Source organism: Acinetobacter corruptisaponis (assembly GCF_030053775.1).
GTDB classification, from domain to species: domain Bacteria; phylum Pseudomonadota; class Gammaproteobacteria; order Pseudomonadales; family Moraxellaceae; genus Acinetobacter; species Acinetobacter corruptisaponis.
In genome coordinates this window covers 2997398-3055068 of record NZ_CP125669.1, presented here as the reverse complement: position 1 = coordinate 3055068, position 57671 = coordinate 2997398, and the positions used below count along the sequence as shown (strand labels likewise).

Below are 57671 nucleotides of genomic sequence, written 5' to 3'. Positions count from 1 at the left end.
GTCACGGCCAAAACGTGCCATTTCCAGTGAGTCAGAAACACAGCCACCCGTCAGTTCCGCAAGCTCCTGCACTTCAGGATCACAGTAATAGTGTGCCACCAGCACAGCATTACGTTTTTTCAGTTCCGCTGCAATCTGGGCAAACTTTTCTTGTTTCACTTCTGGGCTAAGACTGTTATCTTTTGGCTCACCCAAACGATCTAAATGCGCCTGCACAATATTTTTGGCTTCGTTCGCAATTAAATTCGTATCATTCATAAAACGTCTTCTCTATCCTGCGCGCCTGCATCACTGCAAACTTATAACGTGGGTCTATGCGGATCTTTCGGGATCAATCATATTGTCCACAAATGGATGATATAAAAAAAGCCCCACTGTGGAGGCTTTATTATACCGCATATTTACGAGCGATAATCGGCATTAATTTTTACATAGTCGTAAGAAAAATCACAGGTATATACCGTGTCTTTGGCTGTACCACGACCAAGGTCTATACGGATGGTAATTTCTTTCTCAGCCATTACCGCTGCACCCGCCTCTTCAGTATAGTCAGGGTTGGCACCACCATCCAGACAGATTTGCACATCACCCAGCCAGACCTGCACCTTGCTGCTGTCCAGATTCGGTACACCCGCCTTGCCAATCGCCATCACAATACGGCCCCAGTTTGGATCAGAAGCGAATAGAGCGGTTTTAATCAATGGAGATTCAGCCACACTATAGGCAACATCACAACATTCCTGCGTATTTGCCCCACCCTCAACCTGAACGGTGATGAACTTGGTTGCACCCTCACCATCACGGACAATCAATTGCGCCAGACGATTCATAATACGGGCAAGCACATCCAGTACCTGTTGGTAACGTGGATCATCCTGAGTGGTAATTTCCGTACCACCTGCCAGACCTGTGGCGACAAAAATACAGGAGTCATTGGTAGAGGTATCACCATCAATGGTAATGCGGTTAAATGAATGCTCAACTGTGGTTTGCAACAGGCTTTGTACCCGTTCACGGCTAATCGGCGCATCGGTTGCCACAAAACTCAACATGGTCGCCATGTTCGGGCGAATCATGCCTGCACCTTTACTAATGCCCGTCATGGTATAGGTCACGCCATCCAGCTCAAACTGCTCAGACGCACCTTTTGGTGTGGTGTCTGTGGTCATAATGCCTGACGCGGCATCAGCCCAACGATCGGCATTTAAATCATTCAACGCTGGTTGAATGCCTTGCAGCAAACGTTCAATTGGCAGTTGCTCACCAATTACACCTGTCGAAAATGGCAGGATTTGACTGCTTTGCACCCCTGTCAGTTCAGCCAGTTTGGCACAGGTTGCCTCCGCATTTTTATAACCGATTGTACCTGTGGCGGCATTGGCGTTGCCTGTATTAATAATCAGGTAACGTGGCTGTTTTTGTGAAGCACTTTCCGCCAGATGTTTTTTACTGAGTAGAACAGGTGCAGCGGCAAATGCACTTTGGGTAAACACACCCGCAACATTTGAACCCTCAGCAAATTCAAAAATGACCAGATCACGTCGGTTTGGATAACGTACATACGCCTCAGTTGAGCCAATTTTCACACCCTGCACCACATGCATCAGCGGCATCGTTACGTCACCAACAGCCATTTTTAAATACCCATTCAACTTGTTATGAAAGACTTAAGCTTATTCCAAAAGGCAATTAAAATCGAGTGTTAGCCATATAGATTATTGAATTTGCCCCTGTTCCAAACTCAATAAAATCTGCTTCTTATCCAGACCACCTGCAAAACCCACCAAAGCCCCACCAGAACCAATCACCCGATGGCACGGTGCAATAATTGAAATTGGATTTCTACCATTGGCAGCCCCGACCGCACGCACTGCCTTTTCATTGCCAATCTGGAGTGCAATGTCCTTATAACTACGCGTCTCTCCGTATGGAATGGTCAGTAAAGCCTGCCATACCTGTTGCTGGAAATCTGTTCCCTGAAAATCCAGTGGTAGATCGAACTGCTGACGTTGCCCTGCAAAGTATTGTTCTAATTGTTGTTTCACTTTTAACAGCATTGGATGTTGAACATTCTCAATCAACTCCGCCAAGCGTACCCGTTTATGGTCTTCATTGTCCCACATCACGGCGACCAAAGCCTGATCATGAGCAACCAGTTTTAATGCGCCTACAGGAGAGTCCATATACATATAAACCAGTTGCATTCTTTCTCTCCTTAAATCTTTTAATGTGATGACAGCTTCATCAAAACCAAACCAGATACGATCAGAACGGCTGCGATCATACGCATTGCGGTCATGGGTTCATTCAGCACCATAATGCCCAGAATAAAGGAACCAATCGCACCAATCCCCGTCCACACAGTATAGGCTGTTCCCAAAGGAAGTGTACGCATTGATATGGAGAGCAAAACCACACTTAAAATCATAAAAACAATCGTAACCACACTTGGGGTGAGACGTGTGAAGCCCTCAGACATTTTCATTGAGTATGCCCAAATGACTTCAAAAACACCTGCCAAAATTAAAATTGCCCACGCCATTTTTACATTCATCTTGTTTAATGGTTGGGTCGTCCCAACGTGATTCTTTTCTGGGGAGGTCGTCCTCCCAGCCTAGAAGTTTACTGTAAAATATATAGTTATGTGAATTGTTATGTATCTATATTGCCTAAGCTTTTGAAAAGCATGGACTGTTATTCTGTATATTCTATTGCCAAATGATGCTGTCCACACGCATCAATTCACAGGCACCATTGCCTGTATCCTCACGGGACAAGGAACTTTTCCAGCGCCATCCATCGGGTGCCTGAATTTCGATTAATGCACCTTTGAGGTAGACCAGATCATCCTTTTTAATTTTCTTCATTTGCGATGCCACATAGGCATCTGCTGGAACCAAATGCATGTTGGCGCTGTGTGTTTCAATTTCCCTAAACGAAATCGGTGGTTCATGGTCAACACGCCAGTGATACCAACGGTTACTCTGGGAAATGTCAATCTGCTTATACACCTGTGGATTTGCCATTTCACCCCAGCCCACAGCAATGTCCATAGGGGAAAATTCTGCTTCACGGCCTAGATTGTAGTCTTCCCGTCCCAGTACACGAAATGAACCCTCATAGTTTTCCAGTGCCATCACCTGTACACCTTGCTGGGTCGTAATTTGACTCACATTTGGAGCGGGTTTAAGCAGATTGGTCCAGACCAGCCATGCCAAAGCCAATCCCAGCAAGCCATACATCCATCTTGGCATATTATTCATCCTTTTTGCCTTGTAATACCTTGATCCATTGCCCGAGCTTTTCTAAAGCGGAATAAAAAAATTGTTGAATGGGGTTGAGCTGGTTTTTTGTAAAGGTCTTGTTCTGATTGAATGAATCTGTCTTTTCCTGCTGGAATGACGCGATTTCCACAGGTTCATAATGGGACATGGTTTGTTGTAGTTCAGCCCCCAGACTCAGGCGCTGCAAGGCAGCGGTAACCTCATCAATCGGTAGATGATGGTAGAGGGTTAAATGACGTGCATCCAGGTCAATACTGTGCTCAACCAATAAATCAACAAACGGAACTAATGCCTTGCGTACACGTGTTGCTTCCACAACACTGCTCATATGGGGAATATAGTAAAAACTGACATTCATGCTGCCATTTGCTGAAATGAATCCTGCTTGGGACTGAAAAGAAGCCTGGGGTTTTTCTTTTGAATTTACCCCTTGATTTGCATGATCTGTTATTTGCCTGTCTTGTTGTTCTAAAGCCATTTATGCACCATGAATGACTCAAAAAAGATACTGTCAGTATAAACCAACAGTATCTCAGTGAAGTGACATTTTAGACGGAGTATCAGAACTTTAAAGTAAGCCCCGCACCATATAGTCCACCTTGCTCACGCCCTGAAGCCATTTGCCATGCGGTTTGCTTGTTACCTTGATGGTAGGCATATGCAAGGTCAATAAACGGCATCACTTTTTTATTGATTTCATAGCGAATCTGCACGCCTGTTTGTAGTTTGGACACACCTGATTTTTGTGCATATTTTGATTGATCATTTAAAACCAGATCCGCATTTAAATAAGGCTGTGCAATCAATTTCTGGGTAAACAGTACATCACGGCTGGTTTCCAGACTGAACTGCCAGCGCTGATCCTGTCCTGCATAGAGATAAGCTTTGGTTTCAAAGAAATAGGGGGCTAAACCATGTAAGCCGACTACGGCACTCCACTGATTTTTATCTTGCCACTGTTCAGGTTGATATTGGTGGCGAGCACCCACCTGTACATCCCAAAAGTCAGCAATACTACGGCTATATAAAGCCATTGCATCAGTTTGTGTCCGTTCAGATTCCGCCTTTTCCACATGTGCCTTGATGAACACCTTATGTTCATCCGTGCCCACCCAGGTTTTCAGTTTACTGCTGGCACTGCCCCGACCATGATCATCCACCGTCCACGCATTCTCCAGACTGGCGGCCTGATAAATCTGCCCACCATGTTCACGGTGGTGATCATGCTGTGCATGGTCAACTTCTACCTTTACAGGAGACGCGACCTGATGTTGTTCATGTTGCATCGCTGATGATGCATCCATCTGCATAACGGGCTGTTCATCTGTCATGTGATTATGCTCTTCATGTGCATAAGCCACAGCACTCAGGCAACATATCATTCCACCCATTAGCAATAAGGGTACATGGCGTTTTATTTCAGGAGTTGGCTTAATGATGTACATGGCTTTCTCCTTGAGAAGACTGAACAGGCGTTTGCATCGGCGTTTTTGTGTCATCAACATTTGCCACGATCAGCTTGCTCATCATGCCTGCACTCATGTGGTATAGCAGGTGGCAATGAATCGCCCATTCGCCCAACTCATCTGCGGTCAGCATGGCGGTCACGGTCTTGCCTGGCGGTACAATCACCGTGTGCTTGTTGGGCATGTCCTGTGGTGCCTGGCCATTTTCCAGTTGCATAAACATGCCATGCAGATGCATCGGGTGGGCCATCATGCTGTCATTGACAAATTTCAGGCGGATACGCTCACCAAAGCGCACCTTTAAGGGTTCAAAGTCCTTGTCACTAAACTTCTTGCCATCAATCGTCCAGATATAACGCTCCATCGTACCGCCAAGACGGATCACCAACTCTCTTTCAGCAGGACGGGTATCAGCTTGGGGTATTAATGATTTCAGGTCGGCATACTGCAACGCCTTATGCCCTGCTGGTGTGGAGGCATTGGCCCAACCCTGCACGGTATCAGGCTGATCTTTTTCAGAAGATGCCATAGATTGGTGCTGGCTATGCTCAGACATTGCCGATGCTGACATCTGCATCTGGTCATGTGAATGATGTTCCATGTTCATTTGCTGATGCGAGCCATGAACCATCCCCTCATGCTGCATTGCTGTGGAAACCAGTTTTTCCTGTGGCATCTGTTGTTGGGCATGTGCATCATGATCCATATTTGCCATGTTCATTTGCTGATGTGAGCCATGATCCATTTTGTCCATATCCATTTGTCCATGTCTCATATCATCCATGGTCAATAATGCACGCGGACGGGCTTTCGGCATTTCAAGCTTTTGCTGTTTTGGTCGCATTTCGTTTTGCAGTGATGCAATCGCAAAACCAGCACGGTCAATCGACTCTGCCTGAATTTGATAATGTGCCTGCGTTGGCTCGACCATCACATCATAGGTTTCTGCCGCACCAATCCGAAATTCATCTACTGGTACAGGTTGCACAGGCTGACCATCAGCACTCATCACCGTCATTTTTAAATCTGGAATACGTACATCAAAAAAAGACATGGCTGAAGCATTGATAAAACGCAGGCGGACTTTCTCACCTGTTCTAAAGGCACCTGTCCAGTTCTGTTGTGGTGTCTGACCATTAACTAAAAAGCTATAACCCGTAACATCAGATAAATCGGTTTTTAACATCCGCATCTGGTTCCACATTGCACGGTCTTGCCAGCTTGCCTTTAAACCTTGCTGTTTCACCTGTTTCCAGACATCGCCTACTGTTTCACGCTGGTTCTGATAATATTCGGCGGACTTTTTCAGGTTTGCCATGATCTGGGCACTATCAGACTCATGAAAATCCGACAGCATCACCACATAGTCACGCTCTGCTTTTTCATGTGCGGCAACAGGCTGTTTTCCTTTTGGATAAATCACCAGAGGACCATATAAACCATCCTGTTCCTGTCCTTTACTATGGGCGTGATACCAATAGGTTCCGTTTTGACGCACCTTGAAACGATAGGTAAAATCACCCTTTGGCTTAATGCCCTGAAAGCCATTAAAACCAGGCACACCATCCATCAATCCAGGTAACAGCAGCCCATGCCAATGCAGGGAGGTGTCCTGATCCTTGAGTTGGTTATGCACATGGATTACCGCCTCGTCACCCTCTTCAAACTCCAGAAGCGGGGCAATAAACTTGCCATTGACTGTCATTCGTTTGACAGGTTTCCCTGTTACGTTGACCATGCCCTGATCGATATTCAGGTGATATTCCTTAATTGCAGCCCAACTATCTGGTGCAAGCAATAGGCTCAAACTGGCAACAACGCCAGCATATAATTTTGAAGACATAAAATAATCCCAATCTGTTAAATATCGCCTAGCCCCTCTTTAAAAAGAGGGGAATTTCAACGGAATCTAATAGATCAGGTTCTAGGAGGGCGTAAAATTTCCTGCCAATAGCCAGCAAGATGCCGAGCTTGATAATCGGTATTTTTATATGAATCAGGCTCTAAAAATGATGAGGAGGATAAACTGGGTGCCTGCTGATCAAGCGCAAGATTGACTGCCTGACAATGTGAAGGACTATTGCAGTCCTGACAATACTGGTCATGATGCATTTTTCCATCATGACATTTTGTCAAACTGGTTGTATCAACATGCGACCCATACATATGATGATGTTGATCCATCATATGTTGCTCATGGCAAGGCATTTTCTGGGTTGTTGTATAAGATTTTTGATCAGATTGAATCGCCTGAACTGCTGCAACAGCCACACCACTTCCCCCGATGAAGAATATCATCAGGAATACAAACCACAGATGTTTGTATTTTTGGCGCAGTTGCACGTTAGGTTCCCTGTTTCAATGATCAAACTAAGTCAATGTATTTAGCATAATTTCTTTCATACTTATGCACAATCATCTTCATGTTTAAATTCTGATAATTCAGACTCAGTTTAAAGAAAATCTGCTGATTTATCACACAATTTCCCACCAAATAAAAATTGGATAAAAATAAAGCAAAATAAATAGGTTAGCGCACAAAAAAAGGACAGATATCTATCCTTTTTCGATTATTTTGCTGTGAATATAAACAACTGAAATCATTTTGTTTATTTTAACAACACCTTATCCACTTGCTTATCAACACGGTTATCCACCCAGTTATAAACAAAGTTATCCACATGAGCAGCGTTAAGAAAAGCGAAGCTTTTTAGCTGCGCAAGACGAGAGCTATGCTCGAGTGGCGAGGATCAGCAGAGCAACGATGACTCATCACTACTCTTATTAAACCTTGACCGTACCCACTTGGGCGAGTTCTGCACGCATTTGATCAATCACTGTTTTATAATCTGGTTGACCAAAAATCGCTGAACCCGCCACAAACATATCCGCACCCGCTGCTGCAATCTCACGAATATTTGCTGGGCCAACCCCACCGTCCACTTCCAGACGAATATCACGACCACTGGCATCAATAATCTGACGTGCCTGACGTAATTTTTCCAAAGTCATTGGAATGAATTTCTGCCCACCAAAACCAGGGTTGACGCTCATCAACAGGATTTGATCCACTTTATCCAGCACATAATCCAGATAGTGCAACGGCGTGGCTGGGTTAAACACCAGTCCTGCTTTTGCCCCACCCGACTTGATCAGTTGTAGCGAGCGATCAATATGGTCTGATGCTTCTGGGTGAAAGGTAATAATGTCGGCACCCGCTTCCAGAAAATCGCCAATCATACGGTCCACAGGCGAAACCATCAGATGCACGTCAATCGGCGCCTTGATACCATAGTTTTTCAGTGCCTTGCATATACCTGCACCAAAGGTCAGGTTAGGTACATAGTGGTTATCCATCACATCAAAATGCACAACATCTGCGCCTGCCGCCAACACTTTTTCCACGTCTTCACCTAAACGTGCAAAATCAGCAGATAAAATTGACGGTGCAATTAAATAGGGCTTGGACATGGATAACCTGACGAATACTGAGAAAATGATGGGCAAATTATAGCAAATTTATAACACTTCCGTCTGTAGTTAGCCTGCTGGCATTGCAAACTTGCAACAGCCCGTTTCATGAGAACTATTTTCATTTACAACTGGCTTTGCTATGTTTATGCAAGCAACAACAGGATGAAATACAAGATGAACAGTACCACACAGATCAACACTACCGAAGCAAGACGCATTAGCAAACGTTTAATTAATCACTGGAAACATAAATTCGAAGTGGCAGAAACGGAAACTCATTCCAAGATTTTTATGCCAACCGCAATAGTCACGCTTAGTCCACATGAACAGCATCTGGATGTCCTGATTGAAAACCAGCAGGAAGATGTTGCCCATTTGGAGCAGGTGGTACTTGCCCATTTAAATCGAATGGCAGGACAGGAATTTAGTGTGGAGTGGACACATCATTAAAAAGAAGCTCATATGAGCTTCCTGTATTTAGTTTAATGCTTTCTCCAGTTGAATAGCATGAAACTGTAGGTGGTCATCAATAAAACTTTGAATAAAGTAATAGCCATGATCATAGCCTTTATGCAGGCGTAGGGTGAGAGGCTGCCCTGCATCAAGACAGGCCTGCTTAAATTTCTCAGGATTCAACTGCGCATAGAACTGGTCATCCAGTCCCTGATCAATCAGGATTTCTTCAAAAATGCCACCCTTTTGCTGGACCAGAGCAGTCGCATCGTGTGCTGACCACTGTTGTTGATCAGTGCCTAAATATTGGCTAAATGCCTTTTCTCCCCAAGGACAGATACTTGGTACGCAAATGGGCGCAAAGGCGGAAACAGACTTAAATTGCTCAGGATATTTAAATGCCAGTGTCAATGCACCATGTCCACCCATTGAATGACCAAAGATTCCAACTTGATTTTCAATAACTGGAAACTCCTGCAATACGTGCGCATACAACTCATCAACAATATAGGATTCCATTTGATAATGTTCAGCCCACGGTTGCTGTATCGCATTCATGTAGAAACCTGCACCCTGCCCAATGTCCCAATGATCCCCTTGCACCACATCTTCTCCACGCGGTGAGGTATCTGGTGTAATTAAAATCAGACTTAAACGTGCAGCCATACGTTGTGCATGTGCCTTGATTGCAAAGGTCTCTTCCGTACAGGTCAAACCAGCAAGATAGAATAAGGCTGAACATGGCTTGCCCTCTAATGCGGCTGGTGGCAGATAAACCCCAACCTTGCTCAGCCCTTTGAGATGCTGCGAGTCAATCTGGTAAATCCGTTGCTCACCCTCAAAACAACGATTTTTTTGCAGTAGTTGCATGTTCATTATCCTGTGTTTTTGTAGTATCTGTTGTTGTCATATTTTGTGTAGGAAACAAATAAGGCTCCAGTTGTGGCAGCATCAATTCCATGTTACGCCCAATTGACCATTGGGGTTCTGATGGTTCAAAGCCTTGTGCCTTTTCCCATTTGGTCACTGTTTGTCTGGCCTGGTCAAATGCCTGTTTGATTGAAGACTGCTCACGCATTGCCAAATCAAAAAATGCCCGACCAAAATAGGTATAGTCGGCCTCACTATTACAGCCAAATGAGGTTTTATCTGCCGCTGATGCGGTAATGATCAATGTTTCAGGTGACTGCAAGGCAGGAATAAAGCTGCCCGAATAACAGGCCGAAATTACGATCACACGCCAGCGAATTCCTGACTTATCCAGTGTTTCACGCAGCCATTTCGGGTCAACCTGCCCAAGCTCTAACGGTGCATTTTCAATTTCAAAATGATTCCGTTCACCATGTGAGGTCATATACAGAAATAGCACATCACTGTCACGGTTCATTTGCTGGCCAATACGACGCAAAGCCAGTTCCATACTGGTTTTAGAGGCAATTGGCACATCCAGACGTGTGGCAGGATTATTGATCAACATCAGCGAACGGCCAAAGGTTCCAAAACGGGTATCAAACTGCTCTTTTATCCGTTCAATTTCCGACTTGAACACATCGGCATAACTATCTCCCGCCACTCCCATAAAATACCAGTGGCTTTGGGCAATATCGCCATATTGTATTTGATCCAGTGCCGTCTCAAGCAAATGGCCCTGCGCATAAAATGCCTCTTCACTGAAACTTGGCGGTGTTTCCTCCACTTTCCAGATCGGCTGGTCCTTAACGGATAATTGCCATACCACCATTGTGGCAATAGTTGCCACAATCACCAGTACACGCTCCCACCACGGCCATTTTAATGCACGGGAAAAAACCCAGATGACTGCCAGACTCTGCCAGACAAACAAGCCAACAAAAAATGGGGGTAAAAAACCATTATAAATACTGTCAGGGATAAAGTTCAGGTAACCGTTTGATCCCAAATACTGAATCAGGCATTGTAACAACAGGATATTGGTATCAAGCACCAACCACAGCAACGCAGGCACCAGCATGAGGCGAGGCTGGTTCATGCGCTGGGAAAGAAAAATACCGACAATTAAGGCAATAAATGGCCACAGTGCATATCCAATCAAACCCTGGGGATTAAAGTCCCCCATTTGCCCAGCAACCAGCCAGCCATAAAGCGAGTTGGTACATCCCCCCAGAATGCCCCACAGAATCAGTTGGGTTATTGAAGGATGCACCACCTGTAGGGAACGGCGTGACCCCAGAAACAACCACATTCCAGCAATTTGGTTACTTTTAAAATCGTGCCAGATATTAATGGAGGGCTTGAGGTCTATCATAAAATTCTTTAGCTATTTCTCTTTTCAAGACTAAACTGAAAATCTACTTTTTCAAAAAGTGTGATGCACAACTCTAGTGTAAGCTTGACAAGAATTTTTTAGCAATCATGCTTTTGCACTATATCACAAATCTTTACTGAGCATTGACGCAAGCCAAACAATCAACTGAATCCGATGCGAATTTAAACTTTGGCAAAATATGCGTCAAAACGACAGGCATCTCCCAGCCATTGATGATCAGGAGCTTGATCCGCCAGATAAATGGCATGACGCGGACGTTTTACCACTACACGTTTGGCAATTTTCCGAGCTAAATCCAATAACTGATCGCCCAAGTCCATCTCACCATCTTCAGGCAATAACAGGTGCAACAACTGCATTTGTTTCTTAACCTGCGCCTGTTTTTTTATGGTCTGCTGATTCTGGTCACGCTGTGGAAACATTGGGTCTAGGTACACCACATCCACCTGCTGATTTTGCTCAGCCAATTGCTGCAAATATAGATTGGAATCCGCAAAAACCAACTGAATACGTGACACGAAAGTCTGTAAAAATGGATCCTGTTCAGCCTGTGCTCTTGCATATTCCAACAACATAAACAAGATCGGATGACGTTCAACCAGACGAACATCCGCACCCAGGTAGGCCATGAGCAAACTGTCATGTCCCAAACCTGCGGTCGCATCAACTAGTGTGGGCTTTTCTCCAAGCTGACATGCTCTGGCAATCATCTCAGATTTTAAACTGGCCCTTTTTAATCGCGGAATCTCGGCACGCCAGTCAGGCTGCATTTTCATGCCATTGGCGGCAAGGCTTAGACCATCCTCATCCAGCACCAGTGCCATCTCTGGATTCAGGCGCAAAAAACGTGCATTGATCTTCTCAACCACTTGCCCATCAAGCTGAACATGCAATTCAGCCAAACGTGTTTGCAGTTGCTGAAACTGATGTTGATACTCAGCTTGATACCAACAGATCATCTGCATTACCAATGCACCCAACCTGTCCACCACGTTGCCAGAATGAACAGCCCAAATACAATGCGGTAGTAGGCAAAAGCAGTAAAATCATGCTTGGAGACATAACGAATCAGAGCACGAATCACAATCAGCGCTGAAATAAAGGCAACTATAATTCCAACAGCCAAGACTGCCATATCATTGTTATGCAACTCATGACGCATCTTATACATGTCCAGCAGACCTGCACCCATCAGTACAGGAATCCCCAGGAAGAATGAAAACTCAGCCGCAGCTTTACGTGAAACGCCCAGGAACAATGAACCAATAATGGTTGAACCAGAACGGGAAGTGCCTGGAATCAAGGCGAGACACTGAATCAAGCCAATTAAGGTTGCCTGCTTAAAGCTTAGATCATCCACTTCCTGAGTTACGATCTGATGCGGACGGCGTTCCGCCCATAAAATAATAAAACCACCCACAATCAACGCGATTGCAACGGTAATCGCATTAAATAAATAGGCTTTTACCACATCGCCAAAGCTCAACCCAATGATCACGATTGGAATTGAGGCTATAATCAGGTTAAGGCTTAATCGGCGGCCCTGTTCCTGCCCTGTGAGCGCACCAATCAAAGCCCCCCACAACTTGCCCCAATACTCATAGATCACAGCGGCAATCGCACCAATCTGCACAGCAACCGCGAACATATCGCGCTTTTCAACCGTCCAGAAATCCAGCAGTTGCCCCGCCAAAATTAAATGCCCTGTACTTGAGATGGGTAGAAATTCAGTAATCCCCTCTACCAAGCCCATAATCGCCGCTTTAAATAGCAATAAAAGATCCATACTCAACCTTAATTCGTATTAATTTGCTTTGCCTTGTTCTGGAATTTTCTTCCATGCATCATCGCGTAAATACACAGGCAGCGCATGTTCAGCATCAACCCATTGTTGTTGTTTCGCATAGACACGGGCAATTGTTGCAATATCCTGTGCAGTCGCCATGATCTTCAGCGTGGAAGCCTCAGATGAGTCTATTTGCTCTGGCTTAATCAAGCCTGAACCCGAACCAATCGCAGTAAACTGGCAATATTCGGCTGCCTGCTGATAATTTAATAATCTTTCTTCATCCACGGCCTGCATAATGCCATGTTGATCCAGACTAAAGCTGGCAATATAAACTTCCTGCATTCGTGCATCCAGCACAGCGCTCACCTGCTGCAAGCCCGTTAAACGGTAGGCTGCCTGAGCCAAAGCCTGCAAACTGGATACCGCAATCACAGGCAAGTCATGTGACCAGGCCAAAGCTTGCGCAACTGCGGCATTAATGCGTACCCCACTAAATGAACCTGGGCCACGGCTAAAGGCGATTACAGTTAAGTCAGTAAGTTGGGTCTGAGTTTGCAACAAGGCCTGTTCAGTTAATGGCAAAATGGTTTGCGTTTGCGCCTTGGTTCGTTCATCCAGTTGGAAAAACAGTTCTTGGGTATCATCCACCAATGAAACAGAACACTGCTCATTTGCAGTTTCCAGTGCAAGCAATTTCATGCAAAAACCCTAAGTGCCAGAAAGAGAAAAAACGTCGAGTATCATACTCCACTCTAACGTGCCAAGCGAGTTATTCACTTTTTATAGATACAAAAAAGCCAAGTGTCTACTTGGCAAGATTGAGATTTAATTAGTAAATCATTAAAAGCTAAATTCTTCCAGTTCCAGAAAATTCTTATAATGTTCTGCATAATACAAAGCGCTTAAACGTAAACGGGCGGCTCCCTTTTCATCCAGTGTTTTCACCACTTTGCCAGGCGAACCCATCACCACAGAATTGTCTGGAATCACCTTACCCTCAGGGATCAAAGCATTGGCCCCGATAATACAGTTTTTGCCAATTACGGCATGATTTAAAATGACCGCATTCATGCCAATCAATGAATTATCACCAATGCTACAACCATGTAACATCACCTTATGTCCAACTGTTACATATTCGCCAATGTCGATTTCAATGCCTGCATCGGTATGTAAAACGGCATTTTCCTGAATATTGGAAAAATTACCAATCCGAATCACACAATTATCGGCACGCACCACAGCACCAAACCAGATACTAACCTGACGACCCAGCTCAACCTGACCAATCACCGTTGCAGTTGGTGCAACCCAGCCATCCCAAGGCTCATGCAATGCTTTTGGACTTAATCCCTGATAGCGATACATCATGATGAATACTCGACTTGATTAAATACGATTTAAAACTTGGATAATCCAAAATGCGGTGGATTGACCAGAAAAGGCCAATTTTTTTGATAACCCAGACCATACTGAAACAAAGAAACCAGCATACGCGCCGTTAAGCCCCACACGATTTCACTTTCCACCTGCATACTTGGAAAATAAAGGGATTGACGTGCCAGACGAACTTCATAAGGTAAAGGCGGCGCTTCTATTAACTGTTGCAATGGCACAAAAAAAATGCGATCTATTTCTGTAGGCTGGGCAATCAGTTCAACCTCAGCAGGAATCAATCCCACAATCGGCTTCACCGATATGCCACTTCTGGCACGCTGAATAGGCAGGTCACCCAAAAGCTTGACATCAAATGGATTAAGCGCAGTTTCTTCCTGCGCCTCACGTAAGGCAACCACAATATTACTGGTATCACTTGGATCACGCTTGCCACCTGGGAACGAGACCTCTCCCGCATGTTGTGACAACTGCATGGAACGACGTGTCAGCAAGACTTTCGGTTGGACTTCCTGAGTAATCGCAATCAAAACTGCGGCATCTGCCTGCTGGATTCGTTTGGAAAAACGCAACCGTTGTTGTAGAAGCTGTATTAACGACGGCTGTTCCATATCACTCATCTCTTCTTTTTACTTTCCTAATAAATCATCATAGCTGAAATTTGAGTTGTCAGTATAGATGATGATGCGAACAGATAAAAATTCAGTTATGCTGGGCTATCTCTACGGCTGATGATAATTATGAGCTTTTGTGTTGCATGCGGACATCAAACTGAGGCAAAAATTCCACTGGGTGATCATAAATCACGTTTGGTTTGCACAAATTGCGGCAATATTCATTATGAAAATCCCAAAGTGATCTGTGGAGCATTAGCACTTTGGGACAACAAGGTATTACTTTGCCGTCGGGCAATTGAACCCCGCTATGGATTGTGGACCTTACCCGCTGGTTATATGGAACTGTTTGAAACCATGGAACAGGGCGCAGCTCGTGAAACCCGCGAAGAAGCTGAGGCTGAAGTTGAAATTGAACAACTGTACTGTATGTACAATATCCCCCGTATTGGACAGATCTATGTCTTGTTCAAGGCACAATTAAAACAGGGACAATTTGGTGCTGGCGAGGAAAGTCTAGAATGTCGCTTATTTGAAGAACATGAGATTCCATGGACTGAACTTGCCTTTCCTAGCGTAGAACAAACATTAAAACATTATTTTGCAGATCGTAAAAATGGGCTATTTCCATCTCATTTAGAAACATTGGGAACCCGTTTAGATCATACAGGTTAAAACAAAAAAGACCGCAAAAGCGGTCTTTCGTGATCTTTTTCAGATTAGGATTTTATCTTAATAGCCTTACAAGCAGGAATATTTTGATCAGCAATATTGATACTCACTGTTCCTGAATAGCGTTTTGCAAGCTCACGCTCTTCATCTGTCGGTTTAACATACTGATTCTTATTGGTGTTTTCATCATCATATATACGAATATATGTGTTCTGATAATACGCATAACTATTTGACCAAGTCACTGCATTATTTGCAAAGTTTGTTAGGGTGATCCCCGTTGCCTGCCCATCCAATAAATTATGGATATTTATTTTTGCGCCTGTCCCATCACTTATATTCAAGCCAAACAGTGCACCATCAACTAAACCAAATTTAGGATTGGATAGAATCATACGGACAGTCACAGATTTATCATTGGTAGAAAACAAAGCTGCTCCCGTTGTCCCAATACGATATTGTGTAACCCCATCTGTATCCAAATAAGTCCCATCATCTTTTGCAAAGGCTGTTAAACAATTCCCTGACATATCCGTGGTTGTCGGATCTTTCTTGATATCAGTACGGATATCACCATTTTCATTAATCACGATACCAACATTAACTTCTTTTGGAGTTATAGAAGAATCAGCAAATTTAAAAGTTAGGGTTGCATATAATGGGAATACATAGGCTTTTCCAGACTTTACATTCGCTTCGGTTGTAAAAATCTTTTTATCAAGATAACTTGATGGATTGACTTTATAGATATCTATTACACCTCTATACGCTTCACCGCCAATGGTTTGTTGCCATAAACCTAAGTGTTTTGCATCAATTGAAATATCCCAATCTTTAATTAATTGTCTATAAATCGCTTCTGTTCCTGCAATCGTTGCGCCATTCATCAATTTACCTTGTGTTAATAGTAAATCTTCTGTTGACTCATTAGTTGCATTAAATCGCAGCGGTTGACTACCATTAATTTCTCGACTAATAAGATTTAACCAGGTATTTTGAGCATTTAGCTGTATTTTTGTAGGTTTTACCAAGGTCGTCAATATATAAGGGGTAAGAACTAAACCACTGGAAATACTTGCATTACCGCGCCATTGTTCCCCATATCCTAAAGTATAGCCTTGACGGTCTGATAATAATAGAAAGCTTCCCATTGAATGCAGTAAGTTATTTGAACCCGCATTCATACAATCATCATATTTAGCTTTATTACAACCAAAGAAACCATCTGGAGTAACCCCACCATCAGATGCAGCCATACCAGTGCTTGGTTTATAAATTGGTAATTCAGCTTGCCATACACCTGAATTACTAATATTTAAAAGCTGCTTCAACATGGTGAACGCCTGTTGATCCGTTACTTGTGAAATATCAACCCAAGGTTTTAATATCTCAGCATATTCACCACTTTTTAACTCAGATACACCAATATCCTTACTAATCTCACCCAATTGGTCCTTTTTCTCATTAGTTAATGTGATTTGCTGTAAATCACCAACCACATTATCTTGAGTTGTACTTACACCCTGTAAAATTTTGACCAGAGCCATTGCAACACGTATGGTGTCATCACTTTCACTTAATGAAGATGGAGCTATTCCTGTCAATGCCGTCGCAAAATCAATGATACGAATACGCGGCAAGGTAGAAAGTTTCAGCTTGGAAATATCATCTAGTTTAATAGTACCTAAATTAATTTTCCTCGCACTTGAAGCTCCCTGAATATAAAAAGTTGCTGTGTCACCCAGTTTACAGGCACCTGTAACGATATTACTGTCTAACTTTGTGGCAAAATGGTTAGCTGTATCACTGCTACAATCAAAATTTAGGCCTGCCACAGGATAATCCAATGCGAATTGTAAACAATCATCTGCCGTGATATCACAACTGGTACTTGAAGTTACACCTTTAACCCCAGTAGTTGGATCTTCATTAATTTTAGCACTTTCACCACCACAACCATGCATAAGAATAGCCAATGTTGAAAGTGCAAATGGCAATAAAATTTTTTTGTTTATCATTGGGTCATCCTATCCTTGTTTATTGTAAAACGGAAAGTTTTATCTGTCCTTGATTCGAAAGTTCCTGTTCAGGAACATCTACTGCTGATGCCAAGGGTGTCATCATCAAATAACTTGCTCGCGCTGGTACTTTTATCACACCTTGAATAGCTGAGTGTTGTAATACTGTCGCAACCGTTAGGTTATTTTTGAACCCACTCACTCCCTCCTGTATACAACCTGCTTCATCTAGAAAAACAACCAGAGGCCAATAATAAACAGGCTTGCCATTGCTTGATGAATAAGAATCAACCTGTATATATTGAATTGCAGAATCCAACTGAACCAACTCATATTCAAACTTTTCTTTTAACGGTTTGCGAGGCCACAGTCCTACCTCTTTCTGAGGTGTCAGTGTTTTAATTTTCTTAGTATAATTCTGCAGAAAACAATGATCACTTTCAAATGCCGATGTCAGATCCTGCTCAGACAATCGAACATAACTTGTGGCCAGAACAATTGGTGTATTGGTTTGCTGTGTGCGGTTCATGAACTTATCCAGCACTGTACGACTTATTCCTTTTTTACGTTCAATTGTTTCAAAACGCCCTGTACCATCAGGCATACTATAAAACCGTTTTTTCCCATCCAAGTTAAATTCTTGATCTTCCAAATACTCACTATTGACATATTCAACACCATCAACCTGAGTAAAAGCATTTGCCTGATCTTGCCCCTCACCAAATTGTGTAACGGACTGTATTTGGGACAATGCAGATGGTTGCTGTTTTAAGCTCCCTCCTCCTTTTTTTTGCTCTTCCAACACTGGTTTAGATGCTATTACTGATTGTTCAACATTTCGGGATAAATCAACCGACGTCTTCGCTGTTTTTTGTAATGGAGACGTTATTTGAGCTTGGGTATCGCTCTTTTGCGCCTGTTCAACCTGAGCCTGTTTTAATGGTTTAACCATTTTCGGCTGCCCTACAGCCTTAGCCTGCTGGGAATCCAATTTTTTAGGTACAATCATTGGCCGTCCATCTGGCCCAATAATTGTGTAAAAACCATCTGCATATACAGCAGAGCTACTTGTAGTACCCATTATGCAAAACACTGATACTACAAGTGCCGAGTATTGAATCCTTTTCTTTTGCATTACCATCTTGTTCTATAGTTAATACCAAGGAGTGTTACTTTGGTATTGGTTTTAACATCCAACCCTGCATAAGGATTTAATAAAATATTATCCACACCTGTCTTATTCGAGAGGCTACTGGTATTAGCAGGAATATCATCACGGCTACGTAAAAAACCCAAGGTTAAGTCTATATCAGTATCCTGATCAAAACGATAACCTGCACCTAAGCCAAATAACTGAGCATTGTTGATTGGCACCATCGTATTACGCTTATCATCAGGAATTGAACTGGTACGTGGCTCATATCCTATACGCAGCTTTAAACGATCTGTTGCAGAGTATTCAAAACCAAGTCCCCAACGCCATGAAGACTGAAATTTTAATGGAAGTGATAATGATCGATCAGTCACATCACTAGAAAGTAATTTAGCAACTTTCAAGAGAGAAATTTGACGATCAAACTCAAATCTGAATTTATCCCATGCTGAAAAATCAGTCCATCCCAAATCAAAATTCATTTGTAGATCAGGGAATATTTTATATTTAATACCTGCTTTAAAATGCTGAGGATATTTAAAGTCCATTGCCAATAAACCAGATTCCACAGCTGGTGCATAACTTGGAAAGCCTAAAATCGCCGCAAGAATCTGACCAGTTGCAGATGAATTCAATCCCGCAATCAACTGTTGCGGTGCTTCAGCAACATTAATCAGGTATTTACCATGCAGACGCATTTTGGCTTCACTCTGGTATACCATCCCGAAACTAAAATCATCCGTTGGTTCCCACAATAATCCTAAATTATAGCTTGGGCTCAATGACTGCTCGAGTGAAACATCCAAGGCCCCAACTTTACTAAAAGGATTCATTCCCTCTTTTGCATTACACATACCAAAAAGTAGCAGGTCAGTAATAATATCGCCATTCTCTTTAAATGGACCACACACGACTTCATCCACCATACGTAACACCCCAACCAGTTCATTAGGGAAACGTAGATCTGTTTTCATGGCAATCGCTTGATAAGACATCCCAAATGATGCCCCAAGATATAGGTTATCATTAACTTGGTAACCAAAAGATGGTGAGAGATACGTAATACGCTCTAAAGCAACCTGTTGTCCCATATAGTTACTGGGATTACCATCCTCAGCACCAAAACCTGCAACCAAAGGTGCATAAATAGCCGTTGCATATGTAACTTTTGAACCTGGTGGCTTATACGAAATACCAGCAGTTGGCGCTGCAACTGGATAACCAGGTCCTAAATCGACAATTTTCTTTAAAATTGGAACGTAAAGACTGGCATATTCTACATCACCACTTACTGTACCTTTAAAGTCTGTACAGATATTGGCATCCACTTCAGGCCCATCATTACAGACTATCGGATCATCAGAATATCCAAAAACGTTATAACCCGCTGGTGCAGAATAGTCCCGTTTAATGGCAAAATTTGCCAAGATACCTTGCACATCGGTTTGTAAACCATCAAGCTTTGCCAATGCTGCTGGATTAAAGTGAACTGCACTAATCCCAGGTGGATCCGCTGTAACAGCATTCCCTAAAGAAAGTGATCGAAGGTCAACTGATAAGTCCTGTCCCAATTGTGCATTTGCAAGATTAGATAGACCTGCAAGAAAAACTGCTACAGTTAAGGGACATAATTTAAGGTATTTCACCATTATCTCTCCTTAACGAAGCTTTTTACCAAAGCCTATAATATCAAGCGGGAAAGATAAGCCCAAAGATACATCTGGTGCATCTTCAGTTAAACCAATACCAACTGAACCATTGACGATTGTCTCAGGTGAGACCCTAACCCCAAGCGCAAAAGACAACATGGAACTACTTTGATCAGCGGATTGATAACTTTCATCATTTTTAAAGTAGAATTTTGCACCTGTATTAAAGCTTTGTTGATATGACATTGTCAAAGACACATCATAGTTAAAGGAGTATGCAAAACCGAAAGAGAAGCCCCCACTCAACCCTGGATCAAAACTTTCTAAAATACGACTACCACGTAGCTGATTTAATCCAGACTCTTTTAAACCGTAACTGGCAGACACAGAGGTAAACAGCACAACAGGATCAATATATTTTCGTGTACTCGCCCCAAAACCAGCAGAATAATACCCCTTACCTGTCGACAGTTCATCCACACCCACATCATAGGGACTATCACCCGTTTTTGTTGATAAACTACCAAATAAAACAAGTGGAAGACGTCCCTGTTTTAATGGGAATGGTTCCCAACGTGCACTGAAACTTAAATCGCCTAGCCCTGCCGTTGTCTTATCTTGAAGTAAGTCATTCTTCGCAACAAAGGGTAAAGATGCAGATAAAGTAACATTATCGAGAAAGCCATATTGGACTGTAAACGTATTTGTTAAAGTATGGTTGGCATCTTCTTCAACACGTAATCTTGACAAGGAACTATTACTATCATTCATTGCTAAATCAAGACGACTATCACGGTAATAGGTATAATCTAGATCGTAATAGGATGAGAAAATGCCTTTCTTAATTAATGAGTATTGGCGTTCATTAGAAGTAAACACTTCTTGCAAATTTGTTTCCTGGGTTGCATCACTTTCTTTTTTTTGTAATGCAGTTGCAGCTTGATTGGCCCCACTTTCAGTGGCCGTGGCATTTGAATCCGTAGTTACAGGCACTGGTTCTGGATTACTTGCAGTACCCACTTGCGATTGTTCTTCAGTTACAACATCAGGTGATGCCTGCTCTTCAGCATAAAGTGAAGATGTAATTGCGCTTAAACTTAACGCCAATACACTCATTTTCATCCATGTATTATTCATTTTACTTTGCATCCTATTCATACATTAATTTTGCTGATTTTCCAGAATTACTTCCGCTTGTAATATAAGCGCATATAAGTGTTAATCGGTTTGTTATAAGTTGATGAGTTAGGGTCTGCATCTAATACCCGACGCATTGTTGAGGCTTTATCTGCATTATGTTCAAACTTTTGTGTTGGGAACTGAATTTCGGCAAATGCATATCGATTCACTGTTGCATCTTCTACATGACGCATATCCGAATCCTGTAAAGCTAAAAAGTTCTTTCTATATTGTTCAGGGATATCAACAATAAATAACGTATTGTTATCCCATATCTCTTTAAAGCGGATCTCATCAAAACTTATATTACCCAATGATGGGTCAGCAACGTAAACTCTCCCATCCTTATATGCCTTATATACCACAAAATGTTTAAAACCAGCATAGGTAATAGGCACAATGGCAGGTTGTTTCAGTGCTGTAAGGTCGGAAAACTCACCACGATATCCCCCACTATTAATACCCAACGCAGAAACAAAACGCTTCATATCTAATAACGAGAAACTACGTCGCTCGATAATTCGCTGATATTCACCGTACTGTAAAAGACCACTCATGGTTTGTTGTTCTGTTAAGCGTAAACCGCCATAACCGTTCAAAAGTGTGGTTAATGCAGCAGATCCACAGCTATAATCATATGCTTGGCGAACAATTCCACGGAACTGATATTCCACAGCAGGTCTAATCGTAACAGCTTCACGGTGATTACGAGTAAATGAAGGGTTACGAGAATCCAACGTTTCTGTGTAATACACAGTCCCCTCTGGCTTTTTTTCTATTTCGAAGGCTTGCGTTGTAAAGTAATACATCAATGCTGAGCCTAAAGCGATCTCTAACATAAGTCTCTTTTTCTAACCATGGCACAACTTGCCTTATTCATTTTATTGTTAGTGTCCGTAAACACCCCATCCTTGTTTGTTGAAGATACCTTCTTTTATAAAAAAAAACAGCTTTTTTTTAGTTTTTTTTGACGAAATGTTGTCTTATTTTATACTTTAGACTCATTTTTATAGTTTAATGTGATAAATATTACAATATAGAAACAATATTATTTATTTAATTCCTTTTTACCTCCTATTACATAACATTTTTCATCTGAATCTTAGTCATTAAGTCCGAGATATTATCAGCAAAAAAGTTTTAAAATAAAAACAAAAAAAGCGCATAATGCGCTTTTTTTGTTTGGTAACTGATTAGTGACCAGAAATTTTGATCAAAGCACCAGCTTTTTGGCTACCAGTAGCTCCATAGTAAGTTGCTAAACCTTGGATTTCTACATCACCGATTGAAGCAGCTGTTGCACTACCTAAATGAACACCCTTGATGTAAACATCTTGAGAGTCAGTAGCTGCTACAGAAGTAGCACTGTATGCTGCTCCAGAACCAGTTGCGATTTGCAGGTAACCTTTACCACCAGCAGTATCTTCACCATATACAGCCACTTTCGCATTGATCGTTAAGTCAGCACCAGCTCTATCAGAAACACGAATGCTATCAAGTTGGATTACACCATTCGCAGTTGTTGTAATAGCAACAGGAGGAGTTGCATTAGTGTAACCAATAGTTGCGCCGTTAGTTGATGCATCATTAATACCAAGATTTGTGATTTCCAAACCACCTTGCATAGTCGTGCTTAATACGATCATGGCACCTTGTGGAGCAGCACCTAACTGGATATTTGCATCCATTTTACCCGTTTTTAAAGACAAACCAGATAAAATTTCATTGTAGTTAGAAGCATCATTACCACGGCGAACAGTAGAACCTGCAGCATTAGAAGCAGATACACCAATTGGACCAATGTCAATATTTAAACCTGAAACTTCAGCAGCGATATTAATGAACGCACCATTTGTACCTGTACCCGCATCAGTATCGATTACAATATCAGCCAGGTTATGGCTAGCTAAAAGTGATGCAGTATTTGCAGTAATTACAACACCCTTAGTTGTCGCATTACCCAATACGATTGCACCCGCAGTACCTGTACCACCTTTAGAACCAACTGTTACTGCAGTAGGTGGAGTAGTAGTAGGATCTGCTGGCAAACCACCATCTGCTCTCAAACCATCATTATCGTGAATTAAAACTTTATCAATTTCAACGCGAGAAATACCGATACCGATATTGATACCGTCTTGACCTGTTGCAGCGCTTAGTGCAGCATCATCCATAGACTGCATAGCCATAGCGTTTGCGCTAATTGCCACTGAAGAAACTAAAGCAAGTTTAGTAAACATTTTCATTGAGCACTCTCCCAAGAGCATTTATTTTTTGACTTTCACTACTCTAAACTGTTCGCGGTCGTTTTTTTCTTAATGACAACTTGAACTTCCAATCCTTGAGTAGTTCGCTTAGCAAGTACTAAATTACCTGTTTGTTATTTTATGTTCAACTCCTGTTAAGCACTTTTTATAGACTACCCGATAAACGGCATTATCTTCTTATCTAAAATTTATAGTTTTTTATTTCATAAGATAAAGATAAATATAATTTTTTATAAAAATTCTTTTTTAAATCAATTTAAGTAGTTTGAATACTTGTCTGTTAATTAGTAAAATTCTGGTTTTCAAAATGTAAACAAAATCTCTTTTTACTTGTATTAATTCAAAACTCAATACACTTTATTTCATAAAATAATTATAAACCTCATATTTCTCAAATATTGATCAATTTCCAGTTCAAGGCAAGATAAAGATCAGTAACATGTGAAACGTTGTAGTACAATTTATCTATCCAAATGTATATGAATGTACTTTCGTTTTATGTCTTATTTCCAGCAAAAGCTTAACACGCAACTCATTTCTGCATTTACGCTTCTCTCGAAACTTTATCATCTAACTGGTTTAGTGTATCTCAATGACCAAAATTTTCCTGTTATTGGATTTCTACCCAAAAATTTTCTGAAATTTCAGCAGTCAACGCTGACACAGTTTCATCAAATTCAATTTAATCAATATCAAATAAATCAAGATGTCACATCAGTGATTGAGTTCTCAAATTTTAATCATTCTCTAGAATCCTTAGGGCACGATATTTCTTTCAAGGGTGGTTATATTGGCTTCTTTAGCTATGACTATAGTGCAGATCAATTTATTGATGTCTCTAGTCATCTACAACCCAGCTTTTTTCTAGGTAAATATTCTACCTTTTTAAAGTTTCAGGATGGTGCATGGTATTTTTATAGTGATGAGGAACAAGCGCAGAATATTTATGAAACTATTTCCAGACTTCTCAACCAAGCCCAAGAAAATGAATTAACAACACTTCAACTCTTAAAAAAATGCACTTCCCGTTGGTCAAAAGCACAATATTTTGAAGCATTCAATCAGGTTCAGGAGTACATCAAGACAGGTGATTGTTATCAAATCAATTTAACACAAGAATTTAAGGCAACAGTACAAGGAACGCTATTAGATAAAGCCGAAGAATTATGGCAATTGACCCATGCACCGTATGCAGGTTATCTAAAACTTGATGATTTTGAGCTACTCAGTTGTTCACCTGAGTTATTTATCGAATTTCAGCATGAGAGAAAAATCAAGACCCGACCAATTAAAGGAACCATGCCACGCTTTGATGATTCCAAACAGGATCAAGCTTCCAAAGCCAAACTCAGTAACTCTGAAAAAGATCAGGCTGAGAATGTGATGATTGTAGATTTATTACGTAATGACCTCAGTGTTTATGCGGAAACTGGTTCGGTAAAGACAAGTAAACTCTTTGAAATTGAGAGCTTTAATCAAGTGCATCACATGGTCAGTGAAATCACAGCAACTTTAAAGCAAGATGTCAATCCAATGCAGATGCTATTGTCTGCCCTACCTGGTGGTTCAATTACGGGCGCACCTAAAATTCGTGCCATGCAGATTATTGAGGAGCTTGAGGGAGCACCACGGGGCGCCTATTGTGGCAGTTTGGGTTATTTCAATTTTGATGGTACAGGACGCTGGAATATCCTGATTCGTAGTATTCAAAAGTATCAGGATCAATTATCGGTCTGGGCAGGTGGTGGCATTACCATCGCTTCTGATGCTGAAGCAGAATATCAGGAATGTTTTGATAAAATCTCTGCCATGCTTGATTTGCTCAACACATGGCAGAAAAATGAGGCTTCATAATCGGTACAAATAGGGCGTATGCGATACTCCCCTACGATAATATGTCCGTTTTGAATGTATCGACTAAACGCTGATTTTGTTCATCTGTCCCAATCGTAATTCGCAAGAATTGATCAATTCTTGGTTTATTAAAATAACGGACAATAATGCCCTGCTCACGGAGTTGCTCTGCAAGCTTGGCGGCTTCATATTGTGGATGAGTGGCAAAAATAAAATTAGCTTTTGATGGCAATACCTTAAAACCTAAAGCAGTCAAATCACCAACCAGTTTTTTACGGCTTTCTATCACTTTTGCACATTGCGCTTCAAAGTAAGCTTGATCTTCAAATGAAGCCGCTGCCGCTGCAATCGCAAAGCGATCGATTGGGTAGGAGTTAAAACTATTTTTGACTGCTTCCAGTGCTGCAATCAAATGGCTTTGTGCAATGGCAAAGCCAACCCGTAAACCCGCAAGGGAACGTGACTTGGAGGTTGTTTGACAAACCACCAGATTATCGTATTGATTCACAAGCTGAACTGCTGATTCTGCTCCAAAATCTACATAGGCTTCATCAATGACAATCACACGATCTGGATTGGCCTGCAAAACTTGTTCAATTTGATCCAAACCCAATGCAATACTGGTTGGCGCATTAGGATTGGTAATAATAATGCCGCCATTTTCCTGCTGATAATCTGAAACATCAATTTCAAAATTTTCATTCAAAGGAATTTGCTTGGTTTGGATTCCAAAGAACTGACTATAAACTGGATAAAAGCTATAGGTAATGTCAGGATAAAGCACAGGTTCTTTCTGGATAAAGAATGCCTTAAAAATATGGGCTAGGACTTCATCTGAACCATTACCCACAAAAACCTGATCAAGCTCAACTTTTTGCTGATTGGCAATCGCTTGCTTTAGGGCGGTTGCATCAGGGTCAGGGTATAAACGCAAGGCATCAGCCTGATTTGCTAACACAGCCTGTACTGCTTCCACAACTTTTGGTGATGGTGGATATGGGTTTTCATTGGTATTGAGTTTGAGTAAGTTCTGAATTTTAGGCTGTTCACCTGGCACATAAGGCTCTAATTCACGAACTTCTGGGCTCCAAAAACGCATTTGTTCTGTTGTAAACGTCATTTTATTCTCTCTTTTAGCCCTCTCCTAACCTCTCCCACAGGGAGAGGAATCTTCCACTGATTCCATATATATTTATGGCCAGCCCCCTCTCCTTTCAGGAGAGGGTTGGGGGAGAGGTTTATATTTACGTAGCAATAATCGCAGTTACACACTAGCTCAAAATTTATAACGATAACGTGCTGAACGTGCATGCGCATCAAGGTTTTCTTGCACTGCAAGTACATCGGCTGTTTTTGCCAGCGTTTTAACCCCATCCTGTGAGCACATGATCAGGCTTGAACGTTTCTGAAAATCATAAACACCCAATGGCGATGAAAAACGTGCTGTGCCTGAGGTTGGCAAGACGTGGTTTGGCCCTGCACAATAATCACCAATCGCTTCTGGCGTATAACGCCCCATAAAGATTGCACCTGCATGACGAATATCTTGACTCATCAATTCAGCATCATCCAGACATAGTTCCAAATGCTCAGGCGCAACCTGATTGATCAGTTCAATCGCTTCTGTACGGTCTTTAACCAGAACAAGCGCACCACGGTTTTGAATTGAAGTACGGGCAATCTCTGCTTTTGGTAATTCAGCAAGATGTTTTTCAATAGCTGCATCCACAGCATTTAACAGTGCCTCATCTGGTGTAATGAAAATGGCTTGGGCAACTGTGTCATGTTCTGCCTGAGACAATACATCCATCGCCAGCCATTCTGCATTGTTTTCGCCCTCAGCATAGACCAGAATTTCTGAAGGTCCAGCAATCATATCAATGCCCACCTGACCAAACACGGCCCGTTTTGCCGCAGCAACGAAACGGTTACCTGGACCTGTAATTTTATCCACGGCTGGAACAGTTTGGGTTCCATAGGCCAAGGCTGCTACTGCTTGCGCACCACCAATAGTAAATACTCGACTGACCCCAGCTAAATATGCGGCGGCCAAGACCAATGGATTGAGCTCACCATTTGGTGCAGGCACCACCATAATAATTTCAGGAACACCCGCCACATGGGCTGGCAGTGCGTTCATCAATACCGAGGATGGATAAGATGCCAAACCACCTGGCACATAAATCCCAACCCGATCAAGAGGCGTAACTTTCTGTCCCAGGGTATTCCCCAACTCATCCACATAAGTCCACCCCTCTTGCTTTTGAGCCTGATGGAATGAACGAATCCGTTTTGCCGCCAGCTCCAGGGCTTCACGGATTTCAGCACTTAACCCATCAAATGCTGTTTTAAGCTGTTCCTGGCTAAGTTCTAAATCGGAGAATTGATGCGCTGGATGTCGATCGAACTGTTGGGTTAATTTAAGTACATGCTCATCGCCATGCTGACGGACATCAGCAATGATCTGGTCTACAGTCTGTACTAGTTGAGGATCATTGACAGTTTCAAATGCCAAAAGCTCAGCAAATGCCTGTTTAAAATTCTGATCCTGAGTCGATAAACGTCGCATCAATTTACCCACAAGATAAAAAAGAGAACGCTAAGTTTACTCTTTTTCATCGTCCTTGTGGATGCAATATCAGCCTAAAAAATCAATCACAAAGAAAGAGTCTCTCGATCAACCTCCTGTTCTTGTTTGCCTATATTTTCCCTAACCCCAAAATCAAATAAAAAGGCCAACCTAAGTTGACCTCCAAAATTTAAACTATTTATCGACTAACGATTACTAATCGCCTGCTCAAGCTGGGTCAGGATTGGATTTAACAAAGCCTGTTTGCGTTTAAAACTGGCTTTATTGACAATTAAACGTGAAGACACTTTGCAAATTTCTTCCAAAGGTTCCAGACCATTGGCACGCAAGGTATTGCCTGTATCCACTACATCAACAATATAGTCACCCAGACCAACCAAAGGCGCAAGCTCCATTGAACCATATAGCTTAATCACATCAACCTGCTCACCCAAGCTTGCATAGTATTGTCGGGTTAAATTGACATATTTGGTGGCAATCTTTAAACGCCCTTTAGGGCGCTCCATGCCAACTTTACCCGCAGTCATTAGCTTACAATTGGCAATTTTCAGGTCAAGCAGTTCGTAAACATGCTGGGCGCCATGCTCCATCAACACATCTTTACCTGCCACACCAAAATCTGCCGCACCATTCTCCACATAGGTTGGCACATCAGAAGCCCGCAGAATCAAGATGCGTACTTTTTTATGGGTGGTTGGAAAAATTAACTTGCGTGATTTGTCTGGGTCTTCGAGTAAGTTAATGCCTGCATTTTCCAGCAATGGCAAGGTTTCCTTTAAAATACGACCTTTACTGAGTGCTAAAGTTAAACCATGATCAAAATTGCCCATCACATCAAAATTCGGATCATCGTTTCTTAAGTCATTCATGCTTTTACCCGCTTAATCTGCGCACCTAAACTTTGCAATTTTTCTTCCACACGTTCGTAGCCACGATCAATATGGTATATACGATCAACCAGTGTTTCACCCTCTGCAACCAGCGCAGCAAGAACAAGTGAAAACGAGGCACGTAAATCTGTTGCCATGACAGGTGCAGCTTGCAGTTTTTCCACACCTGTGACCACCGCATCATGCCCATCGACCTGAATGTTGGCACCCATACGTGAAAGCTCAGGTACATGCATAAAACGGTTTTCGAAAATCGTTTCTGAAATTGTTGCAAAACCACGACCAATTGCGTTGACTGCCATGATCTGCGCCTGCATATCCGTTGGAAACTCAGGATGAGGCAATGTTCTAAAACTCACTGCCTTAGGGCGTTTACCTTGCATATCCAGTTCAATCCAGTCTTCACCACGCGTGACTTCTGCGCCCATTTCCTCAAACTTGTCCAACACACTTTCCATAATATAAGGGTTAGTATGTATGGTTTTGATTTTTCCACCCGTGATCGCAGCAGCAGCCAGATATGAACCTGTTTCAATACGGTCAGGAACGACACTATGTTCGCAACCATGTAAACGTTCAACACCTGTCACGATCAGTGTATTGGTGTCCAGTCCTTCAATTTGTGCGCCCATTTTATTGAGCATATTGGCTAAATCGGTAATTTCAGGCTCGCACGCAGCATTACGGATTGTTGTCACACCTTCCGCCAAAACCGCAGCCATCAGGATATTTTCTGTACCACCTACTGTGACCATATCAAAAACGACTTCACCGCCTTTTAAACGACCATCAATCGAAGCATGCACATAACCATTTTCCACTTCGATCTTGGCGCCCAGCGCTTCCATCGCCTTTAAATGCAAGTCCACTGGACGGGAACCTATGGCACATCCACCTGGCAATGAAACTTTTGCATTGCCATAACGTGCCAGTAATGGACCCAGCACCAAAATCGAGGCACGCATGGTTTTTACTAGATCATAAGGGGCAAATTGATTACTTAAAGTGCTGGCATCAGCATAAACAGTATCGCCCTCATAAGTGATTGTTACGCCTAGGCCTGCAATAATTTTGCTGATGGTGTGTACATCTTTTAAATTGGGAACATTGCGAATTGTGACTGGATCATCAGTTAAAATCGTGGCTGCCAATAATGGTAATACTGCATTTTTAGCGCCAGAAATGCGCACTTCACCCTCGAGCTTAACACCACCCGTAATCAAAAATTTATCCATTAATATTTAGGCTCCGAAAAGGCTTGCTTTGCGCCATTCGTCTTTTGTCATTGCACGAATCGTAACAGCGTGAACTGCACCACTCGCAATATAGGAATTCAGGGGTGCATAAACAGCCTGTTGACGAGTCACAGTCCGTTTACCATCAAATTGATCGTCAACAATGCGAAGGTCAAATTTCCCAGCTTGTCCACTCACTGCCACTTCTGCTTCAGGGAAAGCTTCTTTTAAAATTTGCGTGAGCTGCTCACTATTCATTACCAAGACCTCTTATACAAGCATTGCTGTAAAACGATATATTTTACTATAACTTTTTCACATAATTCAGTAAGGTTTCATTTTTATCTATAAAAAAAGAGGCTTTTCAAAAAAGCCTCTTCTAATTAGAACGCCAAAATCAGGATGCTACCGCAAGTTCATGCTGATAAGAACACTGCATCTTTCTATGTTTGGCTAGCTGTCGTTTTAATTTTTCTGTCAGCTTTTTAATCGAAGTATACATATCATCAGCTGTCGCCTGAGCAAACAGCTCAACCCCTGGCAAACGTATAATCGCTTCCGCAATATGGTTTGCACTCCCTTTATGAGACCGTTTGTCTATTTGATGATCCTTAGCCAGCTTGATCTGCATGCTATTCACATGATCCAGATGCTTGGTCATTTGGCTAAACTTCGCTTTTATATTTTCTTCAATTGCTGGTGTAATGGTTAAATGGTGTCCACGAATTGTTATTTGCATAATTCTATCCCTCACCTTTTCTCAGGATTCAAGAATATCGCTCAAACAATTTAATACGACCTATATGGTTCAACATATCCATTAAATCATCTCAGCGATTCCTCTAGTGTTTATTAAAAATTCATTATTCCGTCATAATGAACTCTTAGAATAGCCACACCTTTAAATTTAGATCAAGACTTTTCTTTCAGAAGATGAGGGAATATGTAACGATTCGCGATATTTTGCAACCGTGCGTCGTGCCACTTCAATTCCTTCTTCTTTCAGCATTTCAGCAATTGCATTATCCGACAAAGGTTTACGTGGATTCTCGTTTGAAACCAACTTCTTAATCATGGCACGGATTGCGGTGGAAGAAGCCTCACCACCCGTGGTTGTTCCCACATGACTAGAAAAGAAATACTTCAGCTCGAAAAGGCCACGTGGAGTCAGCATATATTTATTGGTTGTGACACGAGAGACTGTGGACTCATGCAATTCAACTTCTTCCGCCACATCCCGCAATACCAAAGGCTTCATTGCCTCAGGCCCCTGCTCAAGAAAAGCCCGTTGATGCTCAACAATACAGGTGGCAACTTTCAACAATGTCTTATGGCGCTCATCAATACTCTTAATAAAGTTCTTGGCTTCAAGCATTTGATTACGCAAATAAACATTGTCATCACTTTGATCAGCACGACGAATCATGTTTGAGTAAAAGGAATTAATGCGTAATTTTGGCATAACATCTGGATTCAACTGAACCTGCCAATGCTGGTCTTTCTTCGAAACCACCACATCAGGCACCTGATATTCAGATTCCTGTTGATTAAATTCCAGCCCAGGATAAGGCTTTAAGGTTTTTAATAGATCAATAGCGCTCTTTAGCTGTTCTTTGGTTAAGCCAGTCTGCTTTAACAACTTATTTAAATCATTTGCAATCAAAAGCTCATAGCACTGTAATAATTTTTTTGCTTCAGCCAGATAAGGCATTTTTTCATGGAATGTCTCTAACTGAATTTTTAAACATTCCGCCAAATTACGGGAACCAACACCAATTGGATCTAAACGTTGAATATGTTTTAAAACAACAATGATCTCATCTTGCTCAACCTCTTCATCATTCTCCATTTCCCCCAACAGTCGAGTAGTGGCCAACAAAATATCATCTAGCTCTGCATCCAAAAATCCCTTGTCGTCCAAAGAATCTACAATGCAATACGCAATTAACCTATCCACTAAAGAAAAATGCAGCAGATTTACCTGTTCTAAAATATGTTCCTTTAGGCTCAACTGAATCTGGCGATTATCTTCTCTCTCTTCATATTCTGGAGAAGCCAAGGCAGTAGATTGATGGGTGTAAATATCATCCCATTCTGTATCAACGGGTAAGTCATTTGGTAGATGGTCAGCATTCAACTCAGTGGTTAAGTCACCTGTTTCAGAAGTTTCAAGCGTAGTTAAACTTTCTGTCGTATTAATTTCTTCAATTTTCTCTAATAAAGGATTACTATCAAGTTGAATTTGTATTTCCTGTTCCAGTTCCAAACTTGAAAGTTGTAGTAAACGAATTGCCTGCTGTAATTGAGGAGTTAACGACAAACTATTCGCAACTTTCAACCCAACAGATAATTTCATAACACACTCCTTTTATAGATAAGCAAAAAACATGCCTATTCATATATTTATAACATAAAGCAATGTTTACGCCTATAAGGAACCACATAATCTTTAAATATTTATTTATAAAAGGAAAGGTCAATAAAGGATATTGTTGAAATATTTCACTTATTGTTAAGTATGGACAAATATTGGGGCAATCACTATTCTTCTAGAATATATTTTCCCCATAAAAAAACCTCCCAACATTGGTTGGGAGGTTTTCAATTTAAAAGCTGGCGATGACTTACTCTCACATGGCAAACGCCACACTACCATCAGCGCGGGGAGGTTTCACTTCTGAGTTCGGGAAGGGATCAGGTGGTTCACTCCTGCTATTGTCGCCAGCAAACTGTTTTGGCTTTCGGTGGTCTTACATTCTGCCACTTAGTACCGAAGAGTTTAACGGATTAGCTGTTGAGTCTGTTTTAGTGTTCGTAGTTTAACTAGTTTCTGCACTAAATCAAGTTTTACTTTGGTTTAATCATTTAAGTTGATGCTTTATATACAACTGTTTGGGTGTTGTATAGTCAAGCCTCACGAGCAATTAGTATTGGTCAGCTTCACACGTCACCGTGCTTCCACACCCAACCTATCAACGTCCTGGTCTCGAACGGCTCTTTAGAGGACATAAAGTCCTAGGGAAATCTTATCTTGAGGTAGGCTTCCCGCTTAGATGCTTTCAGCGGTTATCCCTTCCGAACATAGCTACCCGGCGATGCGACTGGCGTCACAACCGGTACACCAGAGGTTCGTCCACTCTGGTCCTCTCGTACTAGGAGCAGATCCTCTCAAATTTCCAGCGCCCACGGTAGATAGGGACCGAACTGTCTCACGACGTTCTAAACCCAGCTCGCGTACCTCTTTAAATGGCGAACAGCCATACCCTTGGGACCTGCTTCAGCCCCAGGATGAGATGAGCCGACATCGAGGTGCCAAACACCGCCGTCGATATGAACTCTTGGGCGGTATCAGCCTGTTATCCCCAGAGTACCTTTTATCCGTTGAGCGATGGCCCTTCCATACAGAACCACCGGATCACTAAGACCTACTTTCGTACCTGCTCGACTTGTGGGTCTCGCAGTTAAGCGCGCTTTTGCCTTTATACTCTACGCGTGATTTCCGACCACGCTGAGCGCACCTTCGTACTCCTCCGTTACTCTTTAGGAGGAGACCGCCCCAGTCAAACTACCCACCAGACATGGTCCTCGCCCCGGATTACGGGGCAGAGTTAGAACCTCAACATTACCAGGGTGGTATTTCAAGGACGGCTCCATACAAACTAGCGTTCGTACTTCAAAGCCTCCCACCTATCCTACACAAGTAAGGTCAAAGTTCAATGTCAAGCTGCAGTAAAGGTTCACGGGGTCTTTCCGTCTAGCCGCGGGTACACTGCATCTTCACAGCGATTTCGATTTCACTGAGCCTCTGCTGGAGACAGCGCCGCCATCATTATGCCATTCGTGCAGGTCGGAACTTACCCGACAAGGAATTTCGCTACCTTAGGACCGTTATAGTTACGGCCGCCGTTTACTGGGGCTTCGATCAAGAGCTTCGCTTACGCTAACCCCATCAATTAACCTTCCAGCACCGGGCAGGCATCACACCCTATACGTCCACTTTCGTGTTTGCAGAGTGCTATGTTTTTAATAAACAGTTGCAGCGGCCTGGTTTCTGCGGCTGCCAACCGCTCAGGGAGCTAGTCCCATCACCGTCAGCAGCGTACCTTCTCCCGAAGTTACGGTACCATTTTGCCTAGTTCCTTCAGCAGAGTTCTCTCAAGCGCTTTGGTCTACTCGACCTGACCACCTGTGTCGGTTTCGGGTACGATTCCTGTGTAACTGAAGCTTAGAGACTTTTCCTGGAAGCATGGTATCAGCCACTTCACTGTACAAGTACAGCTTGCTATCGACTCTCAGCATGGAGCACCCCGGATTTGCCTAAGATGCATGCCTACTGTCTTCCACCTGGACAACCAACGCCAGGCTGACTTAACCTTCTCCGTCCTCTCATCGCATTACACAGAAGTATTGGAATATTAACCAATTTCCCATCGACTACGCCTCTCGGCCTCGCCTTAGGGGTCGACTCACCCAGCCCCGATTAACGTTGGACTGGAACCCTTGGTCTTTCAGCGAACGGGTTTTTCACCCGTTTTGTCGTTACTCACGTCAGCATTCGCACTTCTGATACCTCCAGCAGACTTCTCAATCCACCTTCATCGGCTTACAGAACGCTCCCCTACCACTTACGCTAATGCGTAAATCCGCAGCTTCGGCACATAGTTTTAGCCCCGTTACATCTTCCGCGCAGGCCGACTCGACTAGTGAGCTATTACGCTTTCTTTAAAGGGTGGCTGCTTCTAAGCCAACCTCCTAGCTGTCTATGCCTTCCCACATCGTTTCCCACTTAACTATGATTTTGGGGCCTTAGCTGGCGGTCTGGATTGTTTTCCTCTTGACTACGGACGTTAGCACCCGCAGTCTGTCTCCCGGATAGTACTCATTGGTATTCGGAGTTTGCATCGGTTTGGTAAGTCGGGATGACCCCCTAGCCGAAACAGTGCTCTACCCCCAATGGTATTCGTCCGAGGCGCTACCTAAATAGCTTTCGGGGAGAACCAGCTATCACCAGGCTTGATTAGCCTTTCACCCCTATCCACAAGTCATCCCCTGGCTTTTCAACGACAGTGGGTTCGGTCCTCCAGTTAGTGTTACCCAACCTTCAACCTGCTCATGGATAGATCGCCTGGTTTCGGGTCTACACCCAGCAACTATACGCCCTATTAAGACTCGGTTTCCCTACGGCTCCCCTATGCGGTTAACCTTGCTACTGAATGTAAGTCGCTGACCCATTATACAAAAGGTACGCAGTCACCCAACAAAGTGGGCTCCCACTGCTTGTATGCATGCGGTTTCAGGATCTATTTCACTCCCCTCACAGGGGTTCTTTTCGCCTTTCCCTCACGGTACTGGTTCACTATCGGTCAGTCAGGAGTATTTAGCCTTGGAGGATGGTCCCCCCATATTCAGACAAGGTTTCACGTGCCTCGCCCTACTCGTCATCATGATGTGTGCCCTTTCGTGTACGGGAATATCACCCTCTACGTTCGCACTTCCCAGAGCGTTCCACTAGAACACACACCACTTAATGGGCTGATCCCCGTTCGCTCGCCGCTACTAAGGGAATCTCAATTGATTTCTTTTCCTAAGGGTACTGAGATGTTTCACTTCCCCTCGTTCGCTTCATAAGCCTATGTATTCAGCTTATGATACCTACCTTATGGTAAGTGGGTTCCCCCATTCAGACATCTTCGGATCACAGGATATTTGCCGCCTCCCCGAAGCTTTTCGCAGGCTATCACGTCTTTCTTCGCCTCTGACTGCCAAGGCATCCACCACATGCACTTAATTACTTGACTATACAACCCCAAACAGTCGTTAATACCTACAAGTAGTATTACCAACATTTCAGTTTGACGCACTGTGCACTTAAGCACTGTACAGCTTCAATCTAAATTCATATACCAAAACGCTTGATTCAGTGTTTTTGCTAGTTCTCAGATTAAATATCTTCTTAACAATTACTTGTTAATTTAATACTTAATCGAGTTTGAACAATTTATTTCAGACTCAATTCTACTAATCTGTTAATGATTAACTACTGCCTCGTCAGCGAGTAGTAAACTGTGATAAATCACAGAAGTTAATAAACTCAAATCAAAATCTCTTTTGATTTATTTATACATTTATTAATTTCTATAATTTATTTAGCTTTAAATTAAATGTTTCCATTTAATTCGTGGTGGAGACTAGGAGAGTCGAACTCCTGACCTCCTGCGTGCAAAGCAGGCGCTCTACCAACTAAGCTAAGTCCCCAGCTTATCATCTTGAACGATATATCTTCTCATCTAGCAGCTTGTGACTATTCATCACTTCGTCAGTAGTGGTGGGTCTGACAAGACTTGAACTTGTGACCCCACGCTTATCAAGCGTGTGCTCTAACCAACTGAGCTACAGACCCTCAGATACATCTTCGAAGAACAACTTGTTGTGGATTCTTACCAGTCACCAATCTTTCGTTAAGGAGGTGATCCAGCCGCAGGTTCCCCTACGGCTACCTTGTTACGACTTCACCCCAGTCATCGGCCACACCGTGGTGAGCGTCCTCCCTAAGGTTAGACTACCCACTTCTGGTGCAACAAACTCCCATGGTGTGACGGGCGGTGTGTACAAGGCCCGGGAACGTATTCACCGCGGCATTCTGATCCGCGATTACTAGCGATTCCGACTTCATGGAGTCGAGTTGCAGACTCCAATCCGGACTACGATCGGCTTTTTGAGATTAGCATCCTATCGCTAGGTAGCAACCCTTTGTACCGACCATTGTAGCACGTGTGTAGCCCTGGCCGTAAGGGCCATGATGACTTGACGTCGTCCCCGCCTTCCTCCAGTTTGTCACTGGCAGTATCCTTAAAGTTCCCATCCGAAATGCTGGCAAGTAAGGAAAAGGGTTGCGCTCGTTGCGGGACTTAACCCAACATCTCACGACACGAGCTGACGACAGCCATGCAGCACCTGTATCTAGATTCCCGAAGGCACCAATCCATCTCTGGAAAGTTTCTAGTATGTCAAGGCCAGGTAAGGTTCTTCGCGTTGCATCGAATTAAACCACATGCTCCACCGCTTGTGCGGGCCCCCGTCAATTCATTTGAGTTTTAGTCTTGCGACCGTACTCCCCAGGCGGTCTACTTATCGCGTTAGCTGCGCCACTAAGTCCTCAAAGGACCCAACGGCTAGTAGACATCGTTTACGGCATGGACTACCAGGGTATCTAATCCTGTTTGCTCCCCATGCTTTCGTACCTCAGCGTCAGTATTAGGCCAGATGGCTGCCTTCGCCATCGGTATTCCTCCAGATCTCTACGCATTTCACCGCTACACCTGGAATTCTACCATCCTCTCCCATACTCTAGCCAAACAGTATCGTATGCAATTCCCAAGTTAAGCTCGGGGATTTCACATCCGACTTATTCAGCCGCCTACGCACGCTTTACGCCCAGTAAATCCGATTAACGCTCGCACCCTCTGTATTACCGCGGCTGCTGGCACAGAGTTAGCCGGTGCTTATTCTGCGGGTAACGTCCACTCATCAAGGGTATTATCCTCAAGAGCCTCCTCCCCGCTTAAAGTGCTTTACAACCAAAAGGCCTTCTTCACACACGCGGCATGGCTGGATCAGGGTTCCCCCCATTGTCCAATATTCCCCACTGCTGCCTCCCGTAGGAGTCTGGGCCGTGTCTCAGTCCCAGTGTGGCGGATCATCCTCTCAGACCCGCTACAGATCGTCGCCTTGGTAGGCCTTTACCCCACCAACTAGCTAATCCGACTTAGGCTCATCTATTAGCGCAAGGTCCGAAGATCCCCTGCTTTCCCCCGTAGGGCGTATGCGGTATTAGCATTCCTTTCGGAATGTTGTCCCCCACTAATAGGCAGATTCCTAAGCATTACTCACCCGTCCGCCGCTAGGATCAGTACCGAAGCACCTCACCCCGCTCGACTTGCATGTGTTAAGCCTGCCGCCAGCGTTCAATCTGAGCCATGATCAAACTCTTCAGTTAAAATCATTTTGCACCTTATTAAAGACAAGGTGCCAATTCTGGCTCATCAATTACTGACTTATATATTCGCTCAAATAAACTTCGAGAAATTTTAACCAATTAATCAATGATAATTTATCGATCGATCAACCAGTAAAAATCCACACAAGTTGTTCTTCTATTCTCTTAATGATCTTCTCGATGATTCGTCATCATCAAGCTAGGTCGGCTATGTTACCCTAAATCTCTTTAAAGTCAACCATCAATCTCAAATTTATTTCAAACCACTTTAAGTAACTGATTTAAAACAACTTTCAATCAACAGCACCACCGATGGAGTCGCATTATAGATCATTCCAAATACCTTGCAAGTGCTTTTTTCAGTTATTTTATTTAACTGAACACTTTTCAATCAAAAACACTTTCCAGCTTATATTTTTCAACCGAATTTGTTTTAATACCAGAAGAACAATTAAACTATATGCCGTTTATATATAATGTTTGCATCAAGGCAACCATTTTAATGACTGTAATTTCGCTCTAACGCGATTAAGGACTTATATGCATTACTCAAATTTTATCTTGCTTGGGTTGTTAACTGCTGGAGCATGTTCACCAGTATTCGCGCAAGAGACTCCCAATGAATCGGTAGACCAGACCAATACTGCTGAGAATCAGGCAACAACCGAACAGAAAAACCCGACCACGATTCAAGCAATAAAAGATTTGAAGCATCTCACCAAGAATGATTTAAAAGTAAATGCAAATGCGGCCCAGCCTGATGCGGTAAAAGACCCTTTACAACCATTGAACCGCCAGATTTATGCATTCAATGACATGCTGGACCGTAATATATTAAAGCCAGTAGCCATACAATATGTCGCCAAGGTTCCAGAAGAGGTTCGTAGTCCTTATCGTCAGTTCAGGAAAAACCTGGGTGAACCGTGGAATGCAGTCAACCAGTTCATACAGGGCCGTCCAACACGTGCCGCCAAAAGTCTAGGCCGCTTCACAATCAACACCTTAACGACTTTAGGTTTTGCTGACCCTGCACGTCGTCTGGGATTGCCAACAGAAGAAGAGAGTTTTGGTGTAACACTAGGCTATTATGGCATTGCCTCAGGTCCTTATGTCATGCTGCCTTTCTTTGGCCCAAGTACGTTCCGTGATGGTTTTGGTTTACTCGCTGATAGTTATGGTCGCCCTCAAAAATATTTGCTGGATGATCAGAAAGGCATATATTGGTCAACGAATTTGTTACAAGCAGTTGATGCCCGTTCCCAGATTCTTGATATTGAGGAAAGCCTGAAAGGGGATAAATATGCGATGATTCGTGATTTCTACCTACAGCGCAAAGCTTTCCAAATTGCTGAAAAGCATGGGGATTCAGCTGATATTTCATTTATTAGTGATGAAGATGATACAGATGATTCATCTGCTGATGACAAATAAAAAGACAAGATCTTTCACTATGGACTTCAGTATTGCCAAAGATTTTAAATGTTGGCAATACTATGTTTTTCATCATCTTTCATCTATGATGAATTAAAAAATGATCATACAAAGGATCGGCTATTCATCTATGTATTTCATTCAGCCCACACGCTCAATACCTTGTTTAGATCAGTCATTAAATGAGTTACCGAGTTTGCAAGTCATTCATGTTGATGATCTAGATTTGTATGATCCCACAATTATTGCAATTGCGGATGTTCAGGACTTTTTAAAATACCAATGGAAATTACCCACCATTGTGCTGGCTTTTGAAGATGAAGGAACTGCTTTAGCCCAAGCATGGGAAATGGGGGCATTGGCAGGCTGGATCTGGGATAGTCTACCTAAAAATCCTGTTCATGCCTTATTTAAAATTGATGCCCAATATAAACGTAACCAGGATAGCCGAGACCTACCTTCCGCTGCTGAACTACAGAAACGCCTTTTACCCAATCCAATTGAATTGCCCAATTATCAGTTTGAATCCTTTTTTCAGCCTTCCGCCTACCTTTCAGGGGACTGGTATGATTATTGGCGTCTGAATGATGAAGAAATTTTATTCTATCTTGCCGATGTTTCTGGACATGGGGTAACCAGTAGCTTACTGACCTCATGGATGGCGGCATTTCATGGCAGGTCAAAGACACCAAGCCAGCTCATCCAAAAGCTCAATGCCATGCTGGTGCAGGAAAACATTGAAAAGCATATCACCATGGTGGCAGGGGTTCTGAATTTGGTTAGCCACGAAGTGCGTTGGTCAAGTGCGGGACATTATCCTCCCCCAATCATTTTTGAACCGAATCAGCCTCCCCAGATTCTGACAACCAGCAGCTTTCCATTAGGCTTGACCGAAGAACTCGAAGTGGAAGAACATTATTGTGTACTAAACCGTCATTCCCGCTTTATTTTATGTTCCGATGGCGCACTGGAACCTTTTGATGGCGGTTTGAACGAGCAATTTAACCAACTGGTCACCCACCTTCAAAACAACTCTTTCCAGCCTCCCGACCATGTGGCTGATGATATTGCCATTCTGAGTTTATGCCGAATGAATTAATTTTAAAATCAATATTTTAATTAGATCACAGCATCCAACCACTTGTGTCTAGAATATCACTATGGGATAATTTTATATCCTTTCTCTGAAAATGGCATTTATATGTCAACAGGTCATGTTGAATATGCAAGTTTAAATGGAACGCATATTTTCAAGCTTATTGGCGAAGTGCGTGCCCAATCTTGTATAAGTCTGGACAAACTACTCAACAAGATTGAACAGCAGCAAAATGTTGTTGGTGCAATCGTTGATTTAACCCAGACCACATTTATTGATAGTACTGTCCTGGGCGTACTTGCAAAACTCGGTCTTAAGCTTAAACAAGTCCATCACATACAGGCAGTCATGCTTTCAACCAATCCAGATATTACCACCTTGGCCAATAGCATGGGGCTGGGGCAGGTTTTTGTGATCCTGAATTACTGCGGCGATCCTAGTGTGTGCACGCTGGAGCTAACAGAAGAACTTGTGACACACAGTGCAATGTTAAATACAGTACTGGACGCGCATAAGACCCTGATGCGCCTGAATGAAAACAATCAAAATATGTTTGAACCACTGGTCAAGCAGCTGCAAAAAGAACAGGATTGTTTAAATCAGGATACCCAAAAACAAAATGCCTGATTGTGGTATCTAATATGAGCCTGCTTTCTGTTGTACAAATGAATTCTCAAGATGACATTGAGGCGAATTTCACTGTCATTGAGTCATTGATTCAGCAAAGTAAGGCCCAAAATGCTGAACTGATTGTCTTCCCTGAAAATTTTGTCTGTTTTGCAGCAGGTAAGCAACGCGATACCGCAGCACAGTTTGAGGCTATTCAGCAACGACTGGAACAGCTTGCCCACCGCTACCAGATCTGGATTGTTGCGGGTACACTTCCCTGCCCATTTCGTCCTGATGGTTCAATCATTCAGGATGGTCGTGTGCGTACCGTCAGTTTATGCATTAGTCCTGAGCGTACAGAAGCACGTTACGACAAGATCCATTTGTTTGATGTTCAGGTGGGTGACGCTGTCGGTGGTTATCAGGAATCAAGATTCTTTGAACCTGGTGATGAAGTTATTGTTGCCAAAACACCTTTTGGCAAGCTTGGACTAATGGTGTGTTATGACCTGCGTTTTCCAGAACTCTCGTTGATGTTACGCACCACAGGGGCAAATATCCTAACCGCTCCTGCCGCATTTACCTACACCACAGGCAAAATGCACTGGCAACTACTGCTACAGGCACGTGCCATGGATAGCCAGTGTTTTGTTCTTGGTGCGGCACAGCAAGGCTGGCATGGGGAACAGCGTCAAACCTGGGGGCATGCAGGGATTACGGATAGTCGTGGTCAGCTTTTACAGATGATAGGAACTGAGGGGCATGGACTAATTACCAGTGCTTTTGACCTTGATGAACAGAATGCCATTCGCCATTCCATGCCACTCATGCAGCATCGCAGATTAATCAATTACTAAACACATCATAAAGCTTAGCTAAGGCAAAATATGTGCATACGGTAAATATCTGACCATAAAGATCAACTTTTTCAATGAAAACTGATTAGAAGCATGATTTAATAAAGATTATTCATCCTGGTAGAACAAGCTCTTCTCATTTTGTTCTATTCATACTGTAACATCGTTGATTAATTCTTATTAAGCTTTATCCATGTTTAGATTATTTATTGTTGTGTTTTTAATTGGGGCAACAATTCAACTTTATGCTGCTGAAATAGAAACACCTGAAGTTTCTCAACATCAAGTCACCTCTCTTCCAACACCACAAAACCTATCCCTAAATGCATTTGGTCAATGGATTATTGGCTGGGGAACAGGTGCGGAAGGTGCCAGACAACGCCTTGACAATATCCGACGTGAGGATGTTGCTGTCATCAAGCAAAAAGGCACAACGCTAGACATGATCAAAGTCTGGCAACAGTATTATGAACAAGAGCTGGAAAATAATTTGGAAAATCCAACCGCGCGTTACCGTGCCAGATTAATGAAAAGAATTGCTGATCTTTGGTAAGCTGAAGTGGCAGATTATTCTGCCGCCTCAGTGGTTACCCGCAACACTTCTTCCAGAGTGGTTTTACCAGCCAAGACTTTTCTTAAGCCATCATCACGAATTGAACCTGCATAACGACGGGCATGGTTTTCCAGTTCATATTCAGCCGCATTGCCATGAACCAAACGACGCAAAGATTCATCTACAGGGACAATTTCATAGATTGCAGTTCGGCCACTAAAGCCAACATGAGAGCATTGCTCACAACCATGAGGTTCTGGCAATTCCATGTGTTGATCCACATCTAAATGCTGGAAAACCTGTCGTTCAAAGTCATCAGCCTTACGCCATGTCACACAATGTGGACACAAGGTACGCACTAAACGCTGTGCAATCACACCAATCAGGGAGCTCGCCAGCAAAAACGGTTCAATGCCCATATCTTTTAAGCGGGTCACTGCACCAATGGCGGTATTGGTATGCAGTGTGGAGAGTACCAAGTGACCTGTCAATGATGCCTGTACTGCAATCTCAGCCGTCTCAAGGTCACGGATCTCACCGACCATTACCACATCAGGGTCCTGACGCAGCATGGCTTTCAAGGCACGGGCAAAGGTCATATCTACCTTGGTATTAACCTGTGTCTGTCCAATCCCCTCAAGTTGGTATTCAATTGGGTCTTCAGCCGTCAGGATATTGCGGGTATTGTCGTTTAAATCTGACAATGCCGCATAAAGTGTGGTGGTTTTCCCAGAACCCGTCGGGCCTGTCACCAAAATAATCCCATGTGGACGATGTACCAGTTGGGTCAGACGCTCGTAGTCATTTTGCATTAGGCCAAGATGGGTCATATTCAAACGCCCAGCCTGCTTATCCAGCAAACGCATCACCACACGTTCACCATGTGAGGACGGCAATGTTGACACACGTACATCGACTTCACGTCCAGCCAAACGCAATGAAATACGACCATCCTGAGGAATACGTTTTTCCGCAATATCCAGTTTCGCCATGACTTTAATACGTGACACCAACAACGGCGCAAGTTCACGGCGTGGCTGTACGATTTCACGTAGTTGACCATCAACCCGTAAACGTACCGAAAGTTTTTTCTCAAAGGCTTCAATATGAATATCGGACGCGCTAACACGAATCGCCTCTGACAATAGCGCATTGATCAGGCGAACAATCGGCGCATCATCCTCCTGATCCATCAGGTCTTCGGCTTCAGGCACCTGATCGGCAAGGCTGAGCAAATCTGGATGGTCTTCCAGACCCGCCGCAACCTGTTGCGACTCACCTGTATCACCCGCATAGCTGGAACTGAGCAAGGCATGAAATTCCTGATCGCTACACAATTGATCGTGGGCAGATTTCCCCAAAATTCGACGCGCTTCCTGCAAGGCAATCCGCGCAGTATCTTTGCGTCGCACAATAAAGGCCTGATCACCCTCGTAACGTAACAAAACGCCATGTCTTTTGGCAAAACTATAAGGAATTTGTATTTGTTTAAGTATTTGCATCATACAAATAATGATAAAAAAGATGCTTGAGTGTACTCTAAGCGAGTTACAGCGTGAAGTCTGTTTAGCATACTCACACAGGAATTTTGCATCTTGTCTCAAAATAATTCATATCAAAAGCAGCAATATCAGCCGCCCCATGCCAACATTTTGAAATGGTGGGGAGAACAACAATTTGAAATTCAGCAGGCCAAGGCCTGGCAATTCGGTTCACTGTTATTTCGCCTGACCCGTGGCATTAAGGAATGGCGGCTGGAATATCATCGTCCCCAATGTCAGCACGATTATGAACAACAATGGAAAATGCTGAGCGATACTGAGTTTGCAATGCCCCACCCCGCAAAGATTGAACGCTATATGTTTCATAAGACCAATAGCACCTTTCACTTGATGCCGCGTTTGGCAGATCGTTCGGTGGTGATCAAGCCTGTAGACCCAATTTATATCCCAGCAGGTCAACGCGGAACACTTTATATCAGTACGCCCTTATGGATTGCAGGCTTGGTTGAGGGATTGACTGAACCTTTATTTGATATTCCGATCATCCAGCCAAAAGACACCTGGTTTGGAAAAGACCCCCAGCATGGTGAGATTTGTTATGCCACCTCGGTGGATGGACGCACCGACTTAAATCTGCTTAAACCGCGTGCATTCCGTGCCGTCACCCCGATTGAGTTTCATAATACCAGCCAGCATCAACTGCGTTTTGACCGTATGAATGTGCCCGTCCCTGCGCTTCCTCTGTTCTATAGCGAAAGTACAGGGCGTTTATGGACCTCACAAATCAAGGTCTATTATGAGGGTGCGGAACATCCAGCGCGTATCCGCATTGAAAACAAAACGCCAACTCAGGCAGGCGAGGTCATTTACGTCCACCCACCACGGGCACCTGGCAGCACATTGTTCAATATGTTCGATTCATTCTTTTAAGAGGCTTTTATGGCAGAAACCAGCATTCCCAAAGATGTGGCAAATAACCTGACCGACACCCTGAAAAGTATATTCACAGGTATTAATCTTGATCGGCTGAGTGAAATTCTGGTTGCCATTATCTTGTGCTTTATTGGTTTCCTGATCGCACGTCTTGTTTCAAACACCTTTATTCGCACCATCGGCAGTCGTTTAAATGCCCATCAGCGTTTATTGTGGCGCAGGGGAATTTTCTATTTTATTTTCCTGCTGTTTATTATGACCAGCTTAAGGGAAGCAGGTTTTAAACTCAGCGTTTTCCTGGGTGCAGCGGGGATTTTAACGGTAGCTCTGGGTTTTGCCTCACAAACCTCCGCCACCAACCTGATCAGTGGTTTGTTCCTGATTGGTGAGGGTTCCTTTGAGGTGGGTGATACCATCCAGATTACCCTGATTCGGGGACAGACCATTGAGGGACAGGTGATTTCGATTGACCTGCTGTCCGTGAAACTCCTCACACTGGATAATGTCTATATCCGCCTGCCCAATGAGCAACTGATTCGAACACCTGTGATGAACCTGTCCAAATATCCCATACGGCGGATTCCCATCACGTTGGCGATTAATTTCCATGAGGACATCATTAAGGTAAGACAGGTTCTGTTGGAAGTTGCGGCCAAATATCCATTGGTGATGGATGATCCAAAGGCAACCGTGACTGTGACCGCATTTCGGGAATCATCGATTGAATTACTGTTTTCTGTCTGGTGTCGTAAGGAGAATGCCCTAAAGGTTCGCGATGAGATGCAGGAACGCGTACGAAATGGCTTTCTGGAAAATCAGATTGAAATCCCTGTACCGAAAATGGGACTGATTGACCGACCAATCCCGCTTGAGGATGATGAGCTTGATCAATATGCGCATCAGAAAGAACTTAAAAAAGAGCAGAAAGAGAGTTGATTAGCCCTCTTTCTGACTTTCCTCAAGCGCAGGCGGCAAAGGTGCAAGATATGCAATCACCAGCATGACCGCACCCGAACCGATAAATGAAATCACGCGTGTCAACGTGCCACTTTGCGATAAGTCCAGCAGTAATAATTTAGCCACCACAATACCCAACAACGCAGCACCCACAAACCAGATTTGGCGAATATGACGGCGACTGGAAAAAGTCATCAGGATAAATGCCAGAATCACCCATAATAAAGTCAGACTGAGTTGTACATCTCCATTTGACCAAATGTCCAATCCCCACAATGGCGTACCCAGATAATGATGCATGGCTCGAACCATCACACTGCTCAACACCAGTAAACCAATTAAAATGGTGGTGACTTTAAAGCCCCACTCCACAGACTGCTCGGTGGTAAAATCATGATGATAAATAATCCAGATCATACCAACGAACATCACCAAAGATAGAATGTCAGTGAAGTTCAGCAACGGTAAAAAATAATATTGCTCAGCAGAATAGGCATCAAGGTTCACCAGCACCAGCCACAACAGGGTCAAACACCACACGGGAAGCTGATGCAGCAACTGTGTCCTATTCGTTTGAAATAGCCAAGCACCGTAGATAATAGGGATTATTGCAAGCGCAATGATTGGCATCATAGGGAAAATAGCTAAACCAACACTTGCCAGACTCAACCAAAGCAATGTAGACCAAATCGCCAGATATGCTTTTGAAGAAGTGAGTTTTAAGGTCATCAGCATGATCGCCAATACAACCGAAGCCACGGCAAAGGTGAACTGGCTTAAACCACTCGGCCAATGCCAGACAGAGTACACATTTGCCGCGAAGCTTTCCCCATAGAGCAGGAACAGCAGACCACCTAATAGAATCAGTTGCACATTTCCCCACTGCAATTGTGATTTTAAATGAACAGCAAGGCTAAACCCAGCCATCAAAACCGTTGCAATTGCAAGATAAGGACTCAATCCATATTGCTGCCACTGCATCAACTCAACGCCCGCGACTGCACCTGCATACAGGCCCAGCGCAAGGAAAATTCCACTGAGCATACGTGCGCTGAAATACTTTTCAACTTCTTGGTAATGCAATAAATAAAATGCTGAAATAAATTGTGCTAAAGCATAAATGACCGTACTGAGTATTGGGAAATGATCATTTGACCAAACCTGAAAAATCAGTGCCACTGAACTCAGCAGCACCAAGGCCACACCAACATAACGGCTTAAACGATAACGCTCAGTTACACCCCAGACAATCAATGCCGCTCCCTGTATTACCCAGCCTGTCGAAGTCCAGTGTGCGCCCTTTGCCAATGGGAAAATCAGGGCGACAAAAACCACGGCAAGGATAAAGAAGCTTTTTGCCAAGATAGAAAGTTGTGGATGCTGCCGTTTAATCCAGAGATTTAACGAGATATAGACAATTGCCAAGGCAACTGCCCCCCAGGTCAAGGCCTGGGTGGAGTTATGCATCAGGTAGGCATGCAGTGAAAAGCCAAGTACAGGCACACTAAAAATTAGCCCCACATCCAGAATGGGTTGCAAGCGCTGGGTTTTTCGCCCTGTGTCCTGATTTAAATTCAAGTCCTGATTTTGAGCCCGCAACATCAACTGGCTATAACGGACGCTAAGCCAGATAAACAGCGCAATATGCAACCATAAAATCCAGTCCAGTGTAGCAAATTGCTGCGTCTTGGCATAAATTCCAATCACTGCCCCACCAATAAACATGGTGGCAAAAAAAGCGATTTGATGCAGGATTTTCCAGGGTTGAATAAAATTAACCGCTGCAACAGCCAAATTAATTAACAAGTAATAAGCAAACAGGAAAATTACGTCAGGATGATTTTGTGGAATCAGCAACGGCGCAAGATAGGCCATGCTCAAGGCCAGCATTGCCAAATACAAGGCTTGTTGCTTTAAGCTAAGATAAACCGTCATCAACAGTAAAATGACAAACAGAATACTGGCCGTGGTCAGATTGGCAATAACAGAGAAATGATGCGAGAAGATCAGGGTTAAAAAGACAACGGCTAAACCCACACCTTGCAGGGCCACTGCAAACAACAGATTTTTCTTTTGCAGCAAATAGCCAGCAATGGTGGTGATGACACCCGCACTGGCAATAAATCCCAGTTTGACGCCCAGACTCAACTGCCAATGTTCACTGGCAAAACGCAGTAGCAACACTACACCCACCATCAACACGGCCACGGCGACACGCAAGATTGGATTACCATGTATCATCCAGTCGAATGCAGGTTGCCACCAAGCCTGTTCTTTCACTGTTGGTTGATTGTTGTTGGCTATGGAATCTTGAATATCCATATTTGAAGTTGCTGCGACATTGGCTTGCATCCAAGCTGGATGTTGTGCTTCAAAACTTGGTGTAGTTGTTGGTATGGCCTGGGCAATCTCCGTATTGTCATGGATATTGCTTAAGGTATCTGTTTTCGGCTGGGTATTTGTATATTGTTCCAGATGAAGCAATCGTGTTTGAAAAGCGCTGATGGTTTGAATCAGGCAGAGCATGAGTATCAACAACGCACCACCCGCCAGCCACATCCATGTATTTGCATAGGCAAAAAGCGCAACCAGCGCCGCGCCATAAATCACGATCCGCTGCACTCCAATACCAACAGACTGGGCAAAATAGCTGGGTGCCGCCTGCTCAAGCTGAAGCAAACGCTGATGAATCTCGGAAAGAATGTGTACAATAACAACGGTCAGTCCAATAGCAGCGGCAATAATTGTCCCCTGCCATTGAAATGCGATTGCACTGGCGAGCAATACAGTCAAGGCAACCAGAACAATGACGATTCCCTGTTTGTCTTTTTTATACATGGGCTTATATCAATTATCACAGCTTCATTGAGGCTATCTTACTTGATCACTGGATAGGCAGCCATTTTTACATACAAAATACTGCAATTTTTAAAGCGACATAGATCGTCCCTGCTCAACACGACAACAGGGACAGCCACCACTTTTTCACGTAAAATAGCCGCTAGTTCATAATAAGGATTTGTGCAATGCCACCTTTTGTCCTGGTTGACGGGTCTTATTTTCTATTTCGTGCTTTTCACGCCTTGCCCCCACTCACAACATCGACTGGCCTGCATACCAATGCAATCCGTGGTGCCATTTCAGCCATCCAGAAGTTGATGCGCCGTACCCAGCCCACCCATATGGCGGTGATCTTTGACACACCAGAGCCAACATTTCGTCATAAATTATCACCGATTTACAAGGGTGACCGCCCAAGTATGCCAGAGGAACTGTCACAACAGATTCCGTATTTGCATGCCTTGATCAAGGCACAGGGTATTCCACTGTATAGCCTGCCAGGTGCGGAAGCGGATGACATTATTGGCACACTGACCAAACGTGCGCTGGCTGAGGGCCATCATGTGCTGATCTCAACAGGCGATAAGGACATGGCACAACTGGTCAATGAGCATGTCAAACTTGAGGACAGCTTCAAGGAACGTGTTTTAGATGAAGCAGGCGTGTTTGAAAAATTTGGAGTGCATCCGCACCAGATCATTGACTACCTCACCCTTATGGGCGATGCCTCTGATGGCATCATGGGCGTTCCTGGCGTTGGTGCGAAAACGGCTGCCAAACTGCTGAATGAATACGGGTCACTCAACAATATCATTGCCAATGCAGACCAGCTCAAGGGTAAAATCAGTCAAAATATCAAGGACAATCTGGACAATATCAAAATTGATCATCAGCTTGCCAGCATTGTCTGTGACCTTGAACTTAATCTGGACTGGCATGAACTCAAGCTCTGCAATCCAAACGTGGAGCATTTGCGTGACCTCTACACTGAACTGGAGTTCCGAAATCAATTACAGTCTTTAGATCATCCGAACAATCCAAATAGTTCTGCCTATCAACAGACTTCACAGAGTATTGTGAAAGCTGCACAAACCACTGAACCCACGGCGGCACAGGATGGTATTGCAGAAGACCATGCCAGTCTTTCCAGTCAGGATGACCAGCTTGGCGCAGCCAGCTATCATACGGTACTGAAACAGGAAGACTGGGACAGCCTGTTACAACGGATGCAGCAGACCGATCACTTTGCCATTGATACAGAAACCACCAGTCTGGACTACCGTGTTGCAGAACTGGTCGGGTTTTCCATCGCCTTTGACGCAAACGATGCCTATTATGTTCCATTGGCACATGACTATGAAAATGCCCCTGAGCAACTCAATCGTGAAGTTGTTTTGGCCCAGATCAAACCGATTCTTGAAAATGAACACATCAGGAAAATCGGTCATCATTTAAAATATGATGCACACATCTTTGCCAATCACAGCATCATCATTCAGGGCTGGTATTTCGATACCATGCTGGCTTCCTATGTCCTGAATGCGGCGGCAACCCGTCATGGCATGGATGATGTGGCACGGGTTTATCTGAGCCATCTCACCACCACCTTTGAGCAAATCGCAGGCAAGGGTGTCAAACAGAAAACCTTTAACCAGATTGAGCTGGAAGTGGCAGCACATTACGCTGCTGAAGATGCCCATGTCACTTATCGACTGTATGAAGTTCTGTCGGCAAAACTGCAAGGTTCCCCAGAATTGGTCAATATCCTGCATAAGATTGAAATGCCTGTAGCACGCGTGCTTACAGGTATGGAAGAAGATGGAATCAAGCTGGATCATGCTTTCCTTGACCAGCTCAGTGTTGAGTTTTCAGAAACCATGCAGACACTGGAAAATCAGGCCACTGAACTGGCAGGTGAAACATTTAATATCGCCTCACCAAAACAGGTCGGTGAAGTGCTGTTTGACAAACTGGGCATCAAGGGTGGCAAGAAAACAGCAACAGGCCAATACAGCACCAGCGAAAGTGTATTGGAAAAAATTGAGCATCCACTGGCCGAAGTAATTCTGGAACACCGGGGGCTGGCAAAGCTTAAAAACACCTATACTGACCGTCTGGTTGAACAGTCACATGATACGACACATCGTGTGCATACCAGCTATCATCAGGCCTTGACCGCGACGGGTCGCCTGTCATCTACTGATCCAAACCTGCAAAACATTCCAATTCGTACTCAAATTGGACGTCAGATTCGCAAGGCCTTTATTGCGCCCGAGGGACGTGTGCTGCTGGCAGCCGACTATTCACAAATTGAACTGCGCCTGATGGCCCACTTTTCCCAGGATGATGCCTTGGTTCATGCGTTCCAGCATGGACAAGATGTACACCGCCGTACCGCGGCTGAGGTACTGGGCATTGCTATCGAAGATGTGACCAATGACCAGCGCCGTCAAGCCAAGGCTGTCAATTTCGGTCTGCTTTATGGCATGTCGGAATTTGGCTTGATTCGTCAGTTAGGCTTTAGCCGTGAAGAATCGCAGAACTATATCAAGCAATACTTCCGTCGCTACCCTGGCATTTATGAATATATGCAGCGTACACGTCAGGTTGCACTGGAACAGGGTTTTGTTGAAACGATATTGGGGCGCCGTTTATATACACCAGATATTGATGCGCGAAACATGATGGTGCGCAAGGCGGCTGAACGCGCTGCGATTAACGCGCCATTACAGGGAAGCGCGGCAGATATCATCAAGATTGCCATGATTGAGGTTGATAAAATCCTGCCAAAAGATCAGGCCAAGCTTTTATTGCAGGTACACGACGAACTTGTATTTGAAGCGGATGAAGCGATTGCTGCGGAATTATCCAAGCAAATTGCGGATGTCATGCAGTCTGTCGTTCAGATTTCAGTTCCATTGGTGGTTGAGGTCGGACAGGGACTGAACTGGGATGCCGCCCATTAATATGTAATCATTCTTCAATAAATTTTCCCTTGCAGACAAGCATACTTTTAATGCTGCAAGGGAGATTACAATAAACGATCCATTATAAAAACTAACCATAACAGGAGAAAGGAATGCAATATGTCGTTTAATCAGGTTCAATTTAACCGTTATCATTCCATTGATTCTTTACGCTTTATTTCAATTTTTCTGGTCTTGCTGCATCATTTTAACATCCCTTACAAACTGTTTGACACCTCGATCAATTTCCAGATTTTTGGTGAAGACATCACCACCCTAATCGCCAGAAATGGTAACTATGGGGTAACGATGTTTTTTGTCATCTCAGGCTATCTGATTACTTCACATACTATCAAACGCTGGGGCACCCTAAGCCAGATCAATATGCGGGATTTCTACATCTCACGATTTGCCCGAATCATGCCCACTATGATTTTACTGGTCTGTCTGGTTAATCTTTTATGCGCATTTGAACTCAAACCCTTTATGACCCAGGCACCCAATGGCATTGTGGTGGCACAGTCAACAGTGAATTTGGCGGCTCTCACCTTTTGGATGAATATCCTGATTATCGAAAATGGCTGGGTCAACTATGTGCTGGGCGTGTTGTGGTCGTTATCCGTTGAAGAAGTGTTTTACTTACTTTTTCCATTAGCAGCCCTCTTCCTCAAAAGACAATCTCTCTTTTTGATTGCCTGTATCACTCTGATTCTGTTTTGTCCTTATTTTAGGTATTTACATTATGGTGAGGAAAGTGGTGCCTACCTGTATCACTATTTTTCCAGTTTTGATGGAATTGCTTTTGGCTGCCTTGCGGCATCGATTGCACCACAGCTTAAACTCCATCAAAACACATGGTCGTTCCTTAAATTTGCTGCGATCGGTACGATGCTGCTGATCTATTTTTCTGCGCCGATTAAGGAAAGCTGTGTTTGGGGAATTAGCCTATTTGCCTTGGGAACTGCAATTGTGATTCTGGCGAATGTTGCAAACGAACAAGCCAATGTTCAGGTTGACCACTTTAAATTCCTACAAAATATCGGCAAAAATAGCTATGAAATTTACCTATTCCACTTGATTATCCTGGGCTTTTTTAAGCTTTTTTATACGCCTGCATTGACTCAAGGCGATATTAAACTTGTACTTTTATTGATTTATCTTGTACTTGCGATTGGACTAGGTGCAGTCATTGCCCGTTACTTTTCCAATCCACTGAATCAAAAAATACGACAACGTTTCATCAGGAAATAAAAAATGGGCATCTCGCCCATTTTTTATTGAATCCAGTTTGCTTAAAGACCTGTTAAAAGTACTTTAGCCGCTTCATTCATCAGGATTTCAGCAATATAAAGTGCCAGAAAAGCCAAAATTGGTGACAGGTCAATCATCCCCATATTTGGCAACAAACGGCGGAAAGGTGCAAGCAATGGCTCAGCAAGCTCCTGAATCACTTCAATATAAGGTGAACGTGTCTGCGTAAACATCACCACCCAGCTTAAAATGATGGTTGCAAAAATCAGATAGCGGCAGAAACGGATCAGGTCCTGAATCATAGTCACAAAAGTCGTGATCACCAGATACACGGCACTATGCGGCATCTGCCCAGACAAATACATCAGGCCAAAGATCTTCAGTAAATACAGCACCACCAACAAGGCAACCGCAGCCAAATTGACACGACCCTTGCCCACCGTTGGAAAAATACGGCTAAAAATATCCACAATCTTGGTGGCTTTCACAGTTGAAAGCACCACAGGATTGTATGGACTGACTGCCGCCAATTGCATTAAAAAACGGAAAAAGACCAATAAAATTGCAACATTGATCAAAACACCAAAAATTAGCGCAGAACTTGCACCCATAATTGTCTTATCCTACTTAAACCGATTTAGTCTTGTCACTCAGCTCTTGTGCGAGCTCTTGGCTACGCTTCTGAGCTGCTGCAAGCGCTGCCTGAATATTTTGTGAAATCTGCGCACGGTCAAACACTTCCAAAGCCGCCTGGGTTGTGCCATTTGGAGAGGTCACGTTTTTGCGTAATTCTGCTGGAGAGTTTGAGCTGGTGATCGCCATTTGTGCGGCACCCAGTGCCGTTTGTAACGTCAATGCTGTCGCCACTTTCTCATCCAGACCGAGATTCTTGCCTGCACGGATCATGCTTTCCATCAAATAGAAAAAGTACGCAGGACCAGAACCAGATACGGCGGTTACCGCATCAATTTGCGCTTCATTATCCACCCAAATGGTGAGACCTGTCGCTGCAAGAATTTGGCTGCTCAGTTCACGATCCTGCACACCCACCGCTTCAGGTGCATAAATGCCATGCGCCCCTGTCTGCACCAATGCAGGTGTATTTGGCATCACGCGGACAATACGCTGGCTTCCACCAATGAGGTCTGAAATGGTTTGAATCTCAGCACCCGCAATAATTGAAATCACCAGTTTATCCGACAGCAATCCCTTTAATGGCTGTAATACCGTTGCCAATACCTGTGGCTTCACCGCCAATACAACGACATCCGCATTTTTAATGGCTTCAGCATTGTCGGTGGTGGTCTGAATGCCCTTTTCTTCCAATACATGACGAATCTGTTCTACGGGGTCGGAAACCGTAATGCGTGTTGTTGGTAAACCGCGGGAAAGCAGCCCACCAATCAAGGCTTGCGCCATGTTGCCACCACCAATAAAACAAATATTTTGATTCAATGCTGTCGCCATATCCTACTCGTCATGTAAAAAAGACTGCTGAGAAAAATCATCACAGTCAGAAATTAAACCTGGTTGCCAACCGCCATGCTCTACATAGTCAGATTGTGCCAACCAAAAACCTTTTGGGCTAAAAACCCCAAGCATAACATTATCCACGACTAATATTTGAATTGTATGACGTAACCAAGGCAAAATCTGTGCTTCCTGAATGGCTTTTTTCAGTGGCCAATGTCCAACCCGCCCATAAAGATGGATTTTCTCGCCCCCCTGCCGCTTGATTAAGTGCAACTCTCGACCCAGCAGTTTTGGAGCAAGCCCAATCGTCTGCGATTCAATCCTGAATTTTCCCGCTGCAACCTGTACAAATTGACCTATTTCATAATGCTGTGACGACACATTTGCAATGGGTGATTGCTTTTCCGCATATAATGCATCATATGTTAAACGATACAATTTTTTCTGATAGCGAACATAATAATGCTGGTTGATATGTAAAGTCGCCTGTGCATCAGGTTTCGCCAGAATTACCTCTTGCTGTAGACGCTGTACCATATCGTAACTTGGACGATACTGGTCTTTAGCTTTTATCCATGCAGAAAGCAATTGGCGTTGCCGAGCTGCTGACAGTTGAGAAAGTGCAATGAGGTCTAGTTCATTATCCGTGGCGCAGTGTTGCCAATCTTCCTGGAACACATCATTCAGTATTTCGGCAGCATCCTGCATCAGATAACTAGTGCGTGCCACAGCAGCTTGCATTTTAGGGAAACGCTTTTGCAAGACAGGCCATAGTTCCTCACGACACCATGCCCTATCATAATGCGTGTCATGATTGGTTGGATCAGTCACATAGTCAAAACCAAGTTGCTGTGCCCACTGCTCAATCTGTTCTCGACTCAGAGCCAGAAATGGCCGCCAAATCGTGAGGTCTTGACGCACATCAATTTGCTGCATGGCAGCCAGTCCATTGACTCCCGTGCCTGAGAATAAGCGCAATAATAACGTTTCAGCCTGATCTTGCTGATGGTGTGCTAAAACAAGAATTTCGTTGGCTTGTAAATGCTGTTGATAGGCCTGATAACGCGCCTGCCGCGCTTGCTGTTCCAGATTGCCTGTTGCAACCTGCACCTTTTGAATGACACAGGGAATTTTCAGCACTTCAGCTTGTTTTTGTACCAGTGCTCCCCATTCCGCACTTATCTGCTGTAATTGATGATCAATGTAAATTGCACGGATCTGGGCAGGAAAAATTTCAGACATCAGATGCAACAACAGCATGGAATCCATGCCGCCGCTACACCCAATCAGGAACTGGGTTTGTTCAGGAAAATGCTGTGTTTGTGCTAAGACGCGATGCCTAAATTGCTGCTGCCAAACTTCATTAAACGTTGATAACGTGCGTCGCATCTTGCTTGAGCATCCATCGGTTGCAGTTCATCCAGGGCTTGTTTTAACACATCTTTTAAGTCATGCATGACTTTTTCAGGCTGCAAATGCGCCCCTTCGCCCTCATCCACAACATATTCAACAATACCCAGAGCCTTGAGCTTGTCTGCCGTCAAGGCCAGTGCCTCACTCGCCTGAGCGGCCTTGTCTGCTGTTTTCCATAGAATGGAGGCACAGCCTTCAGGTGAGATCACCGAGTAAATACTGTGTGACAGCATAATCACGCGATCCGCCACACCAATACCCAGCGCACCACCAGAACCGCCTTCACCAAGCACAGTGGCAATCACAGGCACTTTCAAGCTGGAAAGTTGTGCCAAACTGGTGGCGATTGCCTCCGCCTGACCGCGTTCTTCCGCACCCACCCCTGGATAGGCACCCATGGTATCGACAAAGGTAAACACAGGTAGGTTAAAACGCTCAGCCATGTCCAGTAAACGCTGTGATTTACGATAGCCTTCAGGGTTACACATCCCAAAGTTGTGCTGTAGCTTTTCACGGGTGCCACGACCACGATGCTGCCCCACCACCATGACAGGCTGTCCGTCAAAACGTGCCAGACCACCAATCATGGCACCATCGTCACCGAATAAACGGTCGCCATGCAGTGCATCAAACTCAGTAAAGATTTCACTGACATAATCGAGAAATTGCGGACGCTCAGGATGTCGTGCAATTTGAACCGTAGCCCACGCCTTGGACTGAGTCGCTTTATTTTTCATAAGTCAAAAATGATCCATAACAATATGGTTAATCAATAAATTTGTCTGACTGAATATTTAACTCAATGTCCCAATGCTTGAATTGCACCTGCTCATCATGCAGGTCTGCAACCAGTAAAGGCCATTGTTTAGCATCGCCAGAAACGCTGAGTTGCCATTGTTGATCATTTACCACACTCAGTTCAATGGCAGGAAGCATCTGATCACTGCGACTATGGTTCAGCAAAACTGCGAGGCGAAGCAACAGGCAAAGATAGAGTAAATGACTGCCGCCCACCTTTAAAACATCATTCTTGGCATCGGCACGCAGCTTACGCCGATGGTGCGAAACCAGATGTGAAAGATGGTTTTGGTCAATCTGTGAGAAGCCTGGAATATCTGAATGCTGCAACAAATAAGCGCCATGACGATGATAGCCACCATGGCTAATCGCCAAACCAATTTCATGCAAATAGGCGGCACGACGCAGTAAGTCACTGTCTTCTGTGGTTAAATGCAACGCTCCAGCCACACCATCAAACAATTGCTGGGCAGTATTCACCACACGTTCAGCTTGCTTTGGATCGGCGTTATAGCGGCCCATCAACGCCTGTACACTTCGGTCACGAATGTCTTCATGCTTGAAACGGCCCAGCAGGTCATACATCACGCCCTCACGCAATGCACCATCGGAATATGCCAACTTATCAATATTCAAAACGTCAAAAATTGCATACAAAATTGCCATACCTGCTGGCAAAACTGCTCGGCGGTCTTCACGCAGTCCTTC

The 57671-nt window shown here is 43.6% G+C and carries 49 protein-coding genes, 2 tRNA genes, 3 rRNA genes and 1 pseudogene (2 of these 55 running past the window's edge); 12 read left to right on the top strand and 43 right to left on the bottom strand.

What is annotated here, in order from left to right; translation table 11 throughout:
* The 10 genes from nadA to rpe form a co-directional block, all read right to left on the bottom strand.
* Positions 1-258, bottom strand: partial view of a quinolinate synthase NadA gene (nadA, locus tag QLH32_RS14520; RefSeq protein WP_283266778.1) — the 5' portion only. The gene continues 807 nt to the left of window position 1, outside the view; 258 of the gene's 1065 nt are visible here — the first part of the coding sequence; its start codon is at positions 256-258; its stop codon lies beyond the left edge, outside the window.
* Positions 259-401: 143 nt separating this feature from the next.
* The gene (gene argJ, locus QLH32_RS14515; protein WP_283266776.1) at positions 402-1634 is read right to left on the bottom strand and encodes a bifunctional glutamate N-acetyltransferase/amino-acid acetyltransferase ArgJ; all 1233 of its coding nucleotides are present in this window, start codon (positions 1632-1634) and stop codon (positions 402-404) included.
* Positions 1635-1715: 81 nt separating this feature from the next.
* Positions 1716-2204 (bottom strand): methylated-DNA--[protein]-cysteine S-methyltransferase, encoded by a 489-nt coding sequence (locus QLH32_RS14510; RefSeq protein ID WP_283266775.1) that lies wholly within the window; start codon positions 2202-2204, stop codon positions 1716-1718.
* Positions 2205-2224: 20 nt separating this feature from the next.
* Positions 2225-2542: a DMT family transporter gene (locus tag QLH32_RS14505; protein WP_267980064.1), complete on the bottom strand. Its 318-nt coding sequence runs from the start codon at positions 2540-2542 to the stop codon at positions 2225-2227.
* Between the two features lie 166 nt (positions 2543-2708).
* Complete coding sequence (locus QLH32_RS14500; protein WP_267980063.1) at positions 2709-3254, bottom strand: hypothetical protein; 546 nt, start codon at positions 3252-3254, stop codon at positions 2709-2711.
* 1 nt (position 3255) lies between these two features.
* Positions 3256-3762, bottom strand: coding sequence for a BRO1 domain-containing protein (locus QLH32_RS14495; protein ID WP_283266772.1), 507 nt, complete (start codon positions 3760-3762; stop codon positions 3256-3258).
* Positions 3763-3844: 82 nt separating this feature from the next.
* Positions 3845-4729 carry a copper resistance protein B gene (locus tag QLH32_RS14490; protein WP_283266771.1) on the bottom strand — a complete coding sequence of 295 codons (885 nt, stop codon included), beginning with the start codon at positions 4727-4729 and terminating at the stop codon, positions 3845-3847.
* The gene (locus tag QLH32_RS14485; RefSeq protein ID WP_283266770.1) at positions 4716-6593 is read right to left on the bottom strand and encodes a copper resistance system multicopper oxidase; all 1878 of its coding nucleotides are present in this window, start codon (positions 6591-6593) and stop codon (positions 4716-4718) included. Before QLH32_RS14485 ends, QLH32_RS14490 begins: the two co-directional genes overlap by 14 nt.
* 74 nt (positions 6594-6667) lie before the next feature.
* On the bottom strand, positions 6668-7093 hold the full coding sequence (locus QLH32_RS14480) for a hypothetical protein (RefSeq protein ID WP_283266768.1): 426 nt from the start codon (positions 7091-7093) through the stop codon (positions 6668-6670).
* 441 nt (positions 7094-7534) lie between these two features.
* Complete coding sequence (gene rpe, locus QLH32_RS14475) at positions 7535-8221, bottom strand: ribulose-phosphate 3-epimerase (RefSeq protein WP_283266766.1); 687 nt, start codon at positions 8219-8221, stop codon at positions 7535-7537.
* A gap of 177 nt (positions 8222-8398) precedes the next feature.
* On the opposite strand from rpe, the gene QLH32_RS14470 reads away from it, so the two are divergent.
* Complete coding sequence (locus tag QLH32_RS14470; protein WP_283266765.1) at positions 8399-8674, top strand: DUF2218 domain-containing protein; 276 nt, start codon at positions 8399-8401, stop codon at positions 8672-8674.
* A 27-nt stretch (positions 8675-8701) separates the two neighbouring features.
* Here the strand turns inward: QLH32_RS14470 and fghA are convergent, their stop codons facing one another.
* The 7 genes from fghA to QLH32_RS14435 form a co-directional block, all read right to left on the bottom strand.
* Positions 8702-9547: an S-formylglutathione hydrolase gene (fghA, locus tag QLH32_RS14465; protein WP_283266764.1), complete on the bottom strand. Its 846-nt coding sequence runs from the start codon at positions 9545-9547 to the stop codon at positions 8702-8704.
* A complete protein-coding gene (locus QLH32_RS14460) occupies positions 9516-10961 on the bottom strand; it encodes a C13 family peptidase (protein WP_279959558.1) in 1446 nt (481 codons plus the stop codon). The genes fghA and QLH32_RS14460 overlap by 32 nt, the downstream gene beginning before the upstream one ends.
* Positions 10962-11143: 182 nt before the next feature.
* Entirely contained in the window at positions 11144-11947 is an 804-nt protein-coding gene (locus QLH32_RS14455) for a class I SAM-dependent methyltransferase (protein WP_283266763.1), read from the bottom strand.
* Positions 11947-12768: an undecaprenyl-diphosphate phosphatase gene (locus QLH32_RS14450; protein ID WP_283266762.1), complete on the bottom strand. Its 822-nt coding sequence runs from the start codon at positions 12766-12768 to the stop codon at positions 11947-11949. Before QLH32_RS14450 ends, QLH32_RS14455 begins: the two co-directional genes overlap by 1 nt.
* An 18-nt stretch (positions 12769-12786) precedes the next feature.
* Positions 12787-13470: a tRNA (adenosine(37)-N6)-threonylcarbamoyltransferase complex dimerization subunit type 1 TsaB gene (tsaB, locus tag QLH32_RS14445; protein WP_283266760.1), complete on the bottom strand. Its 684-nt coding sequence runs from the start codon at positions 13468-13470 to the stop codon at positions 12787-12789.
* 141 nt (positions 13471-13611) lie between these two features.
* Entirely contained in the window at positions 13612-14139 is a 528-nt protein-coding gene (locus QLH32_RS14440) for a gamma carbonic anhydrase family protein (protein ID WP_283269357.1), read from the bottom strand.
* Positions 14140-14171: 32 nt separating this feature from the next.
* Positions 14172-14777 (bottom strand): CoA pyrophosphatase, encoded by a 606-nt coding sequence (locus tag QLH32_RS14435; RefSeq protein WP_411956081.1) that lies wholly within the window; start codon positions 14775-14777, stop codon positions 14172-14174.
* A gap of 129 nt (positions 14778-14906) precedes the next feature.
* Here QLH32_RS14435 and QLH32_RS14430 point away from each other — a divergent pair, with 129 nt between their 5' ends.
* Positions 14907-15455, top strand: coding sequence for an NUDIX hydrolase (locus QLH32_RS14430; RefSeq protein ID WP_283266759.1), 549 nt, complete (start codon positions 14907-14909; stop codon positions 15453-15455).
* Positions 15456-15499: 44 nt separating this feature from the next.
* Here the strand turns inward: QLH32_RS14430 and filF are convergent, their stop codons facing one another.
* The 7 genes and pseudogenes from filF to filA all read right to left on the bottom strand — a co-directional run bounded on the left by filF (position 15500) and on the right by filA (position 23697).
* On the bottom strand, positions 15500-17470 hold the full coding sequence (gene filF, locus QLH32_RS14425; protein WP_283266757.1) for a putative pilus system protein FilF: 1971 nt from the start codon (positions 17468-17470) through the stop codon (positions 15500-15502).
* Positions 17471-17489: 19 nt separating this feature from the next.
* Entirely contained in the window at positions 17490-18422 is a 933-nt protein-coding gene (gene filE, locus QLH32_RS14420; protein ID WP_432442318.1) for a putative pilus assembly protein FilE, read from the bottom strand.
* Between the two features lie 51 nt (positions 18423-18473).
* Positions 18474-18551 (bottom strand): annotated as a pseudogene (locus tag QLH32_RS19870) (hypothetical protein); the annotation flags it as partial.
* 53 nt (positions 18552-18604) lie between these two features.
* Complete coding sequence (gene filD, locus QLH32_RS14415; protein WP_267980568.1) at positions 18605-20269, bottom strand: putative pilus system OmpP1/FadL family transporter FilD; 1665 nt, start codon at positions 20267-20269, stop codon at positions 18605-18607.
* A gap of 12 nt (positions 20270-20281) precedes the next feature.
* Positions 20282-21409, bottom strand: a complete 1128-nt coding sequence (gene filC / locus QLH32_RS14410) for a putative pilus system protein FilC (protein ID WP_267980047.1) — start codon at positions 21407-21409, stop codon at positions 20282-20284.
* A 47-nt stretch (positions 21410-21456) separates the two neighbouring features.
* Complete coding sequence (filB, locus tag QLH32_RS14405; protein WP_267980046.1) at positions 21457-22290, bottom strand: putative pilus system C39 family peptidase FilB; 834 nt, start codon at positions 22288-22290, stop codon at positions 21457-21459.
* A 354-nt stretch (positions 22291-22644) separates the two neighbouring features.
* Positions 22645-23697 carry a putative pilus system protein FilA gene (gene filA, locus QLH32_RS14400; protein WP_283266754.1) on the bottom strand — a complete coding sequence of 351 codons (1053 nt, stop codon included), beginning with the start codon at positions 23695-23697 and terminating at the stop codon, positions 22645-22647.
* Positions 23698-24216: 519 nt separating this feature from the next.
* On the opposite strand from filA, the gene pabB reads away from it, so the two are divergent.
* On the top strand, positions 24217-25572 hold the full coding sequence (gene pabB / locus QLH32_RS14395) for an aminodeoxychorismate synthase component I (protein WP_267980567.1): 1356 nt from the start codon (positions 24217-24219) through the stop codon (positions 25570-25572).
* A 31-nt stretch (positions 25573-25603) separates the two neighbouring features.
* On the opposite strand, the gene hisC is transcribed toward pabB, so the two are convergent.
* The 12 genes from hisC to QLH32_RS14335 all read right to left on the bottom strand — a co-directional run bounded on the left by hisC (position 25604) and on the right by QLH32_RS14335 (position 38283).
* Positions 25604-26692, bottom strand: a complete 1089-nt coding sequence (gene hisC / locus QLH32_RS14390) for a histidinol-phosphate transaminase (RefSeq protein WP_283266752.1) — start codon at positions 26690-26692, stop codon at positions 25604-25606.
* 156 nt (positions 26693-26848) lie between these two features.
* Complete coding sequence (gene hisD / locus QLH32_RS14385) at positions 26849-28141, bottom strand: histidinol dehydrogenase (protein WP_283266750.1); 1293 nt, start codon at positions 28139-28141, stop codon at positions 26849-26851.
* A gap of 206 nt (positions 28142-28347) precedes the next feature.
* Positions 28348-29031, bottom strand: coding sequence for an ATP phosphoribosyltransferase (gene hisG / locus QLH32_RS14380; protein ID WP_283266748.1), 684 nt, complete (start codon positions 29029-29031; stop codon positions 28348-28350).
* Positions 29028-30287: a UDP-N-acetylglucosamine 1-carboxyvinyltransferase gene (gene murA, locus QLH32_RS14375; RefSeq protein WP_283266747.1), complete on the bottom strand. Its 1260-nt coding sequence runs from the start codon at positions 30285-30287 to the stop codon at positions 29028-29030. The genes hisG and murA overlap by 4 nt, the downstream gene beginning before the upstream one ends.
* Positions 30288-30293: 6 nt before the next feature.
* Positions 30294-30545 (bottom strand): BolA family iron metabolism protein IbaG, encoded by a 252-nt coding sequence (ibaG, locus tag QLH32_RS14370; protein WP_004675160.1) that lies wholly within the window; start codon positions 30543-30545, stop codon positions 30294-30296.
* Between the two features lie 139 nt (positions 30546-30684).
* On the bottom strand, positions 30685-31026 hold the full coding sequence (gene hpf, locus QLH32_RS14365) for a ribosome hibernation-promoting factor, HPF/YfiA family (protein ID WP_267980042.1): 342 nt from the start codon (positions 31024-31026) through the stop codon (positions 30685-30687).
* Between the two features lie 168 nt (positions 31027-31194).
* On the bottom strand, positions 31195-32643 hold the full coding sequence (locus QLH32_RS14360; RefSeq protein WP_283266744.1) for an RNA polymerase factor sigma-54: 1449 nt from the start codon (positions 32641-32643) through the stop codon (positions 31195-31197).
* Between the two features lie 255 nt (positions 32644-32898).
* Positions 32899-33013: ribosomal RNA gene (gene rrf, locus QLH32_RS14355) — 5S ribosomal RNA — on the bottom strand.
* A gap of 177 nt (positions 33014-33190) precedes the next feature.
* Positions 33191-36085, bottom strand: a 23S ribosomal RNA gene (locus QLH32_RS14350).
* Positions 36086-36466: 381 nt separating this feature from the next.
* Positions 36467-36542, bottom strand: a tRNA-Ala gene (locus QLH32_RS14345).
* A gap of 68 nt (positions 36543-36610) precedes the next feature.
* Positions 36611-36687: transfer RNA gene (locus QLH32_RS14340), tRNA-Ile, on the bottom strand.
* Positions 36688-36746: 59 nt separating this feature from the next.
* Positions 36747-38283: ribosomal RNA gene (locus QLH32_RS14335) — 16S ribosomal RNA — on the bottom strand.
* Together the 16S, 23S and 5S rRNA genes with 2 tRNA genes alongside form the textbook arrangement of a ribosomal RNA operon.
* 540 nt (positions 38284-38823) lie before the next feature.
* Here QLH32_RS14335 and QLH32_RS14330 point away from each other — a divergent pair.
* From QLH32_RS14330 to QLH32_RS14310, 5 genes are all read left to right on the top strand, one after another.
* The gene (locus QLH32_RS14330) at positions 38824-39714 is read left to right on the top strand and encodes an MlaA family lipoprotein (RefSeq protein ID WP_283266743.1); all 891 of its coding nucleotides are present in this window, start codon (positions 38824-38826) and stop codon (positions 39712-39714) included.
* 130 nt (positions 39715-39844) lie between these two features.
* Positions 39845-40813, top strand: a complete 969-nt coding sequence (gene gigA / locus QLH32_RS14325; RefSeq protein ID WP_283269355.1) for an RsbU family protein phosphatase GigA — start codon at positions 39845-39847, stop codon at positions 40811-40813.
* A 102-nt stretch (positions 40814-40915) separates the two neighbouring features.
* Positions 40916-41437, top strand: a complete 522-nt coding sequence (gigB, locus tag QLH32_RS14320; protein WP_004799901.1) for an anti-anti-sigma factor GigB — start codon at positions 40916-40918, stop codon at positions 41435-41437.
* A 14-nt stretch (positions 41438-41451) separates the two neighbouring features.
* Positions 41452-42276: a carbon-nitrogen hydrolase family protein gene (locus QLH32_RS14315; protein WP_283266741.1), complete on the top strand. Its 825-nt coding sequence runs from the start codon at positions 41452-41454 to the stop codon at positions 42274-42276.
* 193 nt (positions 42277-42469) lie between these two features.
* A complete protein-coding gene (locus QLH32_RS14310; RefSeq protein ID WP_267981763.1) occupies positions 42470-42829 on the top strand; it encodes a DUF4951 domain-containing protein in 360 nt (119 codons plus the stop codon).
* A 14-nt stretch (positions 42830-42843) separates the two neighbouring features.
* Here QLH32_RS14310 and gspE read toward each other — a convergent pair whose 3' ends face one another.
* The gene (gspE, locus tag QLH32_RS14305) at positions 42844-44331 is read right to left on the bottom strand and encodes a type II secretion system ATPase GspE (RefSeq protein WP_283269353.1); all 1488 of its coding nucleotides are present in this window, start codon (positions 44329-44331) and stop codon (positions 42844-42846) included.
* A gap of 93 nt (positions 44332-44424) precedes the next feature.
* Here gspE and QLH32_RS14300 point away from each other — a divergent pair, with 93 nt between their 5' ends.
* Both QLH32_RS14300 and QLH32_RS14295 read left to right on the top strand, forming a co-directional pair.
* Positions 44425-45261: a DUF432 domain-containing protein gene (locus tag QLH32_RS14300; RefSeq protein WP_279960034.1), complete on the top strand. Its 837-nt coding sequence runs from the start codon at positions 44425-44427 to the stop codon at positions 45259-45261.
* Positions 45262-45270: 9 nt separating this feature from the next.
* Complete coding sequence (locus tag QLH32_RS14295; RefSeq protein WP_267981760.1) at positions 45271-46200, top strand: mechanosensitive ion channel family protein; 930 nt, start codon at positions 45271-45273, stop codon at positions 46198-46200.
* Here QLH32_RS14295 and QLH32_RS14290 read toward each other — a convergent pair whose 3' ends face one another.
* Positions 46201-49059, bottom strand: coding sequence for a DUF2339 domain-containing protein (locus QLH32_RS14290; RefSeq protein WP_283266738.1), 2859 nt, complete (start codon positions 49057-49059; stop codon positions 46201-46203).
* Positions 49060-49247: 188 nt separating this feature from the next.
* On the opposite strand from QLH32_RS14290, the gene polA reads away from it, so the two are divergent.
* Both polA and QLH32_RS14280 read left to right on the top strand, forming a co-directional pair.
* The gene (polA, locus tag QLH32_RS14285) at positions 49248-52028 is read left to right on the top strand and encodes a DNA polymerase I (protein ID WP_283266737.1); all 2781 of its coding nucleotides are present in this window, start codon (positions 49248-49250) and stop codon (positions 52026-52028) included.
* A gap of 120 nt (positions 52029-52148) precedes the next feature.
* Positions 52149-53279, top strand: coding sequence for an acyltransferase family protein (locus tag QLH32_RS14280; protein WP_283266736.1), 1131 nt, complete (start codon positions 52149-52151; stop codon positions 53277-53279).
* Between the two features lie 41 nt (positions 53280-53320).
* Here QLH32_RS14280 and QLH32_RS14275 read toward each other — a convergent pair whose 3' ends face one another.
* The 5 genes in view from QLH32_RS14275 to ppx are tightly spaced (at most 28 nt apart) and all read right to left on the bottom strand, a layout consistent with a single transcriptional unit that may run on beyond the window.
* Complete coding sequence (locus QLH32_RS14275) at positions 53321-53890, bottom strand: YggT family protein (RefSeq protein ID WP_267981756.1); 570 nt, start codon at positions 53888-53890, stop codon at positions 53321-53323.
* Between the two features lie 16 nt (positions 53891-53906).
* Positions 53907-54746: a pyrroline-5-carboxylate reductase gene (gene proC, locus QLH32_RS14270; RefSeq protein ID WP_279960039.1), complete on the bottom strand. Its 840-nt coding sequence runs from the start codon at positions 54744-54746 to the stop codon at positions 53907-53909.
* Positions 54747-54749: 3 nt separating this feature from the next.
* Entirely contained in the window at positions 54750-56141 is a 1392-nt protein-coding gene (tilS, locus tag QLH32_RS14265) for a tRNA lysidine(34) synthetase TilS (protein ID WP_283266735.1), read from the bottom strand.
* Entirely contained in the window at positions 56078-56902 is an 825-nt protein-coding gene (locus QLH32_RS14260) for an acetyl-CoA carboxylase carboxyltransferase subunit alpha (protein ID WP_279960042.1), read from the bottom strand. The genes tilS and QLH32_RS14260 overlap by 64 nt, the downstream gene beginning before the upstream one ends.
* Positions 56903-56930: 28 nt before the next feature.
* Positions 56931-57671: the 3' end of an exopolyphosphatase gene (gene ppx, locus QLH32_RS14255; RefSeq protein ID WP_283266733.1), read on the bottom strand. 780 nt of this gene lie beyond the right edge of the window; the window shows 741 of its 1521 coding nt (coding positions 781-1521); the start codon falls outside the window, past its right edge; the stop codon is at positions 56931-56933.

Excerpts from the sequence above, each read along its gene's own strand:
- argJ (WP_283266776.1), bottom strand. The coding sequence starts at position 1,634 with ATGGCTGTTGGTGACGTAACGATGCCGCTGATGCATGTGGTGCAGGGT.
- QLH32_RS14510 (WP_283266775.1), bottom strand. The coding sequence starts at position 2,204 with ATGCAACTGGTTTATATGTATATGGACTCTCCTGTAGGCGCATTAAAA.
- QLH32_RS14505 (WP_267980064.1), bottom strand. The coding sequence starts at position 2,542 with ATGGCGTGGGCAATTTTAATTTTGGCAGGTGTTTTTGAAGTCATTTGG.
- QLH32_RS14500 (WP_267980063.1), bottom strand. The coding sequence starts at position 3,254 with ATGCCAAGATGGATGTATGGCTTGCTGGGATTGGCTTTGGCATGGCTG.
- QLH32_RS14495 (WP_283266772.1), bottom strand. The coding sequence starts at position 3,762 with ATGGCTTTAGAACAACAAGACAGGCAAATAACAGATCATGCAAATCAA.
- QLH32_RS14490 (WP_283266771.1), bottom strand. The coding sequence starts at position 4,729 with ATGTACATCATTAAGCCAACTCCTGAAATAAAACGCCATGTACCCTTA.
- QLH32_RS14485 (WP_283266770.1), bottom strand. The coding sequence starts at position 6,593 with ATGTCTTCAAAATTATATGCTGGCGTTGTTGCCAGTTTGAGCCTATTG.
- rpe (WP_283266766.1), bottom strand. The coding sequence starts at position 8,221 with ATGTCCAAGCCCTATTTAATTGCACCGTCAATTTTATCTGCTGATTTT.
- QLH32_RS14470 (WP_283266765.1), top strand. The coding sequence starts at position 8,399 with ATGAACAGTACCACACAGATCAACACTACCGAAGCAAGACGCATTAGC.
- fghA (WP_283266764.1), bottom strand. The coding sequence starts at position 9,547 with ATGCAACTACTGCAAAAAAATCGTTGTTTTGAGGGTGAGCAACGGATT.
- QLH32_RS14460 (WP_279959558.1), bottom strand. The coding sequence starts at position 10,961 with ATGATAGACCTCAAGCCCTCCATTAATATCTGGCACGATTTTAAAAGT.
- QLH32_RS14455 (WP_283266763.1), bottom strand. The coding sequence starts at position 11,947 with ATGCAGATGATCTGTTGGTATCAAGCTGAGTATCAACATCAGTTTCAG.
- QLH32_RS14450 (WP_283266762.1), bottom strand. The coding sequence starts at position 12,768 with ATGGATCTTTTATTGCTATTTAAAGCGGCGATTATGGGCTTGGTAGAG.
- tsaB (WP_283266760.1), bottom strand. The coding sequence starts at position 13,470 with ATGAAATTGCTTGCACTGGAAACTGCAAATGAGCAGTGTTCTGTTTCA.
- QLH32_RS14440 (WP_283269357.1), bottom strand. The coding sequence starts at position 14,139 with ATGTATCGCTATCAGGGATTAAGTCCAAAAGCATTGCATGAGCCTTGG.
- QLH32_RS14435 (WP_411956081.1), bottom strand. The coding sequence starts at position 14,777 with ATGGAACAGCCGTCGTTAATACAGCTTCTACAACAACGGTTGCGTTTT.
- QLH32_RS14430 (WP_283266759.1), top strand. The coding sequence starts at position 14,907 with ATGAGCTTTTGTGTTGCATGCGGACATCAAACTGAGGCAAAAATTCCA.
- filF (WP_283266757.1), bottom strand. The coding sequence starts at position 17,470 with ATGATAAACAAAAAAATTTTATTGCCATTTGCACTTTCAACATTGGCT.
- filE (WP_432442318.1), bottom strand. The coding sequence starts at position 18,422 with ATGGTTAAACCATTAAAACAGGCTCAGGTTGAACAGGCGCAAAAGAGC.
- filC (WP_267980047.1), bottom strand. The coding sequence starts at position 21,409 with ATGAATAATACATGGATGAAAATGAGTGTATTGGCGTTAAGTTTAAGC.
- filB (WP_267980046.1), bottom strand. The coding sequence starts at position 22,290 with ATGTTAGAGATCGCTTTAGGCTCAGCATTGATGTATTACTTTACAACG.
- filA (WP_283266754.1), bottom strand. The coding sequence starts at position 23,697 with ATGAAAATGTTTACTAAACTTGCTTTAGTTTCTTCAGTGGCAATTAGC.
- pabB (WP_267980567.1), top strand. The coding sequence starts at position 24,217 with ATGTCTTATTTCCAGCAAAAGCTTAACACGCAACTCATTTCTGCATTT.
- hisC (WP_283266752.1), bottom strand. The coding sequence starts at position 26,692 with ATGACGTTTACAACAGAACAAATGCGTTTTTGGAGCCCAGAAGTTCGT.
- hisD (WP_283266750.1), bottom strand. The coding sequence starts at position 28,141 with ATGCGACGTTTATCGACTCAGGATCAGAATTTTAAACAGGCATTTGCT.
- hisG (WP_283266748.1), bottom strand. The coding sequence starts at position 29,031 with ATGAATGACTTAAGAAACGATGATCCGAATTTTGATGTGATGGGCAAT.
- murA (WP_283266747.1), bottom strand. The coding sequence starts at position 30,287 with ATGGATAAATTTTTGATTACGGGTGGTGTTAAGCTCGAGGGTGAAGTG.
- ibaG (WP_004675160.1), bottom strand. The coding sequence starts at position 30,545 with ATGAATAGTGAGCAGCTCACGCAAATTTTAAAAGAAGCTTTCCCTGAA.
- hpf (WP_267980042.1), bottom strand. The coding sequence starts at position 31,026 with ATGCAAATAACAATTCGTGGACACCATTTAACCATTACACCAGCAATT.
- QLH32_RS14360 (WP_283266744.1), bottom strand. The coding sequence starts at position 32,643 with ATGAAATTATCTGTTGGGTTGAAAGTTGCGAATAGTTTGTCGTTAACT.
- QLH32_RS14330 (WP_283266743.1), top strand. The coding sequence starts at position 38,824 with ATGCATTACTCAAATTTTATCTTGCTTGGGTTGTTAACTGCTGGAGCA.
- gigA (WP_283269355.1), top strand. The coding sequence starts at position 39,845 with ATGTATTTCATTCAGCCCACACGCTCAATACCTTGTTTAGATCAGTCA.
- gigB (WP_004799901.1), top strand. The coding sequence starts at position 40,916 with ATGTCAACAGGTCATGTTGAATATGCAAGTTTAAATGGAACGCATATT.
- QLH32_RS14315 (WP_283266741.1), top strand. The coding sequence starts at position 41,452 with ATGAGCCTGCTTTCTGTTGTACAAATGAATTCTCAAGATGACATTGAG.
- QLH32_RS14310 (WP_267981763.1), top strand. The coding sequence starts at position 42,470 with ATGTTTAGATTATTTATTGTTGTGTTTTTAATTGGGGCAACAATTCAA.
- gspE (WP_283269353.1), bottom strand. The coding sequence starts at position 44,331 with ATGCAAATACTTAAACAAATACAAATTCCTTATAGTTTTGCCAAAAGA.
- QLH32_RS14295 (WP_267981760.1), top strand. The coding sequence starts at position 45,271 with ATGGCAGAAACCAGCATTCCCAAAGATGTGGCAAATAACCTGACCGAC.
- QLH32_RS14290 (WP_283266738.1), bottom strand. The coding sequence starts at position 49,059 with ATGTATAAAAAAGACAAACAGGGAATCGTCATTGTTCTGGTTGCCTTG.
- polA (WP_283266737.1), top strand. The coding sequence starts at position 49,248 with ATGCCACCTTTTGTCCTGGTTGACGGGTCTTATTTTCTATTTCGTGCT.
- QLH32_RS14280 (WP_283266736.1), top strand. The coding sequence starts at position 52,149 with ATGTCGTTTAATCAGGTTCAATTTAACCGTTATCATTCCATTGATTCT.
- QLH32_RS14275 (WP_267981756.1), bottom strand. The coding sequence starts at position 53,890 with ATGGGTGCAAGTTCTGCGCTAATTTTTGGTGTTTTGATCAATGTTGCA.
- proC (WP_279960039.1), bottom strand. The coding sequence starts at position 54,746 with ATGGCGACAGCATTGAATCAAAATATTTGTTTTATTGGTGGTGGCAAC.
- tilS (WP_283266735.1), bottom strand. The coding sequence starts at position 56,141 with ATGCGACGCACGTTATCAACGTTTAATGAAGTTTGGCAGCAGCAATTT.
- QLH32_RS14260 (WP_279960042.1), bottom strand. The coding sequence starts at position 56,902 with ATGAAAAATAAAGCGACTCAGTCCAAGGCGTGGGCTACGGTTCAAATT.